This is a genomic window from Nocardiopsis potens DSM 45234 (assembly GCF_000341105.1).
GTDB lineage: Bacteria > Actinomycetota > Actinomycetes > Streptosporangiales > Streptosporangiaceae > Nocardiopsis_A > Nocardiopsis_A potens.
The window spans coordinates 1-55,257 of record NZ_ANBB01000064.1; the positions used below are offsets into that span (position 1 = coordinate 1).

Genomic DNA, 55,257 nt, shown 5'->3' on the forward strand with positions numbered 1-55,257 from the left:
GCATAAACTGCTCACGGCCTGAACGAACCAACCCGGTGTTGCGACGACCCCTAGAAACCGCCGTCCGGGTCGGGCCACTCCTCCAGGTCCTGCCACAGGCACGCCGCGCCGAGCGGATCGATCCGCGTGCCGAAGGCCTCCGCCCCGTCGGCGACGGCGGTGAGGAAGACCCGGTAGGAGTCCGGGAAGGCGATGCCGAGCTCGGCCTCGCGCGCCGCCACCGCCTCCTCCGACACGGGCGGCCGCCGGGCTGCCCCGGCCCTGCCCAGGCCCTCCACCAGCTCGGCCTTGGCCCGGATCCGCGCCGACCGGACCGCCGGGTCCTCGGCCGCGCTTCGGTGATCGGAGTCCATGCCGCTCCGACGCCCCGCCCCCGACGGGGGTTCCACCGGGCCGGGCCGGCGAAGGGGTCATTCCCGCCCGCCGCCTTCTCCGGCGGCCTGCTCCCGCCAGTGCCTCAGGTTCTTCCGCGTGACGAGGATGTGGGGGTGGCCGGGGCCCAGGACGCGCTCTTGGTGGCCGAGAAGCTCGGCGAGCATCCGTGCGGCCTCATCGGGGTCTCCGGCGTAGCCGGTATAGGCGGCGAGGTTGTTGCGGGTGGTGAGGGTGTGGGGGTGGTCGGGGCCCAGGATCCGGGTCCGGTCGGGCAGGAGTTCGGCGAGCATCCGTGCGGCTTCGGCCGGGTTCCCGGCGTCGCCGGTCCAGGTGGCGAGGTTGTTGCGGGTGGTGAGGGTGTCGGGGTGGTCGGGGCCCAGGGCCCGGGTCCGGTCGGTGAGGAGTCCGGCGAGCAGCCGTACGGCCTCATCGGGGTCGCCGGCATCACCGGTGCAGGTGGCGAGGTTGTTGCGGGTGGTGAGGGTGTCGGGGTGGTCGGGGCCCAGGATCCGGGTCCGGGCGGGCAGGAGCTCGGCGAACAGGCGTGCGGCTTCGGCCGGGTCCCCGGCCTCGCCGGTCCAGGTGGCGAGGTTGTTGCGGGCGGCGAGGGTGCCGGGGTGGTCGGGGCCGAGGACCCGCTGCAGAACGGGCAGGAGTTCGGTGAGCATCCGTGCGGCTTCGGCCGGGTCCCCGGCATCGCCGGTCCAGGCGGCGAGGTTGTTGCGGGCGGTGAGGGTGTCGATGTGGTCGGGGCCGAGCCGGTGTTCGGCCTCCCGGAGCATCCGCTTCCAATGGTCCACGGCCGCCGCGACCTGCCCTGCCGCTCCGAGGCTGTTCCCGGCCTGGAACAGCACCCGGCGCCGCTTGGACGCCCACAGCGCATCGGCGGCGTGGTCGTCCAGGGCGGTGGTGCAGGCGCGCAGGGCCCGGCCCAGGGCGGTGTCGCGCTCGATCTCGGGCCAGGCCTCCTCCAGGGCGTCGGCGGCGGCGCGGACGGCCCGGTCCCGCCGGCGGCCGGTGAGGGTCTCCCGGGCGGCGCGCTGGGTCAGGGCGTGCACTGCCACCGTCGCCCCTTCGGCGGTGAGCGGCCCGGCGGCGGTGATCAGGCCGAGCCGGCGCAGCACGCCCAGAGACCGCAGCGCCGCCTTCTGCACCGACTTCTCGGCGGCGAACGACTCGGTGGCGGTGATCAGGCTGAATCGGCGCAGCACCCCCAAGGACCACAGCGCCGTCTTCTGGACCGCTTTCTCGCCCTTCTCACCGTGCTCTCGGCCCTCGTCGCCGGCCGCGTTGAGGAGGTGGGCGGCCAGCGACCGCGTGGTGAGCACCGAGACGGGGACGGCGTCGGGGGAGAGCAGGCCCAGGACCTGCATGAGCGGGCGGGCCCACCCGGCCGGGGGCAGGCGGTCGGCGTGGTCGATGGAGAGCGCCAGGGTGGCCGCGACGGTGCGGGCGTGCCCGGTGGGCAGGCTTCCGACATCGGGGGTCAGCTGGTCCAGGCGGCGCTTCCGGCCGGTGAGCAGGCGCCGGTAGGCGGCGCAGTCCAGTCGCTCGTCGGCGATGTAGGCGGCGGCCTGGGCCAATGCGAGAGGGAGGTGCCCGAGCTCGCCGGCCAGCCCGGCGGCCTCGGCCTCAGGGGCTTGGATGCCGTGCTCGGTCAGGGCGTGGGTGAGGAACGTGACCGCTTCCTCCGGGGTGAAGACCTCCACGTCCAGGACAGTGCGGTTGCCCGATGCCAGGGCGGCGTCCTTGCGGCGGGTGGTGACCAGCGTCCGCCCGCCCCAGCGCGGTTTCACCCCTTTCTTCCTGCCTTGGGAATGTTCGGAGGGCACGGTGGTCTCGGGCGGCCAGAGCCCGTCAAGGTACTCCAACCCGAGCGGGGCGTCCTCATCGCCTGAAGGCGGGGCGGCGTCGTCCAGGACGACCAGCCACCGCTTGTGGGTGGTACGCAGCCAGGACAGGAACACCTGGGCCTGGTCCTCGGGGCCGGCGGCCGCGTTCGGAGGCGCGGCGCCCACCGCGCGGGCGGCCTGGGCGTAGGCGGAGACCACCGAGGTCCGGGAGCCGGCCTCGATCCACACCACCGCGTCCGCGGCGCCGTGTTCGAGGGCGCGGTGGGCGTGGTCGGCGGCCAGCTGGGTCTTGCCCACCCCGCCCATCCCCGACAGCACCACCGCCGGGGACTCCGCCGCCGCCCGGGTGAGGCGGTCGGATACGGCGCGGTGCTGGAAGTGATCGGAACGCTCGGGCAGTCGCCCCACCACCACCGGCCAGGACGGCTCCCCGCCGCTGCCGGGCTGCTGGTAGACGACCTGGCCGATGTGCTCGGCGATGAGGCCGCCGCCGGCGGCGGCGAAGGCTTTCGCCCCGTCCCCGGAGGCGGCGGCCGCGGTGGCGCCGGGGTCGGTCAGGCCGTGGTCTCCGGCCCCGGCCGGGGAGGGTTTCCCAGGTGCACGCCGCCGTCGATGCGCCCGACACCGGCCACCGAGCCGCCTTCGGCGGTGACGGTGATGTCGCGCCCGGCGGCCATGGAGCCGTCCCCGGTGCGCACCGAGGCCCCGGTCTCCTCCTCGACCCGCTGAACCAGGCCGGTGATCTTCTCGGCGGCCTGGTCGCGCTCGGAGTCGTCGAGTTCGGCCAGCAGGTCTTCGAGCCGGTCGCGCCAGCGGGCCTCGATCTTCTCCCACTCTTCGGGCGCGGCCCCGGCGAGCCGGTCGCGGACCTGGTCGAGCTGGTCCAGGGCGTTCTGTTCCGCTCGCCGGCCGCGGTGGGCGAACAGGCCGGCGATCAGGTTCTTAGCGCTCTCCCACAGCTGTGTTCCGGCTGCGGTGGCCAGGGCGGTGGCGCCGGCCGCGGCTACTTGGGCGAGGTCGGGGAGCATGCGGTGGGGGGCCTCCCGTCGGCGCTGAGGGCGTGTGGCCATGGAAGCACACCGGGTGAGAGCGCAGGGAGGGAAAGCACGGTCGGGCCCCGGCCGGAACAGGCCGCCCCGGGCCCAGGGGACGGAACCGGCCTCCGAACGAGGGGGAGGGCCGCAGGCCGCCGTGGACTGCAACTGCGACCACGGCCGCCCCCTAACGAGAACCGGCGCCCCTCCCGAAGGAGAAGCGCCAGGTCGGACGGGGTGGGCCCCCAGGGGATCGAACCCTGAACCCGCGGATTAAAAGTCCGCTGCTCTGCCAGTTGAGCTAAGGGCCCGCGACATCGGCCGGTCTAGCAGGGCAGATGTCACCGGCGCACACTTTACCCGAGTCGCACGACGGTTGCACAGCAGAGGATCCGGTCGGTGGAGGTGCGCGAGGGGGCGGTGGGGCGCCGCCCCGAGGGGCGGGGTGGGGCGGGTCGGGGTGCGGGTCAGGGAGGGATCGGGGGGCGCTCCGGGGGGTGCCGGATGGGAAGGGGGCGGTCGAGCGGGCAGGCTGGGGGACATGAACGAGAACTTCGGGAAGAAGAGGCTGCAGCGGAGCAGGACCAACCGGATGCTCACCGGTGTGTGCGGCGGGGTCGGCGAGTTCATCGGGGTCGACGCCAACCTGGTCCGGCTGGCGTTCGCGGTGCTCACACTGTTCGGGTTCAGCGGGGTGCTGGTCTACATCATCGCCTGGGTCGTGATGCCGGAGGAGGGCGGGCAGACCTCCGTCGCCGAGCACGTCATCCGGAACTTCCAGGGGAAGAGGTCCGACCTCTGAGCGGGGCGGGAAACGGGGTCAGCCGGAGCGGTCCCGGCCGTCCATCAGTTCGGTGACCTGGGGAGCGAGCCGGGTCCACGGGACGGCCAGCAGGAGGGCTCCGGCGATGCCCAGGCCGCCGGAGCAGACGATGACGGCATCGAGGTCGACCACCTCCACCAGCAGGCTCGCCACCGCGATGCCGACGCCCTGGACCGCCTGGAGGCCCGCGGCGACGAGGCCGAAGGCGAGGCCGCGGCCGACGGCGGGGACGCACAGCACGAACGCGGCGTTGGCGACCAGCTGGTAGGAGGCCAGGGCGCCGGAGAGCGCGAGCAGCGCCACCATCGCCCACAGCGGCGGGTCGGCGAGCCAGGCGAGGAGCGGGACCGAGCCGCCGACGGCCAGCGGCCCGACCAGCCGGATGCGGGTCCCCGGGGCGATCAGCCGGGTCAGCACGAAGCCGCCGACCAGGGCGCCCATCGACGGGCCGGCCATGATCAGCCCGGTGCCCACCGCGCCCGCGCCGGCCTTGTCGGAGAGCGGGCCGGCCAGGCCGAACGGGACCATGTAGAAGCCGGCCAGCCAGGCGAAGAGCGCCAGGGTGCGCAGCCGCGCGTCGCCGAAGACGAGGCGGGCGCCGTCCCGGGTGACCTGCCACAGCGTCGGCCGGGCCGCCCCGTCGGGCACCGGCGCCGGGCGGGCGCGCACCCCCAGCCGGACGATCAGCGCGGAGACGACGAACGTCGCGCCGTTGATCATCACCGCGTTGTTCGGGCCGACCAGCGCGACCACCGCGCCGCCGGCCACCAGGCCGACCAGGGTCCCCAGGTGCGAGGTCAGGTTGATGATGGCCGACCCGGCGACGTACCGCTCGCCCTGCACGATCTCGGTCATCAGCGCGGCGCGGGCCGCGCCGAACGGCACCATCGGCAGGATCGAGCAGAACAGCAGCGACCAGACCGCCCACAGCGGCAGCCCCGGGATCCCGATGCCGACCACCAGCGCCGCGCGGACCAGGTCGGAGGCGAGCATCACCCGGCGGCGCGGCAGCAGGTCGGACAGGCCGGACAGCAGCGGCCCGGCGAGGATCTGCGGGATGAAGGTGATCGCGCTGGTCACCCCGGCCGCCAGCGGCGACGAGGTCTGCCGGTAGACCAGCAGCACCACCGAGATGCTGAGCAGGTAGCCGCCGGACATGGACAGCGCGTGCGAGAGCCACAGGGCGCGGAACTCCGGCACCCGCATCACGTCGGTGTAGGCGCGCTTCCAGTCGGGGCGGACGTCGTGGCCGTCGCCGGCCGTTCGCGGGTCCCCCACCGGCGGCTCCCTCATCGGCGCGCGTTCGCGTTCACGCTGGGTCGTGGTTCGATGACCTACGGTCTCGAATCGCGGCCGCCCTCCGCAAGCGGTTCGCCGGAATTCGTAGCTGATTCGTTGTCGGGGCAGGTCCCTCACGACATGGGCGGAAGCGTGCGCCGACGGGGTGGTTCCGGACGTGCCGCCGCAGAGGTCAGGCCCAGCCCAGTTCGTGCAGCCGGTCGTCGTCGATGCCGAAGTGGTGCGCGATCTCGTGCACCACGGTGATCCGCACCTCCTCCACGACGTCCTCCGGGACCTCGCAGATCGCGCAGATCTCCCGCCAGTAGATGGAGATCCGGTCGGGCAGCACCCCCGCGTAGAAGTCGCCGCGCTCGGTGAGCGGCACGCCCTCGTAGAGCCCGAGCAGGCCGGGCTCGGGCGGGTCCTCGGCGACGGTGATCACCACGTTGTCCATGTAGCGGGTCAGGTCCTCCGGGATGGAGTCCAGAGCGTCGGCGACGAGTTCTTCGAATTCCCTGCGGCTGAGTTCGACCACGCCGCCATTGTCCGCCAGGAACCGGCGTGTCGGCGGTGGGGCGTTGCCGAAGCGGGGTGCACGGGCATGATGGACTCGTGTTGTCTCGGTTGGGCACGGCACTCGCGGTGGTCCGCGAACGGGTCGCCGCGAGGCGGGAGCGGCTGCTGCGCGCCTGGCGCGTCGCGGCCGTCGTCCTCGCGGGCCTGGCCGGCGGCTGGCTGGGCCTGGCGCTGGGCGGCAGCGCGCTGACCCCGATCGGCCCGGCCGACGTGAGCCTCTCGGTCAGCCCGAGCTGGCAGGGCGAGACGGTGGTGGACGTCGCCCCGCTGGGCACGCTGCAGTTCGACACGCACACCGCGCCGCTCCGGTTCGAGGCCTCCATCACCGAGATCCGGCTGGCCGCCGCCGAGGAGATGTTCTCCGACCCGGAGGCGATCGACCGGATGGCGCGCGGGATCGGCGCGGAGGTGCGGGACGGCGTCATCCGGCTGTTCGCCCAGTCCGCCGCGGCGGCGGTGCTCGGCGCGGCCCTGGTCGGCCTGGTGCTGTTCCGGGACTGGCGGCGGGCCGCGCTGAGCGCAGGGACGGCGCTGGCCGCGTTCGCCGGCGCCGGGGGCCTGGCCGCGGCGACGTTCAACCCCTCCGCGGTCGCCGAGCCGCGCTACTCCGGCCTGCTGGCGGGCGCGCCGCAGGTGGTGGGCAGCGCCGAGGCGGTGGTGAGCAGGTTCGAGGAGTACCGGGAGCAGCTGGCCGGCCTGGTCGGCAACGTGTCCCGGCTCTACGAGGTCACCTCGGAGCTCCCGGTGTACGAGGGCGACGAGTCGACGGTGCGGGTGCTGCACGTCTCCGACATCCACCTCAACCCGGCGGCGTGGAACGTCATCGCCTCGCTGCAGGAGCAGTTCCAGGCGGACGTGATCGTCGACTCCGGGGACCTCACCGACCGGGGCAGCGCCGCCGAGGACGCCTTCGCCGACGAGATCGCCGAGCTGGACGTGCCCTACGTGTGGGTCCGCGGCAACCACGACTCGATGGGCACCCAGCGGGCGGTGGAGCGCCAGCCCAACGCGGTGGTGCTGGACGACTCGGTGGCCGAGGTCGCCGGCATCGTCTTCTACGGGGCGGGCGACCCGCGGTTCACCCCGGACAAGACCGCGGACAACCCCGACCCCGGCGAGGTGCGCCGGATCGGCGAGGCCCAGGCGGTGGGGGTCGCCGACGCGGACCCGCCGGTGGACGTCGCGGTACTGCACGACCCGGTGCAGGCCGACGGGTTCGACGGCAGGGTGCCGCTGGTGCTGGCCGGGCACGGCCACCGGCGCTGGACCGAGCTGCCCGAGTCCGGCACCCGGTTCTTCGTCCAGGGCTCGACCGGCGGCGCCGGGCTGCGCGGCCTGGAGGGCGGCACGGCCGCCCCCAAGCCCTACGAGGCCTCGGTGCTCTACTTCGACGCCGAGACCAAGCGGCTGCAGGCCTGGGACGACGTCACCCTGGGCGGCCTGGGCCTGACCTCGGCCCGGATCGAGCGGCACATCGAGGAGGACCCGGACCGCCCGGTCGCCCCGCCCGACCCCACGGCGCCGGAGCCCGCCGCCCCGTCCTCCCCGGCCTCTTCCCCGGCCTCCTCCCCGCCCGGCCGGGAACCGGCCTCACCTGCGTCGACACCCTGACCGGCGGCCGCTCCCGGGGGCGCGGGGGAAAGGCTTTGGCACTGGGGCGAAATCTCCCCTATGCTTGTCGAGTCCCCGACGACAGGCGCAGCGGGCAAGTGACGACCTCGTTCGTCGTCGAGGCCCCCATCGTCTAGTGGCCTAGGACGCCGCCCTTTCAAGGCGGTAACGCCGGTTCGAATCCGGTTGGGGGTACCACTCCGGTCGAAGTGGTGTCAGACCTCTGGCACAATGGAGACCACGGAGGACGCCCGCAAAGCCCGCCAGGCGGCGCGGACGCACAACCGCATACGAGGTCCTGTGGAGCAGTTAGGAGTGCTCGCCACCCTGTCAAGGTGGAGGCCGCGGGTTCAAATCCCGTCAGGACCGCTCGCCACTACCGACCAGTGGCAGGGGCCAGGTAGCTCAGTTGGTACGAGCGTCCGCCTGAAAAGCGGAAGGTCGGCGGTTCGACCCCGCCCCTGGCCACCCAGTAGCACCAGCGAAGAAGCCCGGAGCCGAAGAGGCCCCGGGCTTTTTTGGCAGCAACGCGACAGCAACCGGCTCAACCGAGCGCTCTCCCCAGTCTGCCGAGGGCCCGCCGCTTCTCCTCCAAGGACGCGTGCGCGTAGATCGTCATCGTCACCCCGATGTCGCTGTGCCCGACGATCTCCCGGACCACCTGGGGCGGCGCCTCCAGGTTCAGCAGGAGCGTCACGCAGGTGTGCCGTAGGTCGTGGAAGCGCATCCCGTCCAGGCCGGCCGCCCGCCGCAACGGCTCCCAGCTCCGCCGCAGGTTGTCCGGCTCCAGCGGGGTGCCGCGCTTCGACGGGAAGACCAGGCCGTGCTCTTCCCAGTCCGGGAAGGCGTCCGAGCGTTCCGCGAACTGCCGCTTGCGGTGCTCCCGAAGCGCGTCCGTGCAGACGGCGGGGAGCGGAACGGTCCGCGCAGAGTCCTCCGTCTTGGGCGGAACCAGCGACAGTTTTCCGCCGACCCGTTGAAGTGTGTGCACCACCTCCAGCCGCCCCGCCTCCAGATCCACGTCGCACCAGCGCAGCCCGAGGAGTTCCCCGCGGCGAAGCCCCAGGCAGAGCGCCAGGACGTACAGGGCGTGGAACCGGTCTTCCTTGGAGACCTTGAGCAGCCGGCGTGCCTGCGCCACGTCCAGGCCGCGGTTCACCGAGTAGCGCGGAGGCGAGACCTTGACCAGGGAGGCGACGTTGCGCGGGATCGCCTCTTCCCGGACGGCGGTCTGCAGGGCGTTGCGGAGCACGGCGTGGATCGACTGCACCATGCGCGCCGAAAGCCGTCGCTCGCAGCAGCGAGGTTCGGGGAGCGCGCAGCACCGGGGTTCGTATCGAGCGGCGTCCGCGCCGTCGCGGCAGCACTGGCAGATCTGCCGGACTTTCGTGATGAAGGTCCGCACGTCCCGGGCGGTCAGCTTGGCCAGCCGCTTCTTCCCCAGGTTGGGGACGAGGTAGCGGCGGATGACCCCCTCGTATCCCTGCACCGTCTTCGGGCGCCGCTCGGCCCGCACGACGTGTTCCAGCCAGTAGTCCAGGTACTCGGCCACCGTCCAGTTCTCCGAGGCCACCGGAATGCCCTGGTCCGAATCGGCGAGCAGCCTGTTCAGCTTGGCCCGCGCGTCATCGTAGTCGCGGCCGTAGCCCTGGACGCGCTTGTGCGTTCCATCGCCGGCCAGCACGTAAGCAGCGAAAGCATAGCGGCCGTCCTTCCGCTGCCAGATGCTCCCTTCGCCGTTGGCCCGCTTGCGCCCCTTGCGGCGGCGGCCGTTCTCTTCGGTGCCCATCAGGCGGCGTCCTCCAGGGCTTCCAGGCACTCGGGAAGCGCGGCGACGGGGACCAGGCGCCGACGCCCGATCTTGACCGTGCGGAGAGTGCGGGAGCGGATGAGGTTGTAGACCGTCCAGCGGCTCACACGGAGGTGCTCCGCGGCCTCGTCGACGGTCAGGAGAAGGGAGGTCGTGGTCATGCTGCTTCCTGTTCTGCGACTGCCGAAGATTCTGCGATCCGGGCCGTGTCCAGCTGTGCGCGGCGTTTCAGCGCGTCCCCGACCGCACGGAGGAGGCGTTGTTCCCGGGGTGGAACGTCGGGGTCGGTGGGGTTGGCCAGCTCCCAGGCGAAGGAGCCGGTCACGGCCGGTCCTGCTGCGCCGGCGCCTTCCTGGCCGCCGTCAGGGGCGACGCCGAGCCGTTCGAGGACCCAGGCCAGGCGGTCGGCCTTGTGGTCGGCCACGGTCTTGTTGGACCACTTGCGCGAGACCAGGACGCGGCGTCCGGCGTGGCCCAGGTGCTCGCGCTTGTGCGCCTTGGAGCGGCAGTACCCGGGGACCAGGCCCTCACGGGCGCCGTCGGGCTGGATGCCGTAGCGCAGCCAGTTGGCGCACCGAGGCGAGCAGGGTTCGAAGCGCAGCGCCTCCACCAGCCGGTCCACATGGTGTTTCTGGGCGGAGGATTCGGCGGGGGGGGATTCGGCGATGTCCTTGGTCAGGTACTTGGCCAGGTAGCGCACGCACCGGTCGGCGTCGGCCGAGCCCGCCACGACCCCCTTGGCGTCGACCTGGCGGCCGAAGCGCACCACGTGGAAGGGCTCTGCTCCAGGGTCGGAGTCCAGGGCGTTCAGCGCCTCGTCCCAGGTGGGCAGCACTTCACCGGTGGCCGGGTCGAGGTAGTTCCCGGTCGCCTCGTCGTGGACGGGCAGGTTCGCGCCGTCGTAGACGACCTCGTCGGCGGGCGGCCACCACACCTGGTGGTAAGTGGCGGCGGCGACCTGGCGCAGTTCGGCCCGGGGCAGGGTGCCGCGCACGGCCATGTGCAGGTGCGGGGCGAGGCGCCGTTGCGGTTCGACGGAGGCGAAGTACTGGACGTCGTAGCCGGCCACCCGCCGCAGGTTCTGCACGAACCGGTCCACGAGCTTGGAGAAGTGGATCGCGTCCCGGGCGGCGCGCCGGTAGTCGTAGCCGACCGGATCCACCGGAGTGCCGTCGCTCTTCACTCGGCCGTAGGAGTCCAGGGTGAGGGTGAGGAACATGGAGGGGCGGAAGACCTTGCCGTTGGCCGGATCCTCGAAGGAGCGGCCCAGGGTGGTCTTCTTCATCTGCCGCTTGGGCAGGTCCGGGGCGTCCTGACGGCGCCGTGTGGAGCGCACCCGGCGCGGTCGGGGCGAGGAGGGGGGCGCTGCCTTGCCCCGCAGCCCGGAGGCGGTGATCTCTTCGTCCAGGTCGGCGATGGCGGCGTCCAGCGCGGCCAGCTCTTCGGCACTCGCCGTCCCGTCGGCGGCCAGGCGGTCGCGTTCGGCGGTGACGACGGCCCGCTTGGCCACCCAGTCGCGTTGGACCTCGGACGGCTCTTCCGGGGCGTTCACCGGTTCCTCGGCCAGGTGCCAGCCCTCTTCGCACTGAGTGCGGCGGATGGAGCGCTTGCGCTTGGCGCAGGCCGGGCAGCGTGATTCGAGGGTGGCCCCGCACGGGACGTCGATGATCTCGGTCCCGCCGGTGGCGATGTCGGTCCGGCGCAGCGAGACGGGGCGGATGCACACGCCCTTGTCCGCGGCGATCTGCTCGGCCACCTCCCGGGCCAGCGGTCGGGCCAGGCGTTCGGCCCGGGTGGTCTTACCGGTCACGGTGGGCACTACTCACCTCCGTCCGCGTCGGCGGCGGTCATGGCGTCGATGTCGGCATCGGAGACGTAGGCGGCCCGGACCCGGACCGGCATCGTGGAGCCCTCCAGGCGGACGTAGGCGGTGCCGGGAACGCCGGCGTCGATCAGGTGGGCATCGGCGCCCCGGTCGCGGGCGTCGGGGCCGAGCACCATGTCGACCTGGGACGCCTCGTCCAGCCGGAGCGCCACCTTGTCCGGGAACAGGTTGCGCAGGTTCATGACCTCCTTGCGGGGGTCCTGCAGTGCGGCCAGGACCGCGTATCCGACGCTGCGCCCCTGCGAGGTCAGCGTGGCCATCGCGGCCTCTGCCCGGCGGCGGATGTCGCGGTCGGGGTGGTAGGCGGTCAGGAACGCCACCTCGTCCAGGACGACGACGTCGAAGGGGTCATCGAGGGTGGGAACGTGGGCGCGGATGCGTCCGGCGTAGCGGGCGGCGCGGTCCTGCATGTCGGCCACGGCCTCTTCCAGCAGCTCCACGCAGGCCTCTGCGGTGTCGGCGTAGCGGTGGAAGAGCGAGCGTCCGTAGGACAGCTCCATGCGCTTGGGGTCGACCGCCCGCACCCGCACCAGCCCGGCGGCGATGGCGGGCAGCATGGCGCGGATCGCCGACCAGATGACCGAGCCCTTCCCGGAACCGGTGACGCCGGCGACCAGGACGTGCGTGCCGTGCAGGCGCATCCGCCACGTCCGCCCGTCCTCACGCAGCCCCATCGGCAGCGCGGCCAGGTCCACGCCGTCGGCGGAGTCGGGGACGGGAAGGGCGTCGATCGGATCGGCCAGCATGTCGTGTCGGGGGAACTCCAGCACGATGTCCAGCGGGCCGCGGACCTCCACCCGGCAGGCCGGGGCGCGGAACCCGTGCGCCAGGTGGGCGGTGCGCTCTTCGAAGGCGGACGGGGCGGTGCCGGGCACCAGCTTGACCCGCACCCGGTCGGCCCACTCCGTGCACGTCACCGCACTGATCCGCGGGAGGTACTGGCGCTCCAGGTAGGACTCCGCGAGGCCGGAGACCACCAGTACCGGTTGCCAGTGCCGCCGGTAGACCCACACCCCGCGCACCAGTCCGAGCGCCCGCAGCGCCACCCACGTCCGGAAGGATCCGGGGTGGAACCGCCGCCAGGCCAGTCCGCCGATGGTGGCCACGGTGCACACCAGGGCCGGGCCGATCCAGCCCAGCAGCCACCACGAGGCCGCCAGGACGGCGGCGGAGGCGGTGGCGAGGGGGAAGCGGACCGGAAGCGCCCCGAAGAAGGCCAGCAGGCGCCAGAGCCAGCGGCCGATGATGAACACCGCCGGCGTCTCCACCACCGGCGTGCTGAACCGGATCGCGTGCGCGGGAACCGGGGCGGTCGGCTGAACCTGGGAGGCGCCGTTGCTCTTGCCGTTGAGCATCAGCGACGCCCCCCGGTGCGGACCTCGAAGGAAGAGGCCAGCTCTTCGGCGCGGGCGGCGGCGAGTTCGGCCCGCGCGGCGGCCAGATCGGCACGGGCGGCGGCCGCCACGGAGCGGGTCTCGGGGTCGGAGGTCTGGACGGCGATCCGGTCCAGCAGCGAGGACTTCCACGCCAGGACGTCCAGGCGCCCCCGGGCGGTGTCGGAGCGGGACGGGTCGGTCTGCTGCTCGCGCAGCGCGGCCAGGAAGTCGGTGATCTCCCGGGCGGACACGCGCACGGGCTGTTCTGCCATCATGAGGACGCACCTCTCTTGGGTTCGCGCAGTTCTCAGGGAGTGAAGGGGCGGCCGAAGGTGTTGGCGCACCTGGCCGCCCCGCGAAACGCCGCTCTAACCGGCGGTGTAGAGGCGCTGGACCTCGTCGGCGTAGGCGCGGGCCGCATCGGCGAACCGGCGAGCGGCTTCGGCCTCTTCCCGGGTGACCGCCGCGCCCGAGAGCGGGGAGATCGTGACCATGAGGCCCGGCTCATCGATACGCAGCTGAGGTGTGCTCTCCCGAACCGTGGCGAAGTCGATCCCGGTGCTCTCCTCCAGGCGGAGCGTCAAGATCGTGAGCGCCATCACTCGCCGCCCTTGGTGCCCGCAGCGGCGGGGGTCTTGTTCCGGGAGCCCGGGGCGCCGGGCGCCTTCATGCCCTGGGCGCGCAGCGAGTAGGCCACCCGGGGGCGGCGCCCGTTGTCGTCCACGTAGGGCATGACCGACATGCGCTCGAACTCCACCGGGCGGAACGGCAGGCCCGCCGCCTCGTCCGGCATGGTCGGGCAGACCTCGGTGGGGATCTTGACCTTCACGCTCTTGGCCTTGCCGCGGGCTTCGGGGTCGGCGTCGATGACGTCCACCGCCCACAGCGGCAGCCCGGTGTTCTTGTCCATCTGGGGGCGCTTGGTCTCGAAGTCGGTGATGGGCTCCACGCTCAGCGCGTAGGCGCCGTGGGGGAACACCGTCCCGAACTCCACCGGGATCGCACCCTGAATGGCCATGAGGACACTCCTCTTCTCGTTGTTCATGCTGATCACGACCCCTGTTGCGACCGACGGGCGGTCGCCCCGTCCAGGAATCGATACATGTATAGCATGTATCGAAGTTGGTTGTCAGCGGCAGCCGGGGAAGTCGTCTCGGGAAATCTCGGATCCGCTGGCACTCCGGCTGTTCCGACGGTTATGACCATCCCTTGAACAGGCGGGACGGGATCACTACATGGCTGGACGTGTTCGGGACGTCTCGATAATGTGAGCGCGTCCTTAGACGTCCTGCGAACCCCGGGGTACATGCCGAACGAGAGGCTGCGAGCCGCGCTCCTCCAGCGCGGAGCCACGCCCGCCGACCTGGCGGAGGCGATCGGCGTGGACGCGAAGAGCGTCGAGCGCTGGATCACCCAGGGCCGCACGCCCTACCGCCGGCACCGCTATGCCGCGGCGGCCTACCTCGAAGCGGAAGAGACCTACCTCTGGCCGAAGGCCCTCAGCCCGGAGCAGAGCAAGGCCGCGTCGCAGAGCGAGATCGTGGAGATCTATCCGCACCGCTGGAGCGTCCCGCAGGACATGTGGAAGCGCCTCTTCGAGAGGGCCCAGGAGGAGATCTCCGTCTTGGTCTTCAGCGGGTTCTTCCTGGCCGACGACCCGAGCATGGTCAAGCTGCTCGCGGACAAGGCGCGCGCCGGCGTCCGGATCCGCTTCCTGCTCGGCGACCCGGAGAGCGAGGCCGTCGCCCAGCGCGGCGAGGACGAGGGGATCGGCGAGCTGATGGCGTCGAAGATCCGGCACGTGATCCTGATGTACAAGCAGGTGCGCGCGATCGAGGGAGCCGAGTTCCGGCTGCACGACACGATCCTCTACAACTCGCTGTACCGCGCCGATGACCAGTTGCTGGTCAATACGCACGCCTATGGCACCATGGCGTCCGAAGCGCCGGTCTTCCACCTCCGCAAGGTTCCCGGCGGCGAGATGGTGAGCACCTACCTCGAAAGCTTCGAGAAGGTGTGGAGCAAGGCGGCCCCGCTCGATTGAGGGAAGGTCCATGGGCAGGCGGATCGACTACTACGACGACCCCGAGGCGCCGGAGGCCAACAGCCGCGTCCCGTCGGTGAACGTCTTCGTCGTCAACGAGCGCGACGAGGTCCTGATGATCCGCCGAACCGACAACGACAACTGGGCCGTCCCCGGAGGCGCGATCGACCTGGGCGAGTCCGTGCCCCAGGCCGCCGTCCGGGAGACCGAGGAAGAATCCGGCATCACCTGCGAGATCACCGGGATCGTGGGCACCTACACCGACCCGAAGCACATCATCTACTACACCAGCGACGGCGAGGCCCGGCAGGAGTTCTCCATCGCGCTCACGGCCCGGCCCATCTCAGGCGAACCGCGCCCCAGCGACGAGTCCAAGGAGGTCCTCTGGGTCTCCAAGGAGGAACTCAAGGACCTCACCATGGACCGGTCCATGCGGATGCGCATCGACCACTTCCTTGCGGGTGGGCCGGCGCACATCGGGTGAACGCTGAAAAACAAGAGGCCGCCAAGCATGTTCCTTACAGACATGCTTGGCGGCCAGGGCCTTACCTCCTACCGGGGAAGAACGCCCTGAGCAGGCGATTCAAGACCCGCTGTGCAGCCCCTCGCCGCTCAGGGCAGCCCGACCACACGGCCGGGTACACGACACCCAGGATGAGCAGTAGAGCCACCGCCAGGAACGCGCCAACAGTTCCAGGCCAGCCCAGGGCGGGCAGAGAGGAGTCCAACCCTGCCGTGCCGCTCAGGGCTGCGCTGACGTGGCGAAATACCTCGTCGTGCACTACAATGGTCACCGTCTTTGCCTCTCCATGTCATGAAGCAGGGATTGCTGACGGCCTCTCGTGGCAGCGAGAGGCCGTTTTATGGTGGCCCGCAGACCAGACTCTGAGTCCATCTGTGCCGCGTACCCCCATCCCTGCATGCGCAGGGAGCAAATCCACCCCAACTTGCGCGTGACGCAACGCAGCGGGTCATCCCGCCGAGGCGGGAACTCGCAGGCCTCGAAGTCGTGGCACTCCGGAACCTGCGATGCGTTAATGAGCGAGAGTACACCAATCACCGCGCCTCGGTGGGGCCTCTGGAGGTCGCATGAGACGAGTGGGGCTCCTTTTCTGAAAGAGGGCGCAAAGAGAAGTTTCTTCTATTGAGAGTGGAAAGGGTTCTTCGTTCTAATTCTGAACAGCGCCCAGGAGCCGCTCTATGGAACGGACTGACGCGGTCAAGAGGGGGGCGGACCGTGACACGGACCGATGCACCAGGTCTTCCGGGGCGTAGCGCTCCAGGATCTCCGAGAGTCGGCGCTCCACCGGTAGGTGGGTCCCGTCCGGGCCGGTCGTCATGTCCGCGTAGGTGACCGCGTCCAGCAGGTGGTCCGGCGGCGGCTCGAACTCGCCCTTCAGCAGGTCGAGCAGGCCGCGTTCCTCCGCTTCGACGGTGGCCCCGGAGTGGTGGGCGACCAGCGAGCACAGCCGTTCGTCGGCCTGGTGGACGCCGCGCAGATGACGGGCCCCGTCGAGAGGGTGGAAGCCGGTGACGACGAGGGCCGGAGAGTACCCGATGTCGTGCAGCCAGGCCGACGCCTCCAGGAGGTCGGCCTCGTCACCGAGCAGGTTCTTCAGCGATCGGGCTTGTTCCGCCACGCCCTGGGTGTGCGCCCAGCGGCGGGGCAACGGCTGTTCGAGCAGTTCTCGCGCGAGTTCCCGCGCCCAGTGAACATGTCCCACATGTAGCAGGCTAGCCCGCGCCCATTCCGGGCTCTCTGACGAACCGGCCCTTGCCGTGCACGGCGACGATCAGCCCCGTCCCTTCCAGCTCGGAGAGGGCTTGGCGGGCGGTTCCCCGGGAGACGTCGTACTTGCGCACGATCGCGGCTTCACTGGGCAGGGCGTCCCCGGGGGCCAGGTCGCCGCTGGTGATCCGTTCCTTGAGTTCGGCGGCGATCCGCCGGTACTGAGCCGGCAGAGCCTCGGAGGTCGTCGCCTTCTGCTCTTCCGCGGAGCAGACGACGCGGCCGGTCCCGGGAAGGGCCTTGATCAGTCCATCGGCTTCGAGTGCGGCCAGAGCACGGCGGACGGTGGTGCGTGCGACACCGAACTCCTGTCCCAGAGCGGACTCCGACGGGACGGCGTCTCCCGGGGTGAGCTCCCCACGGGTGATCCGGCCACGGAGCGAATCCGCGATCTGGTTGTAGGTGCCCCAGGGGGTCGTACGCGGGCTCAAGCGGGTTCCTCCGGCTTCAGGTGGCAAAAATCCAAGGTACTCGGCTGGAGCGATAACCAGCGATAGAAGGCGGTAGCCAGCCGATAAACAGCGATACTTTGCGATAGCCGTCCAGCATCCGGCTGCTGTACTGCTGGAACATCCGCCGGTGCCTACCGGCCCGGAGGCCTTCCCCCGGTCGACACCGGACGGATGCCCTTGACCGCTCGGACGATGCACATGGAGTCGTTCGCCCGGCGGCCGGCCCTCACCCCTCCGGAGGGCCGTTCTCGGTAGGCCCCTTCCAGGCCCTGCTTCCAGCGCGTGGCCCTTGCCACACTGCCGATCTCCCCGCCCCCGAAGGGGGGTTCTCCAGCTGGCGGACGAAGGTCTCCAAGTCCTCTTCGATGAGGGTCGGCGCGTGTTGGACCGTGTCGTCCGTCGTGGTCGCGATCCACAAGCGGGCGGTCCGCCTGATCGACCACAGCCCGCCGTAGTGATGCCGGAGGAGGCGGAGCAGCGGGTCAGGGGCGCCGTCGGCCTTCATGCCGCCATCACCTCCCTTCGGGAGATGTCGAGGAGGACTCCCAGCCCGAGCCGGCTCCGGTCGATCCGCTTCACCTCGCGGTGCCGTTCGGCGTGCAGGACATAGGGCCGGACCATCCTGGCCAGCGGCGTCACGGCGTACGCCCGGGGCGGAGGAGTGAACCGCACCGCCGCGTAGGACGTCGCCCCGAGGGGGCGTTCCGCAGAGGGATTGCGCGGCCAGAGGCGCGCGATAAGGTTCCGCATGTTCCGCCTGCTCCAATCAGGTGAGAACCGCGCCCCCGGAGTGTTCAGACCGCTCGCGGGGGTCTTCGCTACCTGGGACGACGATGCTCGGAGCAGGCGGACATGTGCACCACGTATCGGACTTCTTGAGGGACGTCTAGGGACGTCTTCTGTTATCGTCGGGATCCCCCACCCCGGAGGGCGCCGACGTGAACAGTGCACTGCGCAAAGCGATGGCCGCGTCCCGACTCACCGAGACCGATGTGGCCGCGCAGCTCGGCGTGGATCCGAAGACGGTGCAGCGGTGGCTCTCCGGTCAGCGGCCCTACCCGCGGCACCGTTGGGCGGTGGCCGATCTGCTCCAGGTCGAGGAGGTGGCACTCTGGCCGGAGGAGGACCGGTCCCAGGAGGACCCTCCGCTCTCCGAGCACGCCTACCGGGTGTACGCCCGACGCTGGGAAGTACCCCGGGAAGCCTGGCGAGATCTGTTCGCGTCTGCCCGACAGGAGATCGGGATCCTGGTCTACAGCGGCCTCTTCCTGGCCGACGACGCCGGCATGCTGGAGATCCTGGCGGAGAGGGCCGGGGCCGGGGTGGACGTTCGGATCATCCTTGGAGACCCGGAATCCCGGCAGGTGAAGCAGCGCGGAGAGGCCGAGGGGATCGGCGACGCTCTGGCGGCCAGGGCCCGTAACGCGCTGCTGCTCTTCCGTCCGCTGCTCGACATCGACGGAGTCGAGATCCGGACGCACTCCACCGTCCTGTACAACTCCGTCTATCTGACCGAGAGCCGACTTCTCATCAATCAGCACGTCCACGGGTTTCCTGCGGCAAAGACCCCGGTGGTCGAGATCGACCGCGCCTCGTCTCCCGACATGGCCGAGACCTATGTGCGCAGCTTCGAACTGGTCTGGAAGTGCGCGAAGCAGGTCGAGCCGTGAACCCGCAGACCGTTCCGTTGCCGAATCCGGCTATATGAGATCAAGGCGCCGGCGCTCCCGCGCCGTCGCGGCCTGCCGTCCGCCGCTGGGCTGCGGGCTGCCGCCCGGTCCCAGCGTGCGGACGGCGGCCGGGGCGGCGGTGGTGGCTGTCGCTCGCTCGTCACCGCCCGATGCGGGGGCGCGCCGCCGTAGAGCAGACCCTCAGCGGAGCGACGGTCGGAAGGCGTTCCGGTCGGGCCGATGACGTGTGGAACCAGGGGGCTACCGCCCCCATGGACCCCCGGGACCCGGAGCACCCGCTCGCGCGATGCGGCCCTGTCCGGGGTGCAGGCCGCTCGCGCGATCGGCCACTCCGGACCGTTACCGTGGTGGCCCGCCGCTGTGGTCACTGCCGAGAAAGCGACACGGTTTCTTCCTCTCGTGAGCTGCGCCGGAGAACGAGTCGGACTGACAGCAGCAGGACAGCAACGACAGCGACCCTCGGCGTTCTTCGCCGGCCGATCTCTGGGGTGCTCGCACGGCGATGAGGAGGAGCGGGGGAGGCTGTCCCGCCTGAAAAGCGGAAGGTCGGCGGTTCGACCCCGCCCCTGGCCACCCCGAAGTAGCACGAGAAAAGCCCCGTGACCTGCGATGGCAGGACACGGGGCTTCTTCATGTGCCGGTGGTCGCCGCACGCCCTGGTCGGCCTCGGCGACCAGTTCTTCGAGCACGCGGCCACGCGGGTGCAGCTCATCGGCGCCCGCTACTTCGCGGAGCCGAGCGTCGGGTCGGGCGGTGGGCGCGGGCGGCCTGTCTGGAGCCGTCCTCCCACGGTGGTGGGCCGCTGTTCATCGACCCGCTGAACTGGGACGAGGATCAGACCCTCAGGGCCTTCTCGGCGGCCGAGAGCCCGGTGCGGATCCCCGGCCAGGCGGGATGCCGGAGGCGCTCGGAGGCGCGCGCCACCGCTCGGCGGTGGTCCTCAGAACGGCTCCGGGGACGAGAGGGAGATGGACGCGGCCGCTCCGCTGGTCATGTGCACTCCGTTCCCCGGGAGGGCCCTCGCTGCTCCCCGGCAGGGCCCCCGCTCAGGGGCGGGGGCCCGCCGGCGGTCAGGCCGCGGGGGCCTCGCAGTACTCGGCCTCCTTGCCGATGGAGCGGTACGGGCAGTCGGCGTAGTCGAGGAGGGTCAGGACCGCCTCGCGGTTGCGGGAGGTCTCGGCCGGGATGATCTCGTCGCCGGGGTAGAAGCCGCCGCCTCCGCCGCTGGAGGGGTACATCTCGAAGGTGAAGCTGAAGATGCCCTGGTCGCCCCAGAGCCAGTCGTTGATCGAGCCGTCGGTGATGTAGAGGTCGCTGGACTGCTGCGGGGTGTAGCCGTTGGTGTCGGCCATCATGGTGCCCAGGGCGGCGTGCGCGTCGTAGTCGTCCCGGCTCATCCCGGGGGCGGTGTCGCCGTAGGTGTGGCCGTAGGGCCAGAGCACCAGCTCGCCGTAGGTGTGGAAGTCGATGGCCGCGGTGATCTGCTGCTCGCCGCCGACCACCCGGCTGCGGACGAAGTCGGCGACCTGCTTCACCTCGGGGGCGGACTCGGGGGACGCGCCGCGGTAGGTGATGTCGGCGGGGTTCCCGGAGGAGCCGCCGCAGCAGCCCCACTCGTAGGCCCAGTTCCGGTTCAGGTCGGTGCCGGTGGTGCCGGTGCCCTCGTTGGGCTGCATGTTCTTCCGCCACGACTTGTAGGAGCCGTCGGCGATGTCGTACTCGCTGCCGTCCGGGTTGACGTTGGGCAGGATCCAGATCTCCCGGGTGTCGACCATCTCGGTCACCTCGGGGTCGCTGCCGTACTCGCCGGTGAGGGTGCGCAGCAGGTAGACCGCCATCTCCACGGTCAGGTGCTCGCGGGCGTGCTGGGAGTGGGTGAACAGCACCTCGGGGCGGTCGTGGTCGGTGCCGACGTCGGAGGTGATCTTCACCGCGATCAGCTCGCGGCCCTCGTGCGAGGTGCCGACGACCTGCTTGGCCGCGAGGTCGGGGTGGTCCGCGACGGTCTCGTCCACCACCTCGCCGAGCTCGGCGAAGGAGTGGAAGTCGGAGTCCTCCGGCGGGAAGTCGCGGACCCCGGCGCCGCCCCGGTCCTCCGGGCCGGGCAGCGCGGTGACGGTGTGGCCGAGGCCGTCGATCTCCTCGGCCTGCTCCTCGGTGGCGGTCACCACCACCGAGCCGTCGCCGACCTCGTCGACGGCGGCGCCGGTGCGGGCCACCTCGGTCCGCTCCTCGGCGGTGTCCGGGCCGGTGACCAGGTACTGCCCGGGTCCGTCGGCGGGGTCGGCCGCCGCGCCCGAGGGCAGGAGGGAGAGGAGCAGCGCGGCCAGAGGTGCGGCCGCGAGCGCGGTGCGCGTGCGCATGGGGTGGGCCTCCTAGCGGGGTGGGGGGAGTGAGGCTCATGCACCCGTCAATTGGATTCGGACACGGGGAGCGATGTCAACGATCCGCTGCGCAGCGGGCGCGGCGCAGGTCCGGGACCACCCCGCCGACCCGGCGCGGAACCGCCCGGCCGGAACCGGCCACCGGACTCACCTGGCCGCGGGATGCCGGGTCTGGTAAGCGATCCGCTCCTCCGCGCCGGAGGCCAGTTCGGACAGGACGTCGTCCAGTTCGGCGAAGACCTCCCAGGCGGGCAGGGCGTGCGCGGCCGCCGCGGTCCGCACCACCCGGGTCTCCAGCGCCTCCACCCGGGCGCCCTTCCACACCTTGTCGGCCAGGGCGACCAGCAGGTCCTCCAGCGGGACGCCGTCGCGGTCCCAGTCGCCGTGGGTGCGGCAGAACCGGGCCAGGTGCGCGGGCACCCCGAGCCCGGTCAGCAGCTCCTCGCCGGCCCGCTCGTGCAGGTGCCCCGGCGCGGTCAGCTCCGCCGGGTGCACGGTCTTGCCGATGTCGTGCACGGCCGCGCCGAACAGCACCGCGCCGCGGTCCGCGCCGAGGCCGGGGCGGCGCCGCTCCAGCAGGTCGAGCAGGCGCGCGGCGGTGCCGCACACCAGCCGGGCGTGGGCCAGCAGCCGGGGCGGCGCCCCCGCGGCGTGCAGCAGCCGCTCCGCCTCGACGGGCAGCGGCGTCTCGGCCTCCTCGGGCACTCCGGTCGGGTCCGCCATGCCGGTGCTCCTCTCCGTGCCGTCCGCTCCGTTCCGTTCCGTCCGCGGGAAGACGCGCGGGGGCCGGGCCGGGTTCCCGGGCGGGTCATCGGCGGGCCAAGATCGCCCCGGTTCCGGTTACCCGGGCCGCCGGAGCGGCAACGCCCGTCCCCGGGCGCCGGAACCGGGTGCCCGGAGGGGAGAGGCATGCGGATCGGGTTCAAGCTGATGGCCGAGGAGCACGGGCCGCGGGAGCTGGTCCGGCAGGCGGTCCGGGCCGAGCGGGCCGGGTTCGACTTCGTCGAGGTCAGCGACCACTTCCACCCGTGGCTGCACGACCAGGGGCATTCGCCGTTCGCCTGGTCGGTGCTGGCCGCGATCGCCGAGCGCACCGAGCGGATCGAGCTGGGCACCGGGGTGACCTGCCCGTCGGTGCGCTACCACCCGGCGGTCGTCGCGCAGGCCGCGGCGACGACGGCGCTGCTGGCCGGGGGCCGGCACTTCCTCGGGGTCGGCTCGGGGGAGCGGCTCAACGAGCACGTGGTCGGCGCGGCGTGGCCGTCGGTGGACGTCCGGCAGGAGATGCTCCGCGAGGGGCTGCAGATCATCCGGCTGCTGTGGTCCGGCGGGTACCGGTCGTTCCGGGGCAGGCACCTCTCGCTGGAGGACGCCCGCCTGTTCGACCTGCCGGAGGAGCCGCCGCGGCTGATCGTGGCGGCCGGCGGCGGGAGGGCGGCCGCGCTGGCCGCGGAGCTCGGCGACGGGCTGTTCGCCAACGAGCCGCGGTCGGACCTGGTCGAGGCCTACACCGGGGCCGGGGGCGCCGGGCCGCGGTACAACGAGGTGCCGCTGGCGGTGGGCCGGGACCGGGACGCGGCGCTCAAGGCCGCGCACCGGATGCTCCGGTTCGCCGCGGGCGGCTGGAAGACCATGGCGGAGCTGCCGAACCCGGTGAACTTCGAGGCGGCGGCCGGGAGCGTGACCGTGGAGCAGATCGCCGGGATGGTCTCGGCCGGCCCGGACCCGGGGGAGCACCTCGCCCAGGCGCGGGCGTTCGCCGATGCCGGGTACGACCACTTGGCGCTGATGAACGCGGGCGGCGACCCGGACGAGTTCCTCGACTACTGCGCCGCCGAGCTGCTCGGCCCGCTCCGCGCCGGCGCCGGGTGACCCGGGCCGGGCCGCCGATGGTCTTGACGTTCCGGCCCTTTCGGAGCGCTCTGATAGGGCCGGAACGTCGGGACCATCGGGGTGGGGCGGCCGCCGGCCGGGGTCAGCGCACCGGGATGAGCGGCCAGTCCCGTTCCACCACGGCCTGCGGGTCCTTGGCGCGGCGGAGGTAGGCCTCCAGGGAGGCGGCCTGCTCGGCGCGCCAGGCGCGCTGGGCCTGGTGCAGGTCGTCGATGTCCATCGCGGCCAGCTCGGGCCGGGTGGAGCCGAGCCGCCAGGCCAGCCGGGCCGCGGCCAGCGCGTCGGCCTCGCAGCCGTGCGCGTCGCCGGGGTCGAGCCGGATGCCGTAGTGCGCGCACACGTCGACCAGGCGGCGGGAGCCCTTGCGGTACCGGTCGATCTGGCGGTCGAGCACCATCGGGTCGATCACCCGCATCCGGCCGCCGAAGTCGGTGGGGCTGCCGTGCCGGGTGAGCTCGCGGTCGAGCAGGGTGAGGTCGAAGGCGGCGTTGAACGCGACCACCGGCACCTCCTTGTCGGTGAGCTCGGCCAGTTCGGCGGCGATCTCGCCGAGCACCTCGGCGGCCGGCCTGCCCTCGGTGCGGGCCCGCTCGGTGGTCACCCCGTGGATGTCGGAGGCCTCGACGGGGATCTCCACCCCCGGGTCGGCCAGCCAGGAGCGGACCTGCTTGCCGCCGGTGGACGGGTCGATCCTGATCACCGCGGCGGTGACCACCCGGTCGGCCTCCACATCGGTGCCGGTGGTCTCCAGGTCGAAGGCGGCCATGGGTCGGAGATGCCAGTCGCTCACATTGCCTCTTTCCGGTCGCTGTCCCCCGGTGCCTTCCCCCGAGCGCGCCGGGGGAACGCGTCCGGTGTCCCGGGGACGGGCGACACCGACCATGAAACCGTACGCCGGGCCTCTGACCGTCCGGAACGCGGGAGAAGAGCGCGGAGGAACGCGGGACGGCGCCGCGCGTCCCGCCCCGCGCCCCGGCGGGTGCGGCTCCCGGCCCGGGCGGGGTCAGGCGCCGGTGAAGATGGTCGGTCCGGCGCTGGGCTCGCCGCTGGGGCCGTCGGTCGGTCCGTCGGTCGGTCCGTCGGTGGGACCGTCCGTGGGGCCGTCGGTCGGTCCGTCGGTCGGACCGTCCGTGGGGCCGTCCGTCGGGTCGCCGGTCGGGTCGTCCGTCGGCCCGTCGGTGGGCTCGTCGGTGGGGTCCTCCGTCGGCTCCTCGGGGATGCTCGGCGAGGGGGCGATCCCGGGCTCCTGGACGGGGACGGGCTCCGCCCGCGCGGTCGGATCGGGCCCGCCCCGGTCGCGGGGCGCCCCGTCCGGGGAGGACCCGGGCGAGGAGACCGGGGCGTCCGGCGCGACGCGGTCGGCCTCCACCCCCGCAGGGGCGTCCCGGTTCAGCCCGGCCCAGCCGGCCAGCCCGGCCAGGGCCGCCAGCCAGGCCGCGGCCACCCCGAGCAGGATCCTGTTCCGCCGCCGCTCCCGGCCCGCGCGCCGGCGCATCCGGGACGGCGGCCCGGCGGCGCTCCCCGCCGCCCTCCGGTCGGCGCCGCCCGCGCCCTCCCGGCCGGCCGGGGCGCCCTCCTCCCGGTCCGGCGGCTCGGCGGCCACCACCCGGCGGGCGACCGGCGCACCCGAGCGCTCCGGCAGCACCGGAGGCGGCGGGGGCAGCGGCGGCACCGCGGTGTCGCGGACCGTGATCCGGCCGTCCCCGTCCCCGCCGTCGGAGGGCCGCTCCGCCGGCTCCCGGGCGGCGGGCGGCGCGGACGGGAGGGGGACGGCGGGGAACGCCAGGGTGGTCGGGTCGTCGGCCGCGGCGGCGCCGCGGTCCAGCAGTCCGGGGTCGCCCTCCTCGCCGCCGATGAGCGCCGCGACCAGGCCGGACGCGGACGGGCGGAGGCCCGGGTCCTCGTTCAGGCAGGCCGCCAGCAGCGACCGGAGGGGCTCGGGGGCGCCGCCCAGATCGGCGCGGGCCCCGGAGAGGCGGAGCGGGACGGTCGGCGCCTCCGCACCGGAGAAGGGGGCGCGGCCCAGCGCCGCGAACGCCGCCGTCTCGGCCCAGGCGAACACGTCGGCGGCCGGGGTGGCCTGGGCGAAGACGCCCTGTGCCGCGGTGCGGGGATCGGTCCCGACGACCCGGGGGCCGTCGGGGCCGAGGATCACGCACCCCGGGGAGAGGCCGCCGTGCACCGCGCCGCGCAGGTGCAGCGAGGCCAGCGCGGTGGCCGCGGCGATCGCGGTCCGGTCCAGTTCGGAGCCGGTGAGCGGGCCGCCCTCCCGGACCGCGGTGTACAGGTCCGGGCCGGGCACGTAGGCGGTGGCGAGGTAGGGCGGGTCCGCGTCCGGGTCGGCCGTCAGCACCTCCGGGGTGCAGCGCGCCGCCGGCGGGAGCGCGCCCGGGTCGGCGCCCTCGTCGAGGAGGTGTACGGCCGCCCGCCGCCCGGAGGCGTCCTCTCCGAGGTAGACGCCCCCGCCGAGTCTCCCCACCACCCGGTAGGGGCCGATCCGCGCGGGGTCGTTCGGCCCTGTCCCGGTGATCATCGGGTCCTCCTCCGCTCGTGCGCCCGCGGCGTCCGCCTCTCTCCATGGGACGCGCTGAGAGGGCCACCGCCCCGTCTCCCGAGGGGAAGTTTTTGCTATCCGGGCCGACACCGGCCATTCCTGACAGCGGATGGCAGGAACGTGCCGTAGAACTTTCGGGTGACGGAGAGGGAAGGCGCGAACGGGAACGCGGAGGGAATCATGGGAGACGGCCTGCAGGGCAAGGTCGCGCTGGTCGCCGGGGGCACCCGGGGCGCGGGGCGGGGGATCGCGGTGGAGCTGGGCCGGGCGGGGGCGACGGTGTACGTCACCGGCCGCACCACCCGGGAGCAGGCATCGGAGATGGGGCGCCCGGAGACGATCGAGGAGACCGCCGAACTGGTCGACCGGGCCGGCGGCAAGGGCATCGCGATCCGGGTGGACCACCTGGAACCGGACCAGGTCGCGGCGCTGGTCGAGCGGATCGACGCCGAGCAGGGCCGGCTGGACGTGCTGGTCAACGACATCTGGGGCGGCGACATCTACGCCCGCTTCAGCCGGAGGCTGTGGGAGCACTCGCTGGAGGAGGGGCTGCGCATGCTCCGGCTGGGCATCGACACCCACGCGATCACCAGCCACCACGCGCTCCCGCTGCTCAACCGGCGCCCGGGCGGCCTGGTGGTGGAGATGACCGACGGGACCGACGCCTTCAACGCCGCCTACCGGGCCGACGTCGGCTTCTTCTACGACCTGGTGAAGGTGTCGGTGCAGCGGATGGCCAAGGCCCAGGCGCACGAGCTGCGCGACCTGGGCGGCACGGCGGTGGCGGTCACCCCCGGCTGGCTGCGCTCGGAGGCGATGCTGGAGCACTACGGGGTGACCGAGGAGAACTGGCGGGACGCGCTGAAGGAGGTGCCGCACTTCTGCATCTCGGAGAGCCCGGTCCTGGTGGGGCGCGGCGTCGCGGCACTGGCCGCGGACCCGGAGAAGGGGCGGTGGACCGGGCAGACCCTGTCCAGCGGCCACCTGGCCAAGGTCTACGGCTTCACCGACGCCGACGGCAGCCGTCCGGACGCCTGGCGCTACATCGCCGAGGTGGAGCAGCCGGGCCGCGCGGCCGACGCCACCGGCTACCGCTGACCGGGACCCGGGCCGGCCGGCGGCGGAGGGCGGCCTCCGCCACCGGCCGGCCCGGACACCGGGGATGGCCCGCGCGTGCGGACCGGCCGCGGAGGCGCCGGCCGGAAGGGGGCGGACCGCGTGCGGCGGGCCGTCCGGGCAGGTCCCGCCGCTGCGCGGAGAAAAAACGGTGCGCGCGGCGAACGCGGACATGAAAGGTCCGCGATCGCTCCTAGCTTCGGGCCCATGAGCGAAGCGATCGAGAAGTTCCGCGTCGAGGTCCCGCAGGGCGACATCGACGAACTGCACCGGCGGATCGACGGCTGCCGGTGGCCGGACGCGCTGCCCGGGGTCGGCTGGGAGTACGGGGTGGACCCCGGCCACCTGCGCGAACTGGCCGAGTACTGGAGGGACGGGTTCGACTGGCGGGCCCAGGAGGCGCGGCTCAACGCGCTCCCGCAGTTCCGCACCGGGATCGACGGGCAGAACGTGCACTTCGCGCACGTGCGCTCGCCCCGGCCGGACGCCGTCCCGCTGCTGCTCACCCACGGGTGGCCGAGCACCATCGCGGACTTCCCGGACATCATCGGCCCGCTCTCCGACCCGGACGCGCACGGGGCGCCGGACGCGCCCGCGTTCCACGTGGTCGCGCCGTCCATCCCCGGCTTCGCCTTCTCCGGGCCGACCCGGGAGAAGGGCTGGGGGCCGCCCCGGGTCGCCCGCGCCTGGGCGGAGCTGATGCGCCGGCTCGGCTACGACCGCTACATCGCCCAGGGCGGCGATGCCGGCGCGATCATCTCCCCCGAGCTCGGCCGGATCGACGCCGGGCACATGCTGGGCGTGCACCTGAACGCGCTGGTCGGCGCCGGCCCGGACTGGGAGAGCGAGGACCCGATGGCCGGCCTCACCGAGGAGGAGGCGGCGCAGGTGCACGCGGGGGCGGCCGAGTGGGAGCAGCGGTCCGGGTACGCGATCATGCACTCCACCCGGCCGCAGACCATCGCCTACGCGCTGAACGACTCCCCGGTCGGCATGCTCGCCTGGAACCTGGAGTGGTTCGTCGACTACGACCCGGCGCGGGCCGTGCAGACCCCGGTGGACCGGGACGCGGTGCTGACCAACGCCTCGATCTACTGGTTCACCGGCACCTCCGGGTCGGCGGCCCGGCTGTACAAGGAATGCGGCGACGAGTTCTACGGCGGGCCGGTCTCGGGGGTGCCGACCGCGGTCGCGGTCTTCCCGGGCGACGGCGCCGTGCGGGCCTTCGCCGAGCGCTCCAACCGGATCGTCCGCTGGACCGAGTTCGACCGCGGCGGCCACTTCGCCTCGCTCCAGGCCCCCGACCTGCTGGTCGACGACGTCCGCGCCTTCACCGCGGAGCTGATCGCCGGGTAGCCGGAGCGGCGGGGCCGCCCGGGAGGCCGTCCCGGGCGGCCCCGGGATCAGCCGAGGCCGTCCTGGCGGAGGCGCTCCATCCGGCGGCGGTCCCGCTTGGTGGGGCGGCCGGCGCCGCGGTCGCGGCGCGGCGGGGCGGCGAAGGCCTGCGGCGGCGCGCTCGGGGACGGCGCCGGAGTGCGGTCGGTGTAGCAGCGCACCGCGATCGGCGCGCCGACCCGCTTCTCCAGGATGTGGCCGACGTCGACGATCCGGGTGGTGCCGTGCAGCCGGAGCCGGACCTCGTCGCCGGGGGACACGGAGGCGGCGGGCTTCGCGGGCTTGTCGTTCACCCGGACGTGGCCGCCGCGGCACGCCTGCGCGGCGTCGGCGCGCGTCTTGACCAGGCGCACCGCCCACAGCCACTTGTCCACGCGGGTGCTCGGCGGCCCCTGCGGGAGCGGCGGCCGCGGTGCGGGGGCGGCATCGTCCCGGCGGTCCTCGGTCACGGTCGGTCCTTCCCCTCGGCGGACGGTCCCGGTCGGGTCCGGACCGGTGCGCCCGGGCCCTCCTCATGTGCACTCTACGGTCGGCGGCCGCCCCCGCGCCGCCTCCGGCCGATCTCCGCGACCCGGGCGGACGCGGCCGGCCCCGCCGGGCGGCGGCTCCCGGGGCCGGTGCGGGAAAACCGTTCGACCGGGGCGGGGCGCCGTCGGCATAGTGGCGGGCATGGGCCATATCGACGTCGCCGGGGTGGGCCACCGCCTGCCCGACGGGGCGATGCTGCTGGACGAGGTGTCCTTCCGGGTCGGGGAGGGGATGAAGGCGGTCCTGGTCGGCGCGAACGGCAGCGGGAAGACGACGCTGCTGCGCATCATCGCCGGGGACGAGCAGCCGACCGAGGGCACCGTCGCCGGCAGCGGCCGGGTCGGGGTGATGCGCCAGTTCATCGGCTCGCACGGGGCCGGGGCGCTGCCGCCGGAGGCGAGCGTGCGCGAGCTGCTGCTGTCGGTGTCGCCGCCGGCGGTCCGCGCGGCGGGGGCCGAGCTGGACGCCGCCGAGCTGGCCATGATGGAGGACGACGCCGAGCAGGTCCAGCTCCGCTACGCCCAGGCGCTCTCCGACTGGTCGGACGCGGGCGGCTACGACGCCGAGGTGCTGTGGGACGTGTGCACCGTCGCCGCGCTCGGCACCCCCTACGCCCGGGCCCAGTACCGGGAGCTGGGCACGCTCTCCGGCGGCGAGCAGAAGCGGCTGGTGCTGGAGGCGCTGCTGCGCGGCCCGGACGAGGTGCTCCTGCTCGACGAGCCGGACAACTACCTGGACGTGCCGGGCAAGCGCTGGCTGGAGGAGCGGCTCCGCTCCACCGCCAAGACGGTCCTGTTCATCAGCCACGACCGCGAGCTGCTCGCCGCCACCGCCACGCACATCGTCACCCTGGAGGGCGGCAAGGGCGCCGGCGCGACGGCCTGGGTGCACGGCGGCGGCTTCGAGAGCTACCACCGGGCCCGGGAGGACCGGCACGCCCGCTTCGCCGAGCTGCGCCGCCGCTGGGACGAGCGGCACGCCCAGCTCCGCGAGCTGGTGCGCGGCCTGCGGCAGAAGGCCGCGAACAACGACGACATGGCCAGCCGGTACCGGGCCGCCATGACCCGGCTGCGCAAATTCGAGGAGGCCGGGCCGCCGCCGGAGCCGCCGCGGGCGCAGGACATCCGGATGCGGCTGGCCGGCGGCCGCACCGGGGTGCGCGCGCTGACCTGCACCGGCCTGGAGCTGACCGGGCTGATGAAGCCGTTCGACGCCGAGGTCTTCTTCGGCGAGCGGGTCGGGGTGCTCGGCTCCAACGGGTCCGGCAAGTCGCACTTCCTGCGGCTCCTCGCCGACCCGGGGTCGGTCCGCCACTCCGGCGCGGCGAAGCTCGGCGCCCGGGTGGTGCCGGGCCACTTCGCGCAGACCCACGAGCACCCGGAGTGGAACGGCCGCACGCTCGCCGGGATCCTCGCCGAGGACCACGCCATGCAGCTGGACAGGGCCGCCCCCGCGCTCCAGCGCTACGAGCTGCTGCACCGGCGGGACACCCGGTTCGACGCGCTCTCCGGCGGACAGCAGGCCCGGTTCCAGGTGCTGCTGCTGGAGCTGTCCGGGGCGACCATGCTGCTGCTCGACGAGCCGACCGACAACCTCGACGTGGAGTCCGCCGAGGCGCTGGAGGCGGCCCTGGGCGGGTTCGAGGGGACGGTGCTCTCCGTCACGCACGACCGCTGGTTCGCCCGGTCCTTCGACCGGTTCCTGGTGTTCGGCGAGGACGGGACCGTCTACGAGTCGGGCGAACCGGTGTGGGACGAGCGCCGGGTGCGCCGGGACCGGTGAGCACCGGCGGCGCGAACCACTGGAAAAGACCGGTAGAGTGTTCCTACCGGACGCGGGCTCCCCAGGGAGACGCGCGAATGGTCCTGTGGAGCAGTTAGGAGTGCTCGCCACCCTGTCAAGGTGGAGGCCGCGGGTTCAAATCCCGTCAGGACCGCATCGATCCAGGCCCGGAACCGCACGGTTCCGGGCCTTCGTCGTCCCCGGGGAGGAACCGTGGCCTACCGCTTCGCGACCGACCGGGCCGACCGCTCCGACCTGGCCTCGGGCACCGTGCTGCGGTCCGCCCCCGGCCACCCCGGCTACCCGGTCCGGCTCGCCGAGGAGCTGCTCGGCCGGGTCCTGTCGCACCTGCCGGAGCGCCGCCCCGCCGGGCTGTGGGACCCCTGCTGCGGCAGCGGCCACCTGGCCGCCTCGCTGGGGCTGCTGCACCGCGCGGAGCTGGCGCACGTGCTGGCCGGCGACGCCGACCCGGACGCGGTCGGCATCGCCCGGCGCAACCTGGCCCTGCTCGCCCCGGGCGGGCTGGCCGAGCGCGAGCGCGAACTGCTCGCCGCCGGCGCCGGGACCGGCCGGGGGTCGTTCGCGGAGCGGGCCGCGGCGGCCCGCCGGCTCGCCGCGGTGCTGGAGGCCGGCGGCGGGCCGCTGCCGGCCGAGGCCCGGGTGGAGGACGCGTTCCGGCCCGGGTCGCCGCCCCGCCCGGTCGACGCGGTCATCACCGACGTGCCCTACGGCGGCCTGGCCCGCTGGCACGGCGCCCCGCCGGGCGCCGACCCGGTCCACGCGCTGCTCACTGCGGTGGCCGGGGTGCTGCCGGACCACGCGGTGCTGGCGGTCTCGGCCCGCGCCCGCAAGGTCGCCCTGCCCGCCGGCGTCGCGGCCCTGGAGCGGGTGCGCGTCGGCAACCGCGCCGCGGTCCTGGTCCGCGCCGCCGACCTGCGCCCGGCCGCGGAGCGCTGACCGCGCGCCTCCGGCCGCGCGGGGTCAGGTGATCGAGCGGAACGCCCGGGAGGTGTACAGGGCGACGCCCAGTGCGACCGCGGCCAGCAGCACGAACCCGATGGTGTAGGCCCCGGTGGCCTGGTAGACGGCGCCCATCACCAGCGGCGGGAAGTAGCCGCCCAGCCCGCCGGCCGCGCCGACCAGGCCGGTGACGGTGCCCACGCGGGACGGCTCCACCACCTTCGCGACCAGCGCGAACACCCCGCCGGTGCCCAACCCCAGGGAGAATGCGATGAGCACGAAGGTCAACCCGGCGGGGAACTCGGCGGGCGGGTGGAAGGAGAGCAGGACCGCGAAGAGCGCGGTGCCCAGGAACGACGCCAGGCAGACCCGCACCGGCCCGACGCGGTCGGAGAGCGTCCCGCCGATCGGCCGGGCCACCACCGCGACCAGGGCGAACCCGGCGGTGCGCAGCCCGGCGTCGGTCTGCGCGAAGTCGTAGGCGGCGGTGAGCAGCGTCGGCATGTAGGTGGAGAACGCCACGAACCCGCCGAACGCCACCGCGTACAGCAGCGACGCCTGCCAGGTGGCGCGGAGCCGCAGCGCCTCGCGCATCCGCGGCAGCGCCGGGCCGGTGCTCGGCCGCCACCCCGGGGCGTTCCGGCTGAACAGCCACATCACCGCGCCCATCGCGGCCAGCGCGGCGCACATCGCCAGGTGGGTGCCGAACAGCCCCAGCGCGGCCGCCAGGTGCGGGGTGAGGAACGCGGACAGCGCGGTGCCGCCCATCCCGGCGCCGAAGACGCCGGTCGCGAAGCCGCGCCGGGACGGGGAGTGCCAGGCGTTGACGAACGGGATGCCGACCGCGAACGAGGTGCCCGCGACGCCGAGGAAGAACCCCCACAGCATCAGCATCGGGTAGGAGCCGCCGGAGACGCCGACCAGGAACACCGGGACGATGCTGATCAGGCAGATCGCGGTGAACATGGCCCGGCCGCCGTACCGGTCGGTGAGCACCCCCACCGGGATCCGGCCCAGCGACCCGACCAGCACCGGGAACGCCACCAGCAGCGACGTCTGGGACGGGGTCAGCGCCAGCTGCTCGGTGTAGGTCCTGGACAGCGGGCCCACCAGGTTCCACGCCCAGAAGGTGAGCGCGAACGCGGCGGTGGCCAGGGCCAGGTTGGCCCCGGCGCCGCCGGCCGTGCCGGCGGCGGGCGCGTCGGTCCCGGGTTCCCTCGTGCTCATCGGATCGCCTCCTCGGCGCGGAGTCCCGATTCAGGCTAAACGGATCCGCGGGAAATCCGAATTAGGCGCGAGAAGGCGAAAGGCGTGTCGGGGTGGATTCACCGAACAAAGCGGCCGATGATTTCCTCTGCGTGGTACGACGGTGTCGCGGCGCGGAGTAAAAGGCGAGTGATGTTCATGGCCGATGACGGCAAAAGCGCCGGTCGCAGCGGTGTTGCCGGTGATTCTCTGCTACGCCTCGGAACATATCTGACGAGAACTCCGACCACCGCCGACATGCGCGCCGAATTCAAGTCCGGCGGCCGCGAGGGCGATGTCTTCTACCGCGACCGGTGGAGCCACGACAAGGTCGTCCGCTCCACCCACGGGGTGAACTGCACCGGGTCGTGCTCGTGGAACGTCTATGTCAAGGACGGCATCATCACCTGGGAGACCCAGGCCACCGACTACCCGTCGGTCGGCCCGGACCGCCCCGAGTACGAGCCGCGCGGCTGTCCGCGCGGCGCCGCGTTCTCCTGGTACACCTACTCGCCGACCCGGGTCCGCTACCCCTACGCCCGCGGGGTGCTGGTGGAGATGTACCGGGAGGCCCGGGACCGGCTGGGCGACCCGGTCGCCGCCTGGGCCGAGGTCAGCACCGACCCGGAGAAGCGCCGCCGCTACCACTCGGCCCGCGGCAAGGGCGGGCTGGTCCGGATCACCTGGGACGAGGCGCTGGAGATCGCCGCCGCCGCGCACGTGCACACCATCGCCGCGCACGGCCCGGACCGGATCGCCGGGTTCTCCCCGATCCCGGCGATGTCGCAGGTCTCGCACGGGGTCGGCGCCCGGTTCGTGAACCTGCTCGGCGGCTCCATGCTCTCCTTCTACGACTGGTACGCCGACCTGCCGGTGGCCTCCCCGCAGGTGTTCGGCGACCAGACCGACGTCCCGGAGTCCGGCGACTGGTGGGACGCCGCCTACCTGGTGCTGTGGGGCTCCAACGTGCCGGTCACCCGCACCCCCGATGCGCACTGGATGGCCGAGGCCCGCTACCGGGGCCAGAAGGTCGTGGTGGTGGCCCCGGACTACAGCGACGCCGCGAAGTTCGCCGACGAGTGGCTGGCCGCCCACCCCGGCACCGACGGTGCGCTGGCCATGGCCATGGGCCACGTGGTGCTCACCGAGTTCTTCGCCCGGCGCACCGTGCCCGCCTTCGACTCCTACGTGCGCGGCTACACCGACCTGCCGTTCCTGGTCCGGCTGGAGGAGCGGGAGGACGGCTCCCGGGTGCCCGGCAAGTTCCTCACCGCCGCCGACGTCGAGGAGCTCGCCGGGGAGCCGGAGGCGCGCTGGAAGCCGCTCTTCGCCGACGAGGCCGACGGCTCGCCGGTGGCGCCCGCCGGGACGCTCGGCCACCGCTGGGGCGCCGACGGCGCCGGCCGGTGGAACCTCGGCCTGGACGGCCGCACCCCGCGGCTCACCCTGCACGGCGCCGAGGGCGCCGAACCGGTGGAGGTGCTGCTGCCCCGGTTCGACGCAGAGGACGGCTCCGGCCGGGCGCTGCGCCGCGGGGTGCCCGCCCGCCGGATCGGCGGCCACCTGGTCACCACCGTCTTCGACCTGGTCATGGCCCAGTACGGGGTGGCCCGCGAGGGGCTGCCCGGGGAGTGGCCGGCCGGCTACGGCGACCCGTCGCTGCCCTACACGCCGGCCTGGCAGGAGGCGATCACCGGGGTGCCGGCCGACCGGGCCGCCCGGATCGCCCGCGAGTTCGCCGCGACCGCCGAGGCCAGCGGCGGCCGGGCGATGATCGTGCTGGGCGCCGGCACCAACCAGTGGTTCCACGGCGACACCATGTACCGGGCGTTCTTCACCCTGCTGCTGCTCACCGGCTGCCAGGGCGTCAACGGCGGCGGCTGGGCGCACTACGTCGGCCAGGAGAAGTGCCGCACCAGCACCGGGTGGGCGGCCTACGCCTCGGCGATGGACTGGACCCGGCCGCCGCGCTTCATGGCCGGCACCGCCTACTGGTACCTCCACACCGACCAGTGGCGGTACGACACCTACGGCGCCGACGCGCTCACCTCGCCGCTGGGGCCGGGCGAGGTGGCCGGCCGGCACACCGCCGACCTGGTCGCCGCCTCCGCCCGGATGGGCTGGATGCCCTCCTACCCGACCTTCGACCGCAACCCGCTGCGCATCGTCCGCCAGGCCGAGGAGGCCGGCCTGGACCCGGCCGACTACGCGGTGCGGGAGCTGCACGCCGGCCGGCTCCGGTTCGCCTGCGAGGACCCGGACGCGCCGGAGAACTGGCCGCGGGTGCTCACCGTGTGGCGGTCCAACCTGCTCGGCTCCTCCGCCAAGGGCAGCGAGTACTTCTCCCGGCACCTGCTCGGCACCGACTCCGCGGTCCAGGGAGAGCAGGCCGGCCCCGGGCACCGGCCGAACGACCTCGCCTGGCGCGAGCAGGCCCCGGAGGGCAAGCTCGACCTGCTGGTCACCCTGGACTTCCGGATGACCACCACCACGCTGATGTCGGACATCGTGCTGCCGGCCGCAACCTGGTACGAGAAGCACGACCTGTCCACCACCGACATGCACCCGTTCGTGCACGCGTTCACCCCGGCGATCGACCCGCCCTGGCAGGCCCGCACCGACTTCGACGCCTTCCACGCGCTGGCCCGGGTGTTCAGCGAGATGGCCGAGACCCGGCTGGGCCGGGCCGCCGACCTGGTGGCGGTCCCGCACGGCCACGACACCCCCGGCGAGCTGGCCCAGCCCGGCGGGACCGCGCCGGACTGGAAGGCGTCCGGGGAGCGGCCGGTGCCCGGGCGCACCATGCCCGCCCTGGTCGTGGTGGAGCGCGACTACCCGGCGGTGGCCGAGCGGATGGCGGCGCTCGGCCCGCTCGCCGAGGAGGCCGGGCTGCCGGTGAAGGGCGTCTCGTTCACCCCCGACGAGGAGGTGGAGTGGCTGCGGCGGCGGAACGGGGCGGTGCGCGGCGGCCCCGCCGACGGCCGGCCGTCGCTGGACACCGACGTCAAGGCGTGCGAGATGATCCTGGCGCTCTCCGGCACCAGCAACGGGCGGCTGGCCGCGCAGGGCTTCACCCGGCTGGCCGAGCGCACCGGCGCCGACTTCTCCGACCTGATCGAGCACGGCCGGGAGCGCCGGGTGGTGTTCGGCGACGCCCAGGCGCGGCCGACCCCGGTCGGCGCCAGCCCGGAGTGGTCCGGCAAGGAGGCGCCGGACCGCCGCTACTCGCCGTTCACGGTGAACGTGGAGAACGGCAAGCCGTGGCACACCCTCACCGGGCGGCAGCACTTCTACCTCGACCACGACTGGATGGCGGAGTTCGGCGAGCAGCTGCCGGTGTACCGGCCGCCGCTGGACATGCACCGGCTGTTCGGCGAGCCGCACCTGGGCCCGGACGGCCGGCGCGAGGTCGCGGTCCGCTACCTCACCCCGCATTCGAAGTGGTCCATCCACTCCGAGTACCAGGACAACCTGCTCATGCTCACCCTCTCCCGGGGCGGCCCGGTGCTGTGGATGAGCCCGGTCGACGCCGAGGCGATCGGCGCCCGGGACAACGACTGGGTGGAGGCGGTCAACCGGAACGGGGTGATCGCCGCCCGCCTGGCCGTCTCGCACCGGATGCCCGCCGGGACCGTGTACATCTACCACGCCCAGGAGCGGACGGTGGACATGCCGCGCACCGAGACCACCGGGAAGCGCGGCGGCATCCACAACTCGCTGACCCGGCTGCTGGTCAAACCCACCCACCTCATCGGCGGATACGCCCAGTTCAGCTACGCCTTCAACTACATCGGCCCGACCGGCAACCAGCGCGACGAGACCACCGTGGTCCGCAGGCGCACGAGCGAGGTGAGGTACTGATGGCGGGCACGAGCGGCGGGCGGCCGATCGGCCGCGTCATGGCGCAGGTCGCCATGGTGATGAACCTGGACAAGTGCATCGGGTGCCACACCTGCTCGGTCACCTGCAAGCAGGCCTGGACCAACCGCAGCGGCGTGGAGTACGTCTGGTTCAACAACGTGGAGACCCGCCCCGGCCAGGGGTACCCGCGCCGCTACCAGGACCAGGAGCGGTGGCGGGGCGGCTGGGCGCGGACCCGCTCCGGCTGGCTCAAACCGCGGGCCGGCGGGCGGATCAGGAAGCTGGCGACCATCTTCGCCAACCCGCTGATGCCGTCCATCGAGGACTACTACGAGCCCTGGACCTACGACTACGACCACCTGATCAGCGCGCCGCTGGGCGACGACGCGCCGGTGGCCCGGCCCCGGTCGCTGCTGACCGGCGAGCCGATGCAGGTGGAGTGGAGCGCCAACTGGGACGACGACCTGGCCTGGCCGGCGGCCCCGAGCTGGCCTCCCGGGACCCGGTGGTGCAGCGGCTCGGGGACAGGGTGCGGCTGGAGTTCGAGCAGACCTTCATGTTCTACCTGCCGCGGATCTGCGAGCACTGCCTCAACCCGTCCTGCGTGGCGTCCTGCCCCTCCGGCGCGATGTACAAGCGCTCCGAGGACGGCATCGTCCTGGTCGACCAGGACCGGTGCCGGGGGTGGCGGATGTGCGTCACCGGCTGCCCGTACAAGAAGGTCTACTTCAACCACAAGACCGGCAAGGCCGAGAAGTGCACGATGTGCTACCCGCGCATCGAGGTGGGCATGCCCACCGTCTGCTCGGAGACCTGCGTGGGCCGGCTGCGCTACCTGGGCGTGGTCCTCTACGACGCGGAGCGGGTCGGCGAGGCCGCCGCGGTCGCCGACGAGCGCGATCTGTACGGGGCCCAGCTCGGCGTCTTCCTCGACCCGGAGGACCCCGAGGTGCGGGCGGCGGCCCTGCGCGACGGGGTGCCGGACCGGTGGGTGGAGTCGGCCCGCCGGTCCCCGGTGCACGCCCTGGCCGTCCGGCACCGGGTGGCGCTGCCGCTGCACCCGGAGTACCGCACCATGCCGATGGTCTGGTACATCCCGCCGCTCTCCCCGGTGGTGGACGCGCTCGCCTCCACCGGGCACGACGGCGAGGACGCCGGCAACCTGTTCGGCGCCATCGACACGCTGCGCATCCCGGTGGAGTACCTCGCCGAGCTGTTCACCGCGGGCGACCCGGCGCCGGTCGAGGCGTCGCTGCGCACGCTCGCCGCGATGCGCTCGCACATGCGCCGGATCAACCTCGGCCAGGAGCCGGACCCCTCGATCGCGGAGTCGGCCGGCACCGACCCGGAGCGGATCGAGGAGCTGTACCGGCTGCTCGCCCTGGCCAAGTACGAGGACCGCTACGTCATCCCCACCGCCTACGGGGTGGACGACGCCGACCGGGGCGTGATCGACGAGATCGGGTGCAGCCTGGACTACGAGGGCGGCCCGGGCATGGGCGGCATGGGCGCCTCGCACGGCCGGGCGCTCGGCCCGCCGCTCGGCGAGGCCTCGGGCCGCCCCGACCCGGCCGGGGTGGAGACCTTCCACGCGCTGCGGATGCGCCAGACCAGCGACGCGCCGGCCGACCGGGACGACCTCCGGGGCAGGGTGAACCTGCTCAACTGGGACGGCAACGGCCGCCCGGAGGGGCTCTTCCCCGGAGAACACGGTCCCGGAGAACACGGCCCCGGGGAGCGCCGCGCCGACCGGGAGGAGGACCGGTGAAGAGCCACGCCAGGCAGGTGCGCGACCGGGACACCGCGGTGGTGCGGCGCGCCGCCGCACTGCTGCTGGACTACCCGGACCGGGCGTTCTTCGAGCGGCTGCCCGGGATCAGGGCCGCCGTGCTGGAGCTGCCCCGCGGCGGCCCGCGCACCGCCCTGGACCGGTTCTGCTCGTTCGCGGCCTCCACGCCCGAGCTGGAGCTGGCCGCGCACTACGTGGAGACCTTCGACATGCGCCGCCGCCGCGCGCTGCACATGACCTTCTACACCGACGGCGACACCCGCAGGCGCGGGCACACGCTGGCCCGGCTCAAGGAGGTCTACGCCGGGTGCGGCTGGCGGCCGGGCCCGCAGGAGCTCCCGGACCACCTGTCGGTGCTGCTGGAGTTCGCCGCCCGCGGCGACTCGGAGTGGGGCCGGGCGCTGCTGGTCCGGTTCCAGCCGGGCCTGGAGCTGCTCCGCGCCGGGCTGCACGAGCACGGCACGCCCTACGCCGAGGTGGTGGACGCGGTCGCGGCGACGCTCCCGCCGCCCGCGGCGGCGCAGCGCGCCGAGGCCCGCCGCCTCGCCGAGCAGGGGCCGCCCGCCGAGGACGTCGGCCTGGAGCCCTACGGCGCGGCCGGCGGCGACGGCGCGGCCGGCGCCGCCGGGCCGGTGCAGCTGGGCATGCCCGCGATGGGCGCCCCGGCGCCGTTCGACCCGTCGGCGGAGGGGCCGCGGTGAGCCCGGCCGGCGTGATGCTGTGGGGCGTGCTGCCCTACGTGGTGCTGGTGCTGTTCATCGGCGGCGCGGTCTGGCGCCACCGCTACGACCAGTTCGGCTGGACCACCCGCTCCTCGCAGCTGTACGAGTCGCGGCTGCTGCGCATCGGCAGCCCGCTGTTCCACTTCGGGCTGCTGGTGGTGATCGTCGGGCACGCGGTGGGGCTGGCGGTTCCGAAGTCGTGGACCGCGGCGCTGGGCGTCACCGACGCCGCCTACCACGCGGTGGCGCTGGGGCTGGGCGCGGTGGCCGGGGTGTGCACCCTGGCCGGGGTGGCGCTGCTGGTCTGGCGGCGGCGCACCGCGGGGCCGGTGTTCAGCGCCACCACCGCCAACGACAAGGCGATGTACGCGGTGCTGCTGCTGGCGATCCTCGCCGGGCTGGCCACCACGCTGGTCTCCACCGCGGCCGAGTTCACCGGCGGGCACGAGCCGGACTACCGGACCACGGTGTCGGTGTGGTGGCGGAGCATCTGGGTGCTCCGGCCGGACGTCGGGGCGATGGCCGCCGCGGGCACGGTCTTCAAGGTGCACGTCCTGGTGGGGATGGCGCTGTTCGCGCTCTTCCCGTTCACCCGTCTGGTGCACGCGTTCAGCGTCCCCTGGTTCTACCTGTTCCGCCCGTACGTGGTGTACCGCTCCCGGGGGGAGGCGGGCGGTCGGGCGACCCGGCCGGTCCGCCGCGGCTGGGGATGACCCGCCGGGCGCGGCCCGATGACGAGAAGGGAGCCCGGCCATGCGGCTCTTCCCGCCGATCCCGCTGGAGGAGTGGGACCGGACCAAGGCCACGCTGCACCGGTTCGAGCAGATCGTGGGCAAGATCAGGATGGCCTCCAGCCCGCGGCGGAACCACTGGTGGCACGTGCCGTTCCGGTTGACCGGCACCGGCATCACCACCCGGCCGATGGGGCTGGTGGACGGAAACCCGCTGTTCACCGTCGACTTCGACTTCGTCCGGCACCTTCTGGTGGCGCGCACCGCCGAGGGCCGCGAGGCGTCGTTCCCGCTCACCGGGCAGAGCGTCGCGTCGTTCTACCGGGAGGTGCTGTCCACCCTGGAGGGGATCGGGGTGCACGTCGACATCGCCCGCCCCTACCCGTTCGACCTGCCCGACTCCGGCCGGCCGTTCGCCGAGGACACCGAGCACGCCACCTACCAGCCGGCCTGGGCCAACCGGTACTGGCAGGTGCTCGGCCAGGTCGGCGCGGTGCTGGAGGAGTTCGCGGCCGGCTACTCCGGCAAGACCAGCCCGGTGCACCACTTCTGGCACACCTTCGACATCGCCCTCACCCGGTTCGGCGGCGCGGAGGCGCCGCAGCCGGAGGAGGCCGGCCCGCTGGTCCGGGAGGCCTACTCCGAGGAGGTGACCAGCTTCGGGTTCTGGTTCGGCGACGAGCAGGTCCCCGAGCCGGCGTTCTACTCCTACACCGCGCCGGAGCCGCCCGGCCTGGCCGAGGCCCGGCTGCCGGCCGGCGCCGGGTGGGTGGAGAGCGGCCGGGGGCACCTCGCGGTGCTCCGCTACGGGGCGGCCCGGGAGGCCGAGGACCCCAGGGCCGCGGTGCTCTCCTTCTACGAGGCGGCCTACCGGGCGGGCGCGTCCCTGCTGGGCTGGGACACCGAGCGGCTGGCCTGCCCGAACGGGGTGACCGACCGCTACGACAAGGAGAGGAGGAACAGGTGGGAGAAGAACTGAGGCCGGAGGTGGCCGACGTCCCGGCCCGGCGCCGGTACGAGGCCCGGCTCCCGGACGGCACCGTCGCCGGGTTCGCCGAGTACCTGCTGGCCGGGGAGATGGTGGTGTTCACCCACACCGAGGTCGACCCCGCCCACGAGGGCAAGGGGGTGGGCGGCGCGATCGTCCGCGCCTCCCTGGACCACATCCGCTCCCGCGGCCTGGTGGTGCTTCCGCTCTGCCCGTTCTACCAGGGCTGGATCGCCCGCCACCCGGACTACCGGGACCTGGTCTACAACCGCCCGGAGAGCAGGGTCACCGACTGACCGGGCGGCGGTCTCGGCGTCCCGGCCCCGTCGAGCCGCGCTGACCGGGCCGAACGCCGAGACCACCGGGGGAGGGCCGGGCGGGGCGGTGCGCTGGGCGCTCCCTCCGTCACCCAGGGGAGGCGCGGGCACCGGGCGGGTCACGAAACGGCCGACATCGGGCAACGTCGGCGGCCCCGGCGGGTGGTGGGCCGAACCGGGGGTAGGGACGCGGTTCATCCGACCGTCCCCCCTCGGCCGCGAAGGAAACCCTCTTGGACCGTCTCAACGAATTCATCGTCACGACCACGGACGCCTTCTGGCTGTGGCTGCTCATCCCGCTACTGGTACTGCTCAGCCTCTATTTCACGGTGCGGCTCGGCGCGGTGCAGATCCGCCTGATCCCGGAGATGCTCCGCCAGTTCCGCGGCAGGCCGGAGACGGCCGCGGACGGCAAGAAGGCGGTCTCGCCGTTCCAGGCGTTCTCCATCTCCGCGGCGGCCCGGATCGGCACCGGCAACGTGGTCGGCGTGGCCGGCGCGATCGCGATCGGCGGGCCCGGCGCCGTGTTCTGGATGTGGGTGATGGCGCTGCTGGTCGGCGCGGCCAGCTTCGTGGAGTCCACCCTGGCGCAGCTGTACAAGGTGCGCGACAGCAAGGGCTTCCACGGCGGCCCCGCCTACTACATGACCCGGGGCCTCAACGCGCGCTGGGCCGGCGTCGTCTTCGCGGTGCTGATCACGGTGACCTTCGGGTTCGTGTTCAACGCGGTGCAGTCCAACACCATCTCCGGTGCGGTGCGGACCTCGGTGGAGGCGACCGGCGCGGAGGTGCCCGGCTGGCTCCCGGTGCTGATCGGGCTGGCGCTGGTCGCCGTCACCGCCGCGGTCGTCTTCGGCGGGGTGCGCCGGATCGCGCAGGTCGCCCAGGCCCTGGTGCCGTTCATGGCGCTGTTCTACATCCTGATGGGCCTGGCCGTGGTGGCGCTCAACGCGGAGAAGATCCTGCCGATGCTCACCCTGATCGTGCAGAGCGCCTTCGGACTGCGCGAGGTGGCCGGCGCCGCGCTGGGCACCGTCATCGTGCAGGGCGTGCGCCGCGGCATGTTCTCCAACGAGGCGGGCCTGGGCTCGGCGCCGAACGCGGCCGCGACCGCCTCGGTCAGCCACCCGGTCAAGCAGGGCCTGCTGCAGACCTTCGGCGTCTACTTCGACACCCTGGTGATCTGCTCGATGACGGCCTTCCTGATCCTGGTCTCCGACCCGGTCTACGGCGAGGAGCGCGGCCCGGCGCTGACCCAGGAGGCGCTCCAGGGCAGCCTGGGCTCGTGGTCGCTGCACGCGCTCACCGCGGTGCTGCTGCTCCTGGCCTTCACCTCGGTGCTGGGCAACTACTACTACGGCGAGGCCAACGTCCGCTTCCTCAGCGGGAAGCGCGGGGTGATGCTCGGCTTCCAGCTGGTCTTCCTGGTCGCGACCTTCCTCGGCGCGATCGGCAAGGTCGACGTGGTGTGGAGCCTGGCCGACACCACCATGGGCCTGATGGCGATGGTGAACCTGCTGGCCATCGCGCCGCTGGGCGGGATCGCGCTGCTGCTGCTCAAGGACTACGTGGCCCAGCGGCGCCAGGGGCTGGACCCGGTGTTCACCCGGGACCGGCTGCCGCAGCTGCGCAACGTCGAGTGCTGGGAGCCGTCGCGGCCGGAGGCCGAGCCGGCCGCCGAGCGCTGACGGAGGACCTCGCCAGGGCGCCCGACACGCTGGGTGGCGGTCGGGCGCCCCCGGCGACCCGGAGTGATCCCGGCAAAGCGTTGATCAGGTCGAAAACCCCTTATAGCGGGCGGGAGGGCGTGTCCGCGGCGCACCGAGTCGCTAGTGTGCTATGTCACATCGCCGCGCCTGTGCCGAGGGGGACACGATGCCCATCGTCTCGATCGAGCCCGCCACCCCGGACCGCTGGGACGACCTGGAACGCATGTTCGGACCGACCGGAGCCTACGGCCACTGCTGGTGCGCGTTCTTCCGGCGCCGCGCGAAGGACTTCACCGCCAGCACCGCGTGCCCGCCCCCGGAGCGCGGCCGGGACAACCGGGACACGCTGCGCCGGCTCACCCTCGACGGGCGGGTCCCCGGCCTGATCGCCTACGACGGGGCGGAGCCCTGCGGCTGGGTCGCGGTCGCGCGGCGCGAGGAGTTCATCCGGCTGAGCCGCTCGCGGGCGCTGCGCCCGGTGGACCCGGACGAGCCCGGGGTGTGGTCGGTGGTCTGCTTCTGGCTCCCGCCGCGCCGGCGCAAGCACGGGCTGGGCACCAGGCTGCTGGACGCCGCGGTGGAGTACGCCCGGGCCGAGGGCGGCAGCGTGCTGGAGGGGTACCCGGTGGACACCGCCGGGGGGCGCGCGCCCAGCGCCGAGGTCTACACCGGGAGCGTCCGGATGTTCCAGAAGGCCGGGTTCAGCTGCACCCCGCACCCGGTCAGCGAGCGCCCCGTGGCCCGGCTGCGGCTCAAGGAGGACTGAGCCGCAGCCGGGTTCCGGGTCGGGATCAGCGGGTGGAGACGTTCACCGTCTGCTCGGAGGCGGCCACCGCCTTGTCCACGCTGTGCCCGAGGGCGAAGCCGGCCGGCGCGTAGGCGACGCCGAACTTCTCGGAGTAGGCGGCGGCGAAGTCGGCGTCGGTGACGGCCACGTCGGTGTCGGCGGAGGCCGCGCCGGCGAATCCGAAGAAGGCGGGGATGACGATCGCGGTACCGAGGAGGATGCGCTTGATGCCGTTCATGTCAAGCCTCTGCATTTCTTTTCGAGGGAGTCGTCTGCGTCCAGCAGCGGCCTCGGCCGTGCTTTCTGCGGGGGTTCGGTGTGCGTGGGCCCTGCACGGTCACAGGTCTCGCCACCTGGGGGGCGGGCCAACCGGGATCCGTTGAGTGATCCAGATCACGCCGTTCGGGACCCGGGGCGAACGGGGATGAAAAGGGTGCGCACCGCCCCGGAAATCCGGTGAAAATGCGGGCGGTTTCGGTTTCCGTCCGCCCCCGGCTTTCCCGTCTTTGAGTCGAGGGATTACGCATTTTCCGACCCGGTCCGTTTCCGCCGGGACTCGCCCGGGAGGGAGCCGCTGCGGTGACCCGTCGGGCTTGCCTACCCCCTAGGGGTATGTTAATCCTTGTCTCCGAGATACCTAGTAGGGGTATGACGAGAGGAGATCGACCATGTGCCAGCCCTGTGGGTGCGACACCGCGGCCGCCGACACCGCCGGTGCGGAGGCCCCGGGCGCCGCCGAAGGCGTCCGCGTCTACACGGTCGAGGGGATGACCTGCGGCCACTGCGTGAACTCGGTGAGCGCCGAGGTCGGCCGCGTCCCCGGGGTCACCGGCGTCCAGGTGGACCTGGAGGCCGGCCGGGTCTCGGTCAGCGGCTCCGGCTTCGACGACGCGGCGATCGGCGGCGCGGTCCGCGACGCCGGGTACGCCCTGGCCGCCGGCTGACCCCGGCCCCTTCCGCCCCGCCGCGCGCCCGCGCGGCACCCGCAGGCCGCCGCCCCGCTCCGGGACGGCGGCCGTCGCCGTTCCGGGGGCCGACTTTACTTAACCGCTAGGCAAGTGAAACACTTGACCGCATGGAAAGTAACGAGTCCCCGCGCCCCGGAACCCCCGAGGAGGCCCGGGCGGCCCTCGACGCCCTGCAGGCGGACCGCGCCGCCCTGGCCGACCGGATCGCCTCCCCGTGGTGGTACCACCCCGTGCTGGCGGCCATCATGGCCGCCTTCGTGGCCTCGCCGGCCGCGCCCGTGCCGGCCCTGTTCATCACCGGGGGGAGCGTCGGGCTGATCTTCCTGGTCCAGGCCCAGGAGCAGCGGAGCGGCCTGTCGGTCACCCGCCCGGCCGGGCCGCGCAGCCGGGCGGTGCTGTTCGGGTACGGTGCGGTCGCCGTGGCCCTGGTGTTCGTCTCCTTCGCGCTGGTCAACCTGGACCTGCGGGCGTGGGTCGCCGCCACCGCCGGCCTCGCCTTCGCCCTGATGCTGGGCGGCGGCCTGGTCTACGACCGCGTCTACGGCGCCGAGCTGCGCAATGCCGGCTGACCCGCGGTTCGACGAGGCCGTCCACGCCCCCAACCGGCTGCGCATCTGCGGCCTGCTCCGCCCCGTCGACAGCGCCGACTTCGCCTTCCTCCGCTCCGCCCTGGGGCTGAGCGAGGCCAACCTCTCCAAGACCATCCGCAGCCTGGTCGAACTCGGGTACGTGCGCACCGACAAGTCCGCCTCGCCCTCCCGGTCGGACGCCCGCCGCACCACCCGCGTCTCGCTGACCCCGGCGGGGCGGCGGGCCTTCGACGCCCACCTGGCCGCCCTGCGCGACCTGGCCGAAGGCCGGCTGCCCCCGTCCGCCGGCGCGGACCGGGACCGACCCCCGACCCCCGGGCGATGATCTCGACGCCGCGGCCCCATCGAAGCGCTTCGATGGGGCCGCGGCGTCGAGATCATCGGGGAGGGGCGTGCAGCGGCAGCCGCACCGACACCGCCAGGCCGCCGCCCTCCCGGGGGACGGCGGCCGCCGTGCCGCCGTGCGCCGCCGCGATGGAGGCGACGATGGACAGCCCCAGGCCGCTGCCGTCCTCCCCGGTGCGCTCCCGGCCCTGCGCGCCGCGGTGGAACGGCTCGAAGAGCCGGTCGGCCTCGGCCACCTCGGGGCCGGTGTTGGCCACCCGGACCACCGCCGCCCCGTCCTCGGCGGCGGCCTCGACCCGGACCCGCCCGCCCGCGGCGTTGTACCGCACCGCGTTGTCCACCAGATTGCGGACCAGGTGCTCCAGGAGCACCCGGTCCCCCTCGACCACCGCGCTTCCCACCGCGGCCTCCAGCCGCACCCCCCGCTCGGCCGCGGCCTCCCGGTGCGCGGCCGCCACCCGGCGCACCGGGCCGGCCAGGTCCACCGGTCCGGCCGACTCCAGGCCCCGGTCGGAGCGGGCCAGCAGGAGCAGGCCGGCGACCAGCCGCTCGCTCTGCTCGGCCGACTCCAGCACCCGGCGCAGGTTCGGTTCCAGGTCGGGCGGGACCCGGCCCTGGGAGAGCGGGATCTCCACCGCCGCCCGCTGCACCGCGAGCGGGGTGCGCAGCTCGTGCGAGGCGTTGGCGACGAACCGGCGCTGGCTCTCGAAGGCGTGCTGCAGCCGCTCCAGCATCCCGTCGAAGGTGTCGCCCAGCTCCCGGAACTCGTCGGCCGGGCCGGTCAGCGCGAGCCGCCGGTCCAGGTCGTGCTCGGAGAGCCGGCGCGCGGTCTCGGTGACCCGGTGCAGCCGGCGCAGCAGCCGGCCGGCCACCAGCCACCCGGCGAAGGCCGCCAGCGCGGTGACGGTGACCAGCCCGGCACCGGAGCGGACCAGCAGGTCGCGCAGGACCGCCGCGCGGTAGTCCTGCACCGAGAGGGCGAGGTCGGCGGCGAGCGGCTCCCCTTCGCCGGGGTCCCCGGCGGCGTCCGGGGCCGTCCGGGCCGGCTCCGCGGGCACGAACGAGGGCCCCTCGGCGGGGAAGCCGCCGTCCGGCAGGGTCGCGGTGATCACCGTGCTGTGGTCGATCAGCCCGGTCGAGACGATCGCGTAGTTCAGCGCCAGCAGCAGCACCCCGGCGGCGAGGAAGACCCCCGCGTAGACCAGCGCCAGCCGGGCCCGGACGGTCAGCGGGGCGGCGCCGGCCAGGGCGCGGATCCGGGAGGCCATCTCAGATCCGGTAGCCGTGCCCGAGCACGGTGCTGATCAGCGGCGGTTCGCCGAGCTTGCGGCGGAGCCCGTGCACCACCACCTTGAGCACCCCGCTCGCCGCGTCCAGGTTGGCGTCCCACACCTTCTCGGTCAGCTGCACCGGGGAGACCGGGGCGCCGTCGGCCAGCAGCAGCTCCTCCAGCACGCCGAGCTCCTTGGGGCTCAGGTCCAGCGGCCGCCCGTCCCGGCTGGCGGTGCGGCGGTGCGGGTCCAGTTCGAGCCCGGCGCGGCGGAGCACCGGCGGCGGGGCCGGCCGGGACCGCCGGGCCAGCGCGCGCACCCGCGCCACCAGCTCCGGGTAGGCGAACGGCTTGGGCAGGTAGTCGTCGGCGCCCAGGCCGAACCCCTCGACCCGGTCCTCCACCCCGCCGGCCGCGGTGAGCATCAGCACCCGCGCCTGCACCGACGGGTCGCCGACCAGCAGCGAGCACACCTCGTCGCCGTGCCGCCGGGGCAGGTCGCGGTCGAGCACGACCACGTCGTAGCCGTGCACCATGGCCATCTCCAGGCCGGTGTCGCCGTCGTAGGCGGTGTCCACCGCCATGCCCTCGCCGCGCAGCCCGTCGGCCAGCATGTCGGCCAGCGCCGCGGTGTCCTCCACGATCAGGATCCTCACCCGAGCGTCCCCGTCCTTCTCCGCGTTCCCGTTCCCCGGTTTTCTACTCGGCCCGGGTTAGTCCGGGGTTAAGGGCTCCGTGCAGGTCAGGGCGGTAACCCCGGGCTAACCCGGGGACCGGTGGCATGGTGCGGCCCCGGCCGGGCGGCCGGGGACCGAAAGGAGACGGGATGCGAGCGATCACGGCCGCGGCGGCCCGCGGGGGCGCCGGTGCGCTGCTCGCCCTGGGACTGCTCACCGGGTGCGGCATGGCCGGCGGAGACCAGGAGGAGCAGGCCGGCGGCGGGGCGAAGAGCGAGGAGGAGCGGCTCCAGGAGGCCCGGCTGGAGTTCGCCCGGTGCATGCGGGACAACGGCGTGGACATGCCCGACCCCGGCGGTGCGGACGGGATGGTCCCGGGACTGGAGCTGAACGGGGAGACCGAGAAGGCGTTGGAGGCCTGCGAGGAGAAGGTCCCGATGGACGAGTTCGAGCCCTCCGAGGAGGAGCTCGCCGAGATGCACGAGAAGGACTTGGAGCTGGCCGAGTGCCTGCGCGGCGAGGGCATCGACGTCGAGGACCCGAAGAAGGGCCAGGGCATGACGCTGCCCGCGGACGCCGACGGCATGGAGGAGGCGATGGAGGCCTGCGGGCAGAGCGGCATGTCCACCGTCCCGCGCGGGGGAGGGGAGAAGTGAGGGGGATCCGCCGCCCCGGCCGCCGCGCCGCGGCCGCGCTGGCCTGCGCGGCCGTCCTCGCCGCCGGCGGGGGCGCCGCGCTGGTCGCCTGGGGAGGCCCCGAGGAGGAGCGGGACGGCGCCGCCGGCACCGGGGCGAGCGAGGAGGTCCGCCGCACCGACCTGAGCGAGCACACCACCTTGGACGGCGAGCTCGGCTACCGCGGCTCCGGCGAGGTGCTCGCCGGCGGCGATGGCGTCCTCACCCGGCTGCCGAAGAAGGGCGAGGTGGTGGAACCCGGCGGCGTGCTCTACGAGGTGGACGACCGCCCGGTGGTGCTGCTCCGCGGCGACGCCCCCGCCTACCGGCCGCTGAAGCCCGGGGCGGAGGGCGAGGACGTGCGCCGGTTCGAGCAGGCCCTGGCCGAACTGGGCTACACCGGCTTCACCCCGGACGAGGAGTACACCGGGCTGACCGCCGAGGCGGTGAAGCGCTGGCAGCGCGACACCGGAGCCCGGACCACCGGCGAGGCCGACCCGGCCGGCGTCTGGTTCGCCCCCGGCGAGCTGCGCGTCTCCGGGCACGGCGCGAAGAAGGGCCAGCGGCTCGCCGGCTCCGAGCCGGTGCTGGAGACCACCACCACCGAGCAGGTGGTGCGCACCGAGGTCGAGGTGGCCGACCGCGACCTGGTGGAGAAGGGCGACGAGGTGGAGGTGGTGCTGCCCAGCGGCGAGCGGGTCGCCGGCCGCATCGCCTCGGTCGGCACCGTGGCCGAGCAGCACGACGACGGCCAGGGAGGGGAGTCCGACCCGGTGCTTCCGGTGACGGTGAAACCGGACGAGAGCGCCACCGCGGTCTTCTTCGACCGGGCTCCGGTCGAGGTCGAGGTGCGCACCGAGACCCGCGAGGACGTGCTCGCGGTGCCGGTCGGCGCGCTGATCTCGCTGCCCGGCGGCGGCTACGGCGTCTCGGTGCTCGGCCCCGGCGGCCGGGTGACCGACGTCGAGGTGGAGACCGGCCTGTTCGCCGACGGCCTGGTGGAGATCGAGGGCGACGTCGAGGAGGGGCAGGAAGTGGTGGTCCCCACGTGAGCGCGGACGGCACCGGCCGCGCGGCGCCGGAGGCGGTACCGGCGCCCGCGGCCGAACTGGACCGGGTCTCCCGGCACTACCCGGGCGGGGTGCGGGCGCTGGACGGGGTGTCGCTGCGGATCGGCCGCGGCGAGCTGCTGGCCATCGTCGGCCCGTCCGGATCGGGCAAGTCCACCCTGCTCAACCTGCTCGGAATGCTGGACGTGCCGACCGCGGGCACGGTCCGGGTCGCCGGGCACGACGTCGGGGCGCTGGACGACGACCGCAGGTCGGCGCTGCGCGCCCGCGCCGTCGGCTTCGTCTTCCAGCAGTTCCACCTGGACGCCGGGGCGAGCGCGCGGGACAACGTCGCCGACGGCCTGCTCTACGCCGGGGTGCCGGCGCGGATCCGCCGGGAGCGCGCCGAGCGGGCGCTGCGCCGGGTGGGCCTGGGCGACCGGCTCGGCCACCGGCCGGGCGAGCTCTCCGGCGGGCAGCGGCAGCGGGTCGCGGTGGCGCGGGCGCTGGTCGGCGAGCCCGGCCTGCTGCTGGCCGACGAGCCCACCGGGGCGCTGGACACCGCCTCCGGGGCCGCGGTGGTGGAGCTGCTCCGCGAGCTCAACGCGGCGGGCACCGCGGTCGCGGTCATCACGCACGACACCGAGCTCGCCGCGTCGCTGCCCCGCCGGGTGCGGGTGCGCGACGGCCGGATCACCGCGGACGAGCGCGGCGGCGCGGCGGAGGTGCGGCCATGACCCCGGAGGCGCCCCCGCGCCCGGCCCGGCTCTCCCCGCGCGACGTGCTGGGCACCGCCGGGGCCGGGCTGCGCGCCCGCCCGCTGCGGGTGCTGCTCTCCGCGCTGGGCATCGCGATCGGCATCGCGGCGATGGTCGCGGTGGTGGGCATCTCCGCCTCCGGCCGGGCCGGGCTGGAGGAGCGGCTGCAGAGCCTGGGCACCAACCTGGTCACCGCGGAGCCGGGGGAGTCGCTCTTCGGCGAGGAGGCGAGGCTGCCCGCCGAGGCGGCCGGCCGGGCCGGCCGGATCCCCGGGGTGCAGCGGGTCGGCCAGGCCGGGGAGGTGCCCGGCGCCTCCGTCTACCGGTCCGACCTGATCCCGGAGGAGGAGTCCGGCGGGCTCACCGTGCAGGCGGCCGGCCCCGGCCTGCCCGGGGTGCTCCGCGCCGAGGTGGCCGAGGGGTCCTGGCTGACCGCGCCGGCCTCGCGCCACCCGGCGGCGGTGCTCGGCGCCACCGCGGCGGAGCGGCTGGGGATCACCCGGATCACCCCGGACACCCGGGTGCTGATCGGCGACTCCTACTTCACCGTGGTGGGCGTGCTGGAGCCGGTGGAGCTGGCCCCGGAGCTGGACACCGCGGCCCTGGTCGGCTGGGACGCGGCCGTCGGGGAGCTGGACTTCTCCGGGAACCCCACCCGGGTATACGTCCGGGCCGATCCGGAGCGTCTGGGCGCGGTGCGCGAGCTGCTCCCGGGCACCGTCGACCCCGAGGAGCCGCACGGCGTCTCGGTCTCCCGGCCCTCCGACGCGCTGGCCGCGCAGCAGGAGGCGGACCGCGCGCTCACCGGGCTGCTGCTCGGCCTGGGCGGGGTCGCGCTGCTGGTCGGCGGGGTCGGGGTGGCCAACACCATGGTCATCTCGGTGCTGGAGCGGCGCGGCGAGATCGGGCTCCGCCGCGCGCTGGGCGCCACCCGCCGGCAGATCCGCGGCCAGTTCCTGGTGGAGGCGATGGCGCTGTCCGCGCTGGGCGGCGCGGCCGGCGCGGTGCTGGGCGCCGCGGTCACCGCCGGGTACGCGCTCTCCCAGGGGTGGAGGGTCGAGGTGCCGCCGTGGGCGCTGCTCGGCGGGGTCGCCGCGACGGTGCTGATCGGTGCGCTGGCCGGGCTGCTGCCGGCGGTGCGCGCCGCGCGGCTGCCCCCGACCGAGGCGCTCGGGCCGGGCTGACCGGCCCCGCCCGGTTCCCTCCGTCCCCTCCCCGCGGCCGCAGCGGGGAGGGGATCCGGTGTTCTCCGGCGCGCTCCGGCGTCCTTGATATACCCTAGGGGGGTATGGTACTCATATGAGTGCGGGCGCGGAGGCGGCGGAAGCCGCCCCGGGCCGGACGGGACCACGGCGGAAATCAGGAGGCGGAAATGTCCGGTGCGACCACCACCGTTTACACCGTTGAGGGCATGACCTGCGGACACTGCGTCGCCTCGGTCACCGAGGAGGTCGGCGAGGTTCCCGGCGTCACCGGTGTCGAGGTCGACCTGGCCACCGGCCGGGTGGAGGTGTCCGGCGACGGCCCGGTGGACGGCGCGCTGGTGCGCGCGGCTGTCCAGGAGGCCGGCTACGAGGTGAAGGGCTGACATGAACGTTCCGGTGAAACTGGGCCTCTACGGGGTCGGACTGGTCGCGGCGTTCGCCGGGGCGCTCGGCGCCGGCACGCTGACCGGGCCGGTGCTGCCCGGCGGCCCGGCGAACGCCTCCGACGACGGAGCGGGCGGCCACGGCGGCGCCGGCGGGCACGCCGGCACCGATGGGGAGGGCGGCACCGGCGGCGAGGGCGCCGGGTCCGGTGCCGTCACCCCGGCCGGCCTGCAGATCTCCGACCGCGGGTACACCCTGGAGCAGGTCGCCGCCCCGGAGAAGGCCGGGAAGGAGGGCGAACTCTCCTTCCGGATCACCGGCCCCGACGGCGAGCCGGTCACCGGCTTCCGGGTCGAGCACGAGAAGCGGATGCACCTCATCGTCGTCGGCCGGGACACGGCGGGCTACCGCCACCTGCACCCGGAGATGGACGAGGACGGCACCTGGACGGTGGAGACCGGGTTCGATACCCCCGGCCCCTACCGGATGTTCGCCGACTTCGCCCCCGAGGGCACCGAGGAGGGCCTGGTGCTCGGCGCCGACCTCGCCGTCCCCGGCGACTACGAGCCGGAGCCGCTGCCCGAGATCGAGCGGGCCGCCGAGGTCGACGGCTACACCGTCCGCCTGGAGGGCGGCCTCGCCGCCGGCGGCTCCGGGGAACTGGACTTCACCGTCACCAAGGACGGCGAGCCCGTCGACGACCTGGAGCCCTACCTGGGCGCCTACGGCCACCTGGTGGCGCTGCGCGCCGGCGACCTGGCCTACCTGCACGTCCACCCGCACGGCGAGCCCGGCGACGGCGAGACCGAGCCCGGCCCCGGAGTGCGGTTCACCGCCGAGGCGCCCAGCCCCGGCGAGTACCGCCTCTTCCTCGACTTCAAGCACGACGGGAAGGTCCGCACCGCCGAGTTCACCGCCGCCGCCGGCGAGGGCGGCGAGGGCGGCGGGCACGGCGCCGACGGCCACGGGCACTGACCGGTCGGCACGGACTTCCACCGAGATCCACCCCCACGGAGGACAACAGCGATGAGCGGAACCGATCAGGCGGAACGGGCCCAGGGCCAGGTGGAACTGGCCATCGGCGGGATGACCTGCGCCTCCTGCGCCAACCGCGTCGAGCGGCGGCTGAACAAGATGGACGGCGTCACCGCCACTGTCAACTACGCCACCGAGAAGGCCCGGGTCGTCTTCGAGGAGGGCACCGACCCGATCCCGGTCGACCGGCTGATCGCCCAGGTGGAGAAGGCCGGCTACACCGCGGCGGTGCCGGAGCCGCCCAAGCCCGCCGGCGGGGACGCCCCCGCCGGGGGCGGCGCCGCCGAACCCGACCCGGTCAAGGCGCTGCGCGACCGCACCCTGATCAGCCTGGCGCTGTCCGTGCCGGTCATCGCGATGGCGATGTTCCCGGTGCTGCAGTTCACCTACTGGCAGTGGCTCTCGCTGACCCTGGCCGCGCCGGTGCTGGTCTGGGGGGCGCTGCCGTTCCACAAGGCCGCCTGGAAGAACCTCAGGCTGGGCACCGCCACCATGGACACCCTGGTGTCGATGGGCACCCTCGCCGCGTTCGCCTGGTCGCTGTACGCCCTGTTCTTCGGCACCGCCGGCGAGCCCGGCATGGTGCACCCCTTCGAGCTGACCATCGCGCCCAGCGACGGCGCCGCCAACATCTACCTCGAGGTCGCCGCCGGAGTCACCACGTTCATCCTGCTCGGCCGGTACTTCGAGGCGCGCTCCAAGCGGCGCGCCGGAGCGGCGCTGCGCGCCCTGCTGGAGATGGGCGCCAAGGACGTCGCGGTGCTGCGCAACGGCACCGAGCAGCGCATCCCGGTGGAGGAGCTGGTCGAGGGCGACCTGTTCGTGGTCCGCCCCGGCGAGAAGATCGCCACCGACGGCACCGTGGAGGAGGGCAGCTCCGCGGTCGACATGAGCATGCTCACCGGCGAGTCGGTCCCGGTCGAGGTCGAGCCCGGCGCGCAGGTGGCCGGGGCGACGGTGAACGCCGGCGGCCGGCTGGTGGTGCGCGCCACCCGGGTCGGCTCCGACACCCAGCTGGCGCAGATGGCGCGGATGGTGGAGGAGGCGCAGAACGGCAAGGCCGAGGTGCAGCGGCTCGCCGACCGCATCTCCGGGATCTTCGTGCCGGTGGTGATCGTGCTGGCCGTGGCGACCCTCGGGTTCTGGCTGGGCACCGGCGGCGGTGTCGCGGCGGCGTTCACCGCCGCGGTCGCGGTCCTCATCATCGCCTGCCCGTGCGCGCTGGGCCTGGCCACCCCGACCGCGCTGATGGTCGGCACCGGTCGCGGCGCCCAGCTCGGCATCCTGATCAAGGGCCCGGAGGTGCTGGAGAGCACCCGCCGCATCGACACCATCGTGCTGGACAAGACCGGCACCGTCACCGAGGGCAGCATGGCCCTGGCCGAGGTGCACGTCGCCGCCGGCGAGGACGAGAAGGAGGTGCTCCGGCTGGCCGGGGCGCTGGAGCACGCCTCGGAGCACCCGATCGCCCAGGCCATCGCCAAGGGCGCCGCGGAGCGCGCCGGCACCCTGCCCGCCGTCGAGGACTTCGCCAACCAGGAGGGGCTGGGCGTGCAGGGGGTGGTCGACGGCCACCTGGTGCTGGTCGGCCGGACCGCGCTGCTGGCCGAGTGGTCGCAGCACCTGCCGGAGGAGCTGGAGCGGGCCAAGGCCGATGCCGAGGCGCGCGGCCGCACCGCCGTCGCGGTCGGCTGGGACGGCGCCGCCCGCGCGGTGCTGGTCGTCTCCGACACCGTCAAGCCGACCAGCGCCGAGGCGGTCCGCCGCTTCCGCGAGCTGGGCCTCACCCCGATCCTGCTGACCGGGGACACCACCGCGGTCGCCGAGTCGGTCGCCGCCGAGGTCGGCATCGACGAGGTCATCGCCGAGGTGATGCCCAAGGACAAGGTGGACGTGGTCAAGCGGCTGCAGGGCGAGGGCCGGGCGGTGGCCATGGTCGGCGACGGGGTGAACGACGCCGCCGCGCTGGCCCAGGCCGACCTGGGGCTCTCCATGGGCACCGGGACCGACGTCGCGATCGAGGCGGGCGACCTCACCCTGGTCCGCGGCGACCTGCGCTCCGCAGCCGACGCGATCCGGCTCTCCCGCCGCACCCTGGCCACCATCAAGGGCAACCTGTTCTGGGCCTTCGCCTACAACACCGCGGCCCTGCCGCTGGCCGCGGCCGGGCTGCTCAACCCGATGATCGCCGGCGCCGCGATGGCCTTCTCCAGCGTCTTCGTGGTCGGCAACAGCCTCCGGCTGCGCCGCTTCAAGGCGGCCGACTGAGGCGGAGGGAACGGGGAGCGCCGAGGGGCGCCGGGCCGGCCGGCCCGGCGCCCCTCGCGCTTCCGGGCCGGGCCCCGGGGTCAGCGCGCGGCGGGCTCGGGCGCCCCGGCCGCGGCGGTCCGCTCCACCCAGGCGCGCACCTCCGCGGCGGTCCGCTCCACCGGGGAGCCGGTGGTGTCCAGCAGCTCCACCGGCGGGTCCAGCGCCGCGCCCTCCTCGGCCAGCCAGGCGGCGTAGTCGAGCATCTCCGCGATGCGCGGCTCGTCCCACCCGCGCCAGGCGGGCCGGGCGCGCAGCCGCGCGGCCAGCACCTCCGGGTCGCAGGTGAGCGCCAGGTAGTGGATCCGGGAGAACAGCGCCCGCTCCGGCAGCGGCTCCAGCTCGGGCGGGACCACGGTGCCGCAGAGCACCACCGGGCGGCCGCTCTGCTGGATCATCGCCGCCGTCCGCAGCCAGGTGGACCGGAACGCCCGGTGCTCACCGGCGGGGTCGCGCAGCGCCCCCACCCAGAGCACGTCCTGCTCCAGCACCACGAACCGGTCGGACAGCGCCTCGACCAGCAGCCGGCCCACGGTCGACTTGCCGGTGCCGCTCGGCCCGGCCACGCAGAACAGCGGGGACCGCAGGAAGGGGCGGTCGCGGCCGCAGAAGCGGCAGCGCAGCCCCTCCCCGC

General features: G+C 73.8%; 54 protein-coding genes, 5 tRNA genes and 1 pseudogene (1 of these 60 only partly in view). 33 read left to right on the forward strand and 27 right to left on the reverse strand.

What is annotated here, in order from left to right:
* Positions 1 to 50: 50 nt before the first annotated feature.
* The 4 genes from D459_RS0125135 to D459_RS0125150 form a co-directional block, all read right to left on the reverse strand.
* A complete protein-coding gene (locus D459_RS0125135) occupies positions 51 to 353 on the reverse strand; it encodes a hypothetical protein (RefSeq protein ID WP_017595769.1) in 303 nt (100 codons plus the stop codon).
* 57 nt (positions 354 to 410) lie between these two features.
* Positions 411 to 2,642 (reverse strand): tetratricopeptide repeat protein, encoded by a 2,232-nt coding sequence (locus D459_RS32725; RefSeq protein WP_017595770.1) that lies wholly within the window; start codon positions 2,640 to 2,642, stop codon positions 411 to 413.
* A gap of 140 nt (positions 2,643 to 2,782) precedes the next feature.
* The gene (locus tag D459_RS35950) at positions 2,783 to 3,256 is read right to left on the reverse strand and encodes a hypothetical protein (protein WP_017595771.1); all 474 of its coding nucleotides are present in this window, start codon (positions 3,254 to 3,256) and stop codon (positions 2,783 to 2,785) included.
* Positions 3,257 to 3,500: 244 nt separating this feature from the next.
* A tRNA-Lys gene (locus D459_RS0125150) sits at positions 3,501 to 3,573 on the reverse strand.
* 230 nt (positions 3,574 to 3,803) lie between these two features.
* Between D459_RS0125150 and D459_RS0125155 the strand changes: the two genes are divergently transcribed.
* Positions 3,804 to 4,064: a PspC domain-containing protein gene (locus D459_RS0125155; protein ID WP_017595772.1), complete on the forward strand. Its 261-nt coding sequence runs from the start codon at positions 3,804 to 3,806 to the stop codon at positions 4,062 to 4,064.
* 18 nt (positions 4,065 to 4,082) lie between these two features.
* Here D459_RS0125155 and D459_RS0125160 read toward each other — a convergent pair whose 3' ends face one another.
* Positions 4,083 to 5,363, reverse strand: a complete 1,281-nt coding sequence (locus tag D459_RS0125160; RefSeq protein WP_017595773.1) for an MFS transporter — start codon at positions 5,361 to 5,363, stop codon at positions 4,083 to 4,085.
* 193 nt (positions 5,364 to 5,556) lie between these two features.
* Positions 5,557 to 5,901 carry a metallopeptidase family protein gene (locus D459_RS0125165; RefSeq protein WP_017595774.1) on the reverse strand — a complete coding sequence of 115 codons (345 nt, stop codon included), beginning with the start codon at positions 5,899 to 5,901 and terminating at the stop codon, positions 5,557 to 5,559.
* Positions 5,902 to 5,990: 89 nt separating this feature from the next.
* On the opposite strand from D459_RS0125165, the gene D459_RS32735 reads away from it, so the two are divergent.
* From D459_RS32735 to D459_RS0125185, 4 genes are all read left to right on the forward strand, one after another.
* Positions 5,991 to 7,553: a metallophosphoesterase family protein gene (locus D459_RS32735; RefSeq protein ID WP_020380329.1), complete on the forward strand. Its 1,563-nt coding sequence runs from the start codon at positions 5,991 to 5,993 to the stop codon at positions 7,551 to 7,553.
* A 122-nt stretch (positions 7,554 to 7,675) separates the two neighbouring features.
* Positions 7,676 to 7,751: transfer RNA gene (locus D459_RS0125175), tRNA-Glu, on the forward strand.
* A 96-nt stretch (positions 7,752 to 7,847) separates the two neighbouring features.
* Positions 7,848 to 7,922 (forward strand) — tRNA-Asp (locus D459_RS0125180).
* A 25-nt stretch (positions 7,923 to 7,947) separates the two neighbouring features.
* Positions 7,948 to 8,021, forward strand: a tRNA-Phe gene (locus D459_RS0125185).
* Positions 8,022 to 8,097: 76 nt separating this feature from the next.
* Here the strand turns inward: D459_RS0125185 and D459_RS0125190 are convergent.
* From D459_RS0125190 to D459_RS0125220, 7 genes are all read right to left on the reverse strand, one after another.
* Entirely contained in the window at positions 8,098 to 9,342 is a 1,245-nt protein-coding gene (locus tag D459_RS0125190) for a tyrosine-type recombinase/integrase (protein ID WP_017595776.1), read from the reverse strand.
* Complete coding sequence (locus D459_RS0125195; protein ID WP_017595777.1) at positions 9,342 to 9,524, reverse strand: helix-turn-helix domain-containing protein; 183 nt, start codon at positions 9,522 to 9,524, stop codon at positions 9,342 to 9,344. Before D459_RS0125195 ends, D459_RS0125190 begins: the two co-directional genes overlap by 1 nt.
* Positions 9,521 to 11,182 carry a replication initiator gene (locus D459_RS0125200; RefSeq protein WP_017595778.1) on the reverse strand — a complete coding sequence of 554 codons (1,662 nt, stop codon included), beginning with the start codon at positions 11,180 to 11,182 and terminating at the stop codon, positions 9,521 to 9,523. The genes D459_RS0125195 and D459_RS0125200 overlap by 4 nt, the downstream gene beginning before the upstream one ends.
* Positions 11,182 to 12,603, reverse strand: a complete 1,422-nt coding sequence (locus tag D459_RS0125205) for an FtsK/SpoIIIE domain-containing protein (protein WP_017595779.1) — start codon at positions 12,601 to 12,603, stop codon at positions 11,182 to 11,184. The genes D459_RS0125200 and D459_RS0125205 overlap by 1 nt, the downstream gene beginning before the upstream one ends.
* Complete coding sequence (locus D459_RS0125210; RefSeq protein ID WP_040711055.1) at positions 12,603 to 12,896, reverse strand: hypothetical protein; 294 nt, start codon at positions 12,894 to 12,896, stop codon at positions 12,603 to 12,605. The genes D459_RS0125205 and D459_RS0125210 overlap by 1 nt, the downstream gene beginning before the upstream one ends.
* Before the next feature lie 96 nt (positions 12,897 to 12,992).
* Positions 12,993 to 13,223, reverse strand: a complete 231-nt coding sequence (locus D459_RS0125215) for a hypothetical protein (protein ID WP_020380331.1) — start codon at positions 13,221 to 13,223, stop codon at positions 12,993 to 12,995.
* Complete coding sequence (locus D459_RS0125220; RefSeq protein WP_017595782.1) at positions 13,223 to 13,642, reverse strand: hypothetical protein; 420 nt, start codon at positions 13,640 to 13,642, stop codon at positions 13,223 to 13,225. The genes D459_RS0125215 and D459_RS0125220 overlap by 1 nt, the downstream gene beginning before the upstream one ends.
* Positions 13,643 to 13,930: 288 nt before the next feature.
* Between D459_RS0125220 and D459_RS0125225 the strand changes: the two genes are divergently transcribed.
* Both D459_RS0125225 and D459_RS0125230 read left to right on the forward strand, forming a co-directional pair.
* Positions 13,931 to 14,668 carry a DUF5919 domain-containing protein gene (locus tag D459_RS0125225; protein ID WP_017595783.1) on the forward strand — a complete coding sequence of 246 codons (738 nt, stop codon included), beginning with the start codon at positions 13,931 to 13,933 and terminating at the stop codon, positions 14,666 to 14,668.
* Between the two features lie 10 nt (positions 14,669 to 14,678).
* Positions 14,679 to 15,152: an NUDIX hydrolase gene (locus D459_RS0125230; RefSeq protein ID WP_017595784.1), complete on the forward strand. Its 474-nt coding sequence runs from the start codon at positions 14,679 to 14,681 to the stop codon at positions 15,150 to 15,152.
* 685 nt (positions 15,153 to 15,837) lie between these two features.
* Here D459_RS0125230 and D459_RS0125240 read toward each other — a convergent pair.
* From D459_RS0125240 to D459_RS0125255, 4 genes are all read right to left on the reverse strand, one after another.
* On the reverse strand, positions 15,838 to 16,338 hold the full coding sequence (locus D459_RS0125240; RefSeq protein WP_017595786.1) for an HD domain-containing protein: 501 nt from the start codon (positions 16,336 to 16,338) through the stop codon (positions 15,838 to 15,840).
* A 64-nt stretch (positions 16,339 to 16,402) separates the two neighbouring features.
* Positions 16,403 to 16,888, reverse strand: a complete 486-nt coding sequence (locus tag D459_RS0125245; protein WP_017595787.1) for a GntR family transcriptional regulator — start codon at positions 16,886 to 16,888, stop codon at positions 16,403 to 16,405.
* A gap of 16 nt (positions 16,889 to 16,904) precedes the next feature.
* Positions 16,905 to 17,030, reverse strand: coding sequence for a hypothetical protein (locus D459_RS37435; protein ID WP_275041864.1), 126 nt, complete (start codon positions 17,028 to 17,030; stop codon positions 16,905 to 16,907).
* A gap of 380 nt (positions 17,031 to 17,410) precedes the next feature.
* On the reverse strand, positions 17,411 to 17,659 hold the full coding sequence (locus D459_RS0125255) for a hypothetical protein (protein WP_017595789.1): 249 nt from the start codon (positions 17,657 to 17,659) through the stop codon (positions 17,411 to 17,413).
* A 188-nt stretch (positions 17,660 to 17,847) separates the two neighbouring features.
* On the opposite strand from D459_RS0125255, the gene D459_RS0125260 reads away from it, so the two are divergent.
* Both D459_RS0125260 and D459_RS0125265 read left to right on the forward strand, forming a co-directional pair.
* Positions 17,848 to 18,579, forward strand: coding sequence for an XRE family transcriptional regulator (locus tag D459_RS0125260; protein WP_241485125.1), 732 nt, complete (start codon positions 17,848 to 17,850; stop codon positions 18,577 to 18,579).
* Positions 18,580 to 19,199: 620 nt separating this feature from the next.
* Positions 19,200 to 19,421 carry a hypothetical protein gene (locus D459_RS0125265; RefSeq protein WP_017595791.1) on the forward strand — a complete coding sequence of 74 codons (222 nt, stop codon included), beginning with the start codon at positions 19,200 to 19,202 and terminating at the stop codon, positions 19,419 to 19,421.
* A gap of 249 nt (positions 19,422 to 19,670) precedes the next feature.
* Here D459_RS0125265 and D459_RS0125275 read toward each other — a convergent pair whose 3' ends face one another.
* Entirely contained in the window at positions 19,671 to 20,963 is a 1,293-nt protein-coding gene (locus D459_RS0125275) for a M14 family metallopeptidase (protein ID WP_017595793.1), read from the reverse strand.
* Positions 20,964 to 21,131: 168 nt separating this feature from the next.
* Positions 21,132 to 21,707, reverse strand: a complete 576-nt coding sequence (locus tag D459_RS0125280; RefSeq protein WP_017595794.1) for an HD domain-containing protein — start codon at positions 21,705 to 21,707, stop codon at positions 21,132 to 21,134.
* A 186-nt stretch (positions 21,708 to 21,893) separates the two neighbouring features.
* Between D459_RS0125280 and D459_RS0125285 the strand changes: the two genes are divergently transcribed.
* Positions 21,894 to 22,856 carry a TIGR03557 family F420-dependent LLM class oxidoreductase gene (locus D459_RS0125285; RefSeq protein WP_017595795.1) on the forward strand — a complete coding sequence of 321 codons (963 nt, stop codon included), beginning with the start codon at positions 21,894 to 21,896 and terminating at the stop codon, positions 22,854 to 22,856.
* A 103-nt stretch (positions 22,857 to 22,959) separates the two neighbouring features.
* Here the strand turns inward: D459_RS0125285 and D459_RS0125290 are convergent, their stop codons facing one another.
* Both D459_RS0125290 and D459_RS36270 read right to left on the reverse strand, forming a co-directional pair.
* Complete coding sequence (locus D459_RS0125290) at positions 22,960 to 23,667, reverse strand: exonuclease domain-containing protein (RefSeq protein WP_275041865.1); 708 nt, start codon at positions 23,665 to 23,667, stop codon at positions 22,960 to 22,962.
* 213 nt (positions 23,668 to 23,880) lie between these two features.
* Entirely contained in the window at positions 23,881 to 25,410 is a 1,530-nt protein-coding gene (locus D459_RS36270) for a hypothetical protein (RefSeq protein WP_051065538.1), read from the reverse strand.
* A gap of 201 nt (positions 25,411 to 25,611) precedes the next feature.
* Between D459_RS36270 and D459_RS0125300 the strand changes: the two genes are divergently transcribed.
* Both D459_RS0125300 and D459_RS0125305 read left to right on the forward strand, forming a co-directional pair.
* Positions 25,612 to 26,529, forward strand: coding sequence for an SDR family oxidoreductase (locus D459_RS0125300; RefSeq protein WP_017595797.1), 918 nt, complete (start codon positions 25,612 to 25,614; stop codon positions 26,527 to 26,529).
* Between the two features lie 225 nt (positions 26,530 to 26,754).
* Entirely contained in the window at positions 26,755 to 27,903 is a 1,149-nt protein-coding gene (locus tag D459_RS0125305) for an epoxide hydrolase family protein (RefSeq protein ID WP_017595798.1), read from the forward strand.
* Positions 27,904 to 27,950: 47 nt separating this feature from the next.
* Here D459_RS0125305 and D459_RS0125310 read toward each other — a convergent pair whose 3' ends face one another.
* The gene (locus tag D459_RS0125310; protein ID WP_017595799.1) at positions 27,951 to 28,391 is read right to left on the reverse strand and encodes an RNA-binding S4 domain-containing protein; all 441 of its coding nucleotides are present in this window, start codon (positions 28,389 to 28,391) and stop codon (positions 27,951 to 27,953) included.
* Between the two features lie 220 nt (positions 28,392 to 28,611).
* Here D459_RS0125310 and D459_RS0125315 point away from each other — a divergent pair, with 220 nt between their 5' ends.
* From D459_RS0125315 to D459_RS0125325, 3 genes are all read left to right on the forward strand, one after another.
* Positions 28,612 to 30,252, forward strand: a complete 1,641-nt coding sequence (locus tag D459_RS0125315; RefSeq protein WP_020380332.1) for an ABC-F family ATP-binding cassette domain-containing protein — start codon at positions 28,612 to 28,614, stop codon at positions 30,250 to 30,252.
* A gap of 79 nt (positions 30,253 to 30,331) precedes the next feature.
* A tRNA-Asp gene (locus D459_RS0125320) sits at positions 30,332 to 30,406 on the forward strand.
* A gap of 59 nt (positions 30,407 to 30,465) precedes the next feature.
* The gene (locus D459_RS0125325) at positions 30,466 to 31,209 is read left to right on the forward strand and encodes a hypothetical protein (protein ID WP_017595801.1); all 744 of its coding nucleotides are present in this window, start codon (positions 30,466 to 30,468) and stop codon (positions 31,207 to 31,209) included.
* 24 nt (positions 31,210 to 31,233) lie between these two features.
* Here D459_RS0125325 and D459_RS0125330 read toward each other — a convergent pair whose 3' ends face one another.
* Positions 31,234 to 32,439, reverse strand: a complete 1,206-nt coding sequence (locus D459_RS0125330) for an MFS transporter (protein ID WP_017595802.1) — start codon at positions 32,437 to 32,439, stop codon at positions 31,234 to 31,236.
* A gap of 177 nt (positions 32,440 to 32,616) precedes the next feature.
* Between D459_RS0125330 and D459_RS0125335 the strand changes: the two genes are divergently transcribed.
* From D459_RS0125335 to D459_RS0125370, 8 genes and pseudogenes are all read left to right on the forward strand, one after another.
* Complete coding sequence (locus D459_RS0125335; protein ID WP_026120749.1) at positions 32,617 to 36,318, forward strand: nitrate reductase subunit alpha; 3,702 nt, start codon at positions 32,617 to 32,619, stop codon at positions 36,316 to 36,318.
* Positions 36,318 to 38,086, forward strand: a pseudogene (gene narH / locus D459_RS32745) (nitrate reductase subunit beta). The gene D459_RS0125335 and the pseudogene narH overlap by 1 nt, the downstream one beginning before the upstream one ends.
* On the forward strand, positions 38,083 to 38,808 hold the full coding sequence (gene narJ / locus D459_RS0125345; protein WP_017595806.1) for a nitrate reductase molybdenum cofactor assembly chaperone: 726 nt from the start codon (positions 38,083 to 38,085) through the stop codon (positions 38,806 to 38,808). Before narH ends, narJ begins: the two are co-directional and overlap by 4 nt.
* Positions 38,809 to 38,822: 14 nt before the next feature.
* On the forward strand, positions 38,823 to 39,542 hold the full coding sequence (gene narI, locus D459_RS0125350) for a respiratory nitrate reductase subunit gamma (RefSeq protein WP_040711061.1): 720 nt from the start codon (positions 38,823 to 38,825) through the stop codon (positions 39,540 to 39,542).
* A gap of 40 nt (positions 39,543 to 39,582) precedes the next feature.
* Positions 39,583 to 40,539, forward strand: a complete 957-nt coding sequence (locus tag D459_RS0125355; protein ID WP_017595808.1) for a DUF5996 family protein — start codon at positions 39,583 to 39,585, stop codon at positions 40,537 to 40,539.
* Positions 40,524 to 40,844, forward strand: a complete 321-nt coding sequence (locus D459_RS35145; RefSeq protein ID WP_040711040.1) for a GNAT family N-acetyltransferase — start codon at positions 40,524 to 40,526, stop codon at positions 40,842 to 40,844. The genes D459_RS0125355 and D459_RS35145 overlap by 16 nt, the downstream gene beginning before the upstream one ends.
* A 254-nt stretch (positions 40,845 to 41,098) precedes the next feature.
* Positions 41,099 to 42,553 carry an alanine/glycine:cation symporter family protein gene (locus D459_RS0125365; RefSeq protein ID WP_017595810.1) on the forward strand — a complete coding sequence of 485 codons (1,455 nt, stop codon included), beginning with the start codon at positions 41,099 to 41,101 and terminating at the stop codon, positions 42,551 to 42,553.
* A 187-nt stretch (positions 42,554 to 42,740) separates the two neighbouring features.
* A complete protein-coding gene (locus D459_RS0125370) occupies positions 42,741 to 43,340 on the forward strand; it encodes a GNAT family N-acetyltransferase (RefSeq protein WP_017595811.1) in 600 nt (199 codons plus the stop codon).
* Positions 43,341 to 43,365: 25 nt separating this feature from the next.
* On the opposite strand, the gene D459_RS0125375 is transcribed toward D459_RS0125370, so the two are convergent.
* Entirely contained in the window at positions 43,366 to 43,599 is a 234-nt protein-coding gene (locus tag D459_RS0125375) for a hypothetical protein (RefSeq protein WP_017595812.1), read from the reverse strand.
* A 430-nt stretch (positions 43,600 to 44,029) separates the two neighbouring features.
* Between D459_RS0125375 and D459_RS0125380 the strand changes: the two genes are divergently transcribed.
* From D459_RS0125380 to D459_RS32755, 3 genes are all read left to right on the forward strand, one after another.
* Entirely contained in the window at positions 44,030 to 44,305 is a 276-nt protein-coding gene (locus tag D459_RS0125380; RefSeq protein WP_017595813.1) for a heavy-metal-associated domain-containing protein, read from the forward strand.
* 131 nt (positions 44,306 to 44,436) lie between these two features.
* Positions 44,437 to 44,898, forward strand: coding sequence for a hypothetical protein (locus D459_RS33870; protein WP_017595814.1), 462 nt, complete (start codon positions 44,437 to 44,439; stop codon positions 44,896 to 44,898).
* Complete coding sequence (locus D459_RS32755; RefSeq protein WP_017595815.1) at positions 44,888 to 45,244, forward strand: transcriptional regulator; 357 nt, start codon at positions 44,888 to 44,890, stop codon at positions 45,242 to 45,244. Before D459_RS33870 ends, D459_RS32755 begins: the two co-directional genes overlap by 11 nt.
* 52 nt (positions 45,245 to 45,296) lie before the next feature.
* Here the strand turns inward: D459_RS32755 and D459_RS0125395 are convergent, their stop codons facing one another.
* The gene (locus tag D459_RS0125395; RefSeq protein ID WP_051065539.1) at positions 45,297 to 46,532 is read right to left on the reverse strand and encodes a sensor histidine kinase; all 1,236 of its coding nucleotides are present in this window, start codon (positions 46,530 to 46,532) and stop codon (positions 45,297 to 45,299) included.
* Position 46,533: 1 nt separating this feature from the next.
* Positions 46,534 to 47,190 carry a response regulator transcription factor gene (locus D459_RS0125400; protein ID WP_017595816.1) on the reverse strand — a complete coding sequence of 219 codons (657 nt, stop codon included), beginning with the start codon at positions 47,188 to 47,190 and terminating at the stop codon, positions 46,534 to 46,536.
* Positions 47,191 to 47,360: 170 nt separating this feature from the next.
* Between D459_RS0125400 and D459_RS32760 the strand changes: the two genes are divergently transcribed.
* From D459_RS32760 to D459_RS0125435, 7 genes are all read left to right on the forward strand, one after another.
* Positions 47,361 to 47,867, forward strand: coding sequence for a hypothetical protein (locus tag D459_RS32760; RefSeq protein WP_017595817.1), 507 nt, complete (start codon positions 47,361 to 47,363; stop codon positions 47,865 to 47,867).
* Positions 47,864 to 48,937, forward strand: a complete 1,074-nt coding sequence (locus D459_RS0125410; RefSeq protein ID WP_017595818.1) for a peptidoglycan-binding protein — start codon at positions 47,864 to 47,866, stop codon at positions 48,935 to 48,937. The genes D459_RS32760 and D459_RS0125410 overlap by 4 nt, the downstream gene beginning before the upstream one ends.
* Positions 48,934 to 49,671, forward strand: coding sequence for an ABC transporter ATP-binding protein (locus tag D459_RS0125415; RefSeq protein WP_017595819.1), 738 nt, complete (start codon positions 48,934 to 48,936; stop codon positions 49,669 to 49,671). The genes D459_RS0125410 and D459_RS0125415 overlap by 4 nt, the downstream gene beginning before the upstream one ends.
* Entirely contained in the window at positions 49,668 to 50,876 is a 1,209-nt protein-coding gene (locus D459_RS0125420; RefSeq protein WP_017595820.1) for an ABC transporter permease, read from the forward strand. The genes D459_RS0125415 and D459_RS0125420 overlap by 4 nt, the downstream gene beginning before the upstream one ends.
* Positions 50,877 to 51,064: 188 nt before the next feature.
* On the forward strand, positions 51,065 to 51,280 hold the full coding sequence (locus D459_RS0125425; protein ID WP_020380333.1) for a heavy-metal-associated domain-containing protein: 216 nt from the start codon (positions 51,065 to 51,067) through the stop codon (positions 51,278 to 51,280).
* Between the two features lies 1 nt (position 51,281).
* The gene (locus D459_RS32765) at positions 51,282 to 52,256 is read left to right on the forward strand and encodes a hypothetical protein (RefSeq protein ID WP_017595822.1); all 975 of its coding nucleotides are present in this window, start codon (positions 51,282 to 51,284) and stop codon (positions 52,254 to 52,256) included.
* 51 nt (positions 52,257 to 52,307) lie between these two features.
* Positions 52,308 to 54,584, forward strand: coding sequence for a heavy metal translocating P-type ATPase (locus D459_RS0125435; RefSeq protein ID WP_017595823.1), 2,277 nt, complete (start codon positions 52,308 to 52,310; stop codon positions 54,582 to 54,584).
* Positions 54,585 to 54,664: 80 nt separating this feature from the next.
* Here D459_RS0125435 and D459_RS0125440 read toward each other — a convergent pair whose 3' ends face one another.
* Positions 54,665 to 55,257: the 3' portion of an AAA family ATPase gene (locus D459_RS0125440; protein WP_017595824.1), read on the reverse strand. The gene runs 61 nt beyond the window's last position; the window shows 593 of its 654 coding nt (coding positions 62-654); the start codon falls outside the window, past its right edge; the stop codon is at positions 54,665 to 54,667.

Coding starts and splice junctions, on each gene's coding strand:
- D459_RS0125135 (WP_017595769.1), bottom strand. CDS start 353: ATGGACTCCGATCACCGAAGCGCGGCCGAGGACCCGGCGGTCCGGTCG.
- D459_RS35950 (WP_017595771.1), bottom strand. CDS start 3,256: ATGCTCCCCGACCTCGCCCAAGTAGCCGCGGCCGGCGCCACCGCCCTG.
- D459_RS0125155 (WP_017595772.1), top strand. CDS start 3,804: ATGAACGAGAACTTCGGGAAGAAGAGGCTGCAGCGGAGCAGGACCAAC.
- D459_RS0125190 (WP_017595776.1), bottom strand. CDS start 9,342: ATGGGCACCGAAGAGAACGGCCGCCGCCGCAAGGGGCGCAAGCGGGCC.
- D459_RS0125195 (WP_017595777.1), bottom strand. CDS start 9,524: ATGACCACGACCTCCCTTCTCCTGACCGTCGACGAGGCCGCGGAGCAC.
- D459_RS0125205 (WP_017595779.1), bottom strand. CDS start 12,603: ATGCTCAACGGCAAGAGCAACGGCGCCTCCCAGGTTCAGCCGACCGCC.
- D459_RS0125210 (WP_040711055.1), bottom strand. CDS start 12,896: ATGGCAGAACAGCCCGTGCGCGTGTCCGCCCGGGAGATCACCGACTTC.
- D459_RS0125215 (WP_020380331.1), bottom strand. CDS start 13,223: ATGGCGCTCACGATCTTGACGCTCCGCCTGGAGGAGAGCACCGGGATC.
- D459_RS0125220 (WP_017595782.1), bottom strand. CDS start 13,642: ATGGCCATTCAGGGTGCGATCCCGGTGGAGTTCGGGACGGTGTTCCCC.
- D459_RS0125225 (WP_017595783.1), top strand. CDS start 13,931: ATGCCGAACGAGAGGCTGCGAGCCGCGCTCCTCCAGCGCGGAGCCACG.
- D459_RS0125230 (WP_017595784.1), top strand. CDS start 14,679: ATGGGCAGGCGGATCGACTACTACGACGACCCCGAGGCGCCGGAGGCC.
- D459_RS37435 (WP_275041864.1), bottom strand. CDS start 17,030: ATGTTCCAGCAGTACAGCAGCCGGATGCTGGACGGCTATCGCAAAGTA.
- D459_RS0125255 (WP_017595789.1), bottom strand. CDS start 17,659: ATGCGGAACCTTATCGCGCGCCTCTGGCCGCGCAATCCCTCTGCGGAA.
- D459_RS0125275 (WP_017595793.1), bottom strand. CDS start 20,963: ATGCGCACGCGCACCGCGCTCGCGGCCGCACCTCTGGCCGCGCTGCTC.
- D459_RS0125280 (WP_017595794.1), bottom strand. CDS start 21,707: ATGGCGGACCCGACCGGAGTGCCCGAGGAGGCCGAGACGCCGCTGCCC.
- D459_RS0125285 (WP_017595795.1), top strand. CDS start 21,894: ATGCGGATCGGGTTCAAGCTGATGGCCGAGGAGCACGGGCCGCGGGAG.
- D459_RS36270 (WP_051065538.1), bottom strand. CDS start 25,410: ATGATCACCGGGACAGGGCCGAACGACCCCGCGCGGATCGGCCCCTAC.
- D459_RS0125300 (WP_017595797.1), top strand. CDS start 25,612: ATGGGAGACGGCCTGCAGGGCAAGGTCGCGCTGGTCGCCGGGGGCACC.
- D459_RS0125305 (WP_017595798.1), top strand. CDS start 26,755: ATGAGCGAAGCGATCGAGAAGTTCCGCGTCGAGGTCCCGCAGGGCGAC.
- D459_RS0125315 (WP_020380332.1), top strand. CDS start 28,612: ATGGGCCATATCGACGTCGCCGGGGTGGGCCACCGCCTGCCCGACGGG.
- D459_RS0125330 (WP_017595802.1), bottom strand. CDS start 32,439: ATGAGCACGAGGGAACCCGGGACCGACGCGCCCGCCGCCGGCACGGCC.
- D459_RS0125335 (WP_026120749.1), top strand. CDS start 32,617: ATGGCCGATGACGGCAAAAGCGCCGGTCGCAGCGGTGTTGCCGGTGAT.
- narI (WP_040711061.1), top strand. CDS start 38,823: ATGCTGTGGGGCGTGCTGCCCTACGTGGTGCTGGTGCTGTTCATCGGC.
- D459_RS0125355 (WP_017595808.1), top strand. CDS start 39,583: ATGCGGCTCTTCCCGCCGATCCCGCTGGAGGAGTGGGACCGGACCAAG.
- D459_RS0125370 (WP_017595811.1), top strand. CDS start 42,741: ATGCCCATCGTCTCGATCGAGCCCGCCACCCCGGACCGCTGGGACGAC.
- D459_RS0125375 (WP_017595812.1), bottom strand. CDS start 43,599: ATGAACGGCATCAAGCGCATCCTCCTCGGTACCGCGATCGTCATCCCC.
- D459_RS0125380 (WP_017595813.1), top strand. CDS start 44,030: ATGTGCCAGCCCTGTGGGTGCGACACCGCGGCCGCCGACACCGCCGGT.
- D459_RS33870 (WP_017595814.1), top strand. CDS start 44,437: ATGGAAAGTAACGAGTCCCCGCGCCCCGGAACCCCCGAGGAGGCCCGG.
- D459_RS32755 (WP_017595815.1), top strand. CDS start 44,888: ATGCCGGCTGACCCGCGGTTCGACGAGGCCGTCCACGCCCCCAACCGG.
- D459_RS0125395 (WP_051065539.1), bottom strand. CDS start 46,532: ATGGCCTCCCGGATCCGCGCCCTGGCCGGCGCCGCCCCGCTGACCGTC.
- D459_RS32760 (WP_017595817.1), top strand. CDS start 47,361: ATGCGAGCGATCACGGCCGCGGCGGCCCGCGGGGGCGCCGGTGCGCTG.
- D459_RS0125420 (WP_017595820.1), top strand. CDS start 49,668: ATGACCCCGGAGGCGCCCCCGCGCCCGGCCCGGCTCTCCCCGCGCGAC.
- D459_RS0125425 (WP_020380333.1), top strand. CDS start 51,065: ATGTCCGGTGCGACCACCACCGTTTACACCGTTGAGGGCATGACCTGC.
- D459_RS32765 (WP_017595822.1), top strand. CDS start 51,282: ATGAACGTTCCGGTGAAACTGGGCCTCTACGGGGTCGGACTGGTCGCG.
- D459_RS0125435 (WP_017595823.1), top strand. CDS start 52,308: ATGAGCGGAACCGATCAGGCGGAACGGGCCCAGGGCCAGGTGGAACTG.